57 protein-coding genes and 1 pseudogene (1 of these 58 running past the window's edge) are annotated in these 56,183 nt (G+C 62.1%); 32 read left to right on the top strand and 26 right to left on the bottom strand.

Going from position 1 to position 56,183, the window contains the following annotated elements:
- A protein-coding gene (locus tag AB8B20_RS16800) for a hypothetical protein (protein WP_210185303.1) crosses the window boundary here: on the top strand, positions 1-187 show its 3' portion. The gene continues 167 nt to the left of window position 1, outside the view; the window shows 187 of its 354 coding nt (coding positions 168-354); its start codon lies off the left edge, out of view; it ends in the stop codon at positions 185-187.
- A gap of 105 nt (positions 188-292) precedes the next feature.
- On the opposite strand, the pseudogene AB8B20_RS16795 reads toward AB8B20_RS16800, so the two are convergent.
- A pseudogene (locus tag AB8B20_RS16795) lies at positions 293-376 on the bottom strand (LysR family transcriptional regulator); the annotation flags it as partial.
- Positions 377-597: 221 nt separating this feature from the next.
- Between AB8B20_RS16795 and AB8B20_RS16790 the strand changes: the two are divergent.
- Genes AB8B20_RS16790 through cbbX form a run of 7 tightly spaced genes read left to right on the top strand, consistent with a single transcriptional unit; the run spans position 598 to position 8,551 of the window.
- A complete protein-coding gene (locus AB8B20_RS16790) occupies positions 598-1,635 on the top strand; it encodes a class 1 fructose-bisphosphatase (protein ID WP_093757258.1) in 1,038 nt (345 codons plus the stop codon).
- Positions 1,636-1,652: 17 nt separating this feature from the next.
- Positions 1,653-2,528, top strand: a complete 876-nt coding sequence (locus AB8B20_RS16785) for a phosphoribulokinase (RefSeq protein WP_093757257.1) — start codon at positions 1,653-1,655, stop codon at positions 2,526-2,528.
- A complete protein-coding gene (gene tkt / locus AB8B20_RS16780; RefSeq protein WP_439074571.1) occupies positions 2,525-4,561 on the top strand; it encodes a transketolase in 2,037 nt (678 codons plus the stop codon). Before AB8B20_RS16785 ends, tkt begins: the two co-directional genes overlap by 4 nt.
- A gap of 34 nt (positions 4,562-4,595) precedes the next feature.
- Positions 4,596-5,681 carry a class II fructose-bisphosphate aldolase gene (gene fba, locus AB8B20_RS16775; RefSeq protein ID WP_089266050.1) on the top strand — a complete coding sequence of 362 codons (1,086 nt, stop codon included), beginning with the start codon at positions 4,596-4,598 and terminating at the stop codon, positions 5,679-5,681.
- Between the two features lie 49 nt (positions 5,682-5,730).
- Positions 5,731-7,194 (top strand): form I ribulose bisphosphate carboxylase large subunit, encoded by a 1,464-nt coding sequence (locus AB8B20_RS16770; protein WP_439074572.1) that lies wholly within the window; start codon positions 5,731-5,733, stop codon positions 7,192-7,194.
- 11 nt (positions 7,195-7,205) lie between these two features.
- Positions 7,206-7,631 (top strand): ribulose bisphosphate carboxylase small subunit, encoded by a 426-nt coding sequence (locus AB8B20_RS16765; RefSeq protein ID WP_115033522.1) that lies wholly within the window; start codon positions 7,206-7,208, stop codon positions 7,629-7,631.
- Positions 7,632-7,636: 5 nt separating this feature from the next.
- Positions 7,637-8,551 (top strand): CbbX protein, encoded by a 915-nt coding sequence (cbbX, locus tag AB8B20_RS16760; protein WP_439075033.1) that lies wholly within the window; start codon positions 7,637-7,639, stop codon positions 8,549-8,551.
- 654 nt (positions 8,552-9,205) lie between these two features.
- On the opposite strand, the gene AB8B20_RS16755 is transcribed toward cbbX, so the two are convergent.
- The 15 genes from AB8B20_RS16755 to AB8B20_RS16685 form a co-directional block, all read right to left on the bottom strand.
- A complete protein-coding gene (locus AB8B20_RS16755) occupies positions 9,206-9,991 on the bottom strand; it encodes an amino acid ABC transporter ATP-binding protein (protein ID WP_439074573.1) in 786 nt (261 codons plus the stop codon).
- Positions 9,988-10,764 carry an SDR family NAD(P)-dependent oxidoreductase gene (locus AB8B20_RS16750; protein ID WP_439074574.1) on the bottom strand — a complete coding sequence of 259 codons (777 nt, stop codon included), beginning with the start codon at positions 10,762-10,764 and terminating at the stop codon, positions 9,988-9,990. The genes AB8B20_RS16755 and AB8B20_RS16750 overlap by 4 nt, the downstream gene beginning before the upstream one ends.
- On the bottom strand, positions 10,761-11,744 hold the full coding sequence (locus AB8B20_RS16745; RefSeq protein WP_439074575.1) for an NAD-dependent epimerase/dehydratase family protein: 984 nt from the start codon (positions 11,742-11,744) through the stop codon (positions 10,761-10,763). The genes AB8B20_RS16750 and AB8B20_RS16745 overlap by 4 nt, the downstream gene beginning before the upstream one ends.
- Before the next feature lies 1 nt (position 11,745).
- Positions 11,746-12,417: an amino acid ABC transporter permease gene (locus AB8B20_RS16740; protein WP_439074576.1), complete on the bottom strand. Its 672-nt coding sequence runs from the start codon at positions 12,415-12,417 to the stop codon at positions 11,746-11,748.
- Positions 12,418-12,426: 9 nt separating this feature from the next.
- On the bottom strand, positions 12,427-13,098 hold the full coding sequence (locus AB8B20_RS16735; protein WP_439074577.1) for an amino acid ABC transporter permease: 672 nt from the start codon (positions 13,096-13,098) through the stop codon (positions 12,427-12,429).
- A 75-nt stretch (positions 13,099-13,173) separates the two neighbouring features.
- On the bottom strand, positions 13,174-14,037 hold the full coding sequence (locus tag AB8B20_RS16730; RefSeq protein ID WP_439074578.1) for a substrate-binding periplasmic protein: 864 nt from the start codon (positions 14,035-14,037) through the stop codon (positions 13,174-13,176).
- A 34-nt stretch (positions 14,038-14,071) separates the two neighbouring features.
- The gene (locus tag AB8B20_RS16725) at positions 14,072-14,983 is read right to left on the bottom strand and encodes an allantoinase PuuE (RefSeq protein WP_439074579.1); all 912 of its coding nucleotides are present in this window, start codon (positions 14,981-14,983) and stop codon (positions 14,072-14,074) included.
- Positions 14,984-14,994: 11 nt separating this feature from the next.
- Complete coding sequence (locus AB8B20_RS16720; RefSeq protein ID WP_439074580.1) at positions 14,995-15,504, bottom strand: ureidoglycolate lyase; 510 nt, start codon at positions 15,502-15,504, stop codon at positions 14,995-14,997.
- Positions 15,505-15,703: 199 nt separating this feature from the next.
- The gene (locus AB8B20_RS16715; RefSeq protein ID WP_158550522.1) at positions 15,704-16,324 is read right to left on the bottom strand and encodes a GntR family transcriptional regulator; all 621 of its coding nucleotides are present in this window, start codon (positions 16,322-16,324) and stop codon (positions 15,704-15,706) included.
- Positions 16,325-16,458: 134 nt separating this feature from the next.
- The gene (locus tag AB8B20_RS16710; protein ID WP_439074581.1) at positions 16,459-16,821 is read right to left on the bottom strand and encodes a hypothetical protein; all 363 of its coding nucleotides are present in this window, start codon (positions 16,819-16,821) and stop codon (positions 16,459-16,461) included.
- An 81-nt stretch (positions 16,822-16,902) separates the two neighbouring features.
- Complete coding sequence (locus AB8B20_RS16705) at positions 16,903-18,621, bottom strand: protein kinase domain-containing protein (protein ID WP_439074582.1); 1,719 nt, start codon at positions 18,619-18,621, stop codon at positions 16,903-16,905.
- A 71-nt stretch (positions 18,622-18,692) separates the two neighbouring features.
- Complete coding sequence (locus AB8B20_RS16700) at positions 18,693-19,514, bottom strand: formate/nitrite transporter family protein (protein WP_089265759.1); 822 nt, start codon at positions 19,512-19,514, stop codon at positions 18,693-18,695.
- 47 nt (positions 19,515-19,561) lie between these two features.
- Complete coding sequence (gene nirD / locus AB8B20_RS16695; protein WP_374725601.1) at positions 19,562-19,906, bottom strand: nitrite reductase small subunit NirD; 345 nt, start codon at positions 19,904-19,906, stop codon at positions 19,562-19,564.
- A gap of 2 nt (positions 19,907-19,908) precedes the next feature.
- Complete coding sequence (gene nirB / locus AB8B20_RS16690) at positions 19,909-22,386, bottom strand: nitrite reductase large subunit NirB (protein WP_439074583.1); 2,478 nt, start codon at positions 22,384-22,386, stop codon at positions 19,909-19,911.
- 413 nt (positions 22,387-22,799) lie between these two features.
- Positions 22,800-24,350 (bottom strand): methyltransferase domain-containing protein, encoded by a 1,551-nt coding sequence (locus AB8B20_RS16685; RefSeq protein WP_439074584.1) that lies wholly within the window; start codon positions 24,348-24,350, stop codon positions 22,800-22,802.
- Between the two features lie 226 nt (positions 24,351-24,576).
- Between AB8B20_RS16685 and AB8B20_RS16680 the strand changes: the two genes are divergently transcribed.
- The 3 genes from AB8B20_RS16680 (at position 24,577) to AB8B20_RS16670 (ending at position 27,175) form a co-directional block, all read left to right on the top strand.
- On the top strand, positions 24,577-24,813 hold the full coding sequence (locus AB8B20_RS16680) for a ribbon-helix-helix domain-containing protein (RefSeq protein WP_089265762.1): 237 nt from the start codon (positions 24,577-24,579) through the stop codon (positions 24,811-24,813).
- Positions 24,814-24,907: 94 nt separating this feature from the next.
- Positions 24,908-26,164, top strand: coding sequence for an aminopeptidase (locus AB8B20_RS16675; RefSeq protein WP_439074585.1), 1,257 nt, complete (start codon positions 24,908-24,910; stop codon positions 26,162-26,164).
- A gap of 48 nt (positions 26,165-26,212) precedes the next feature.
- Entirely contained in the window at positions 26,213-27,175 is a 963-nt protein-coding gene (locus tag AB8B20_RS16670) for a GlxA family transcriptional regulator (protein ID WP_439074586.1), read from the top strand.
- A 3-nt stretch (positions 27,176-27,178) separates the two neighbouring features.
- Here AB8B20_RS16670 and AB8B20_RS16665 read toward each other — a convergent pair whose 3' ends face one another.
- Positions 27,179-27,841, bottom strand: coding sequence for a helix-turn-helix domain-containing protein (locus tag AB8B20_RS16665; protein WP_184512090.1), 663 nt, complete (start codon positions 27,839-27,841; stop codon positions 27,179-27,181).
- Positions 27,842-27,975: 134 nt separating this feature from the next.
- Between AB8B20_RS16665 and AB8B20_RS16660 the strand changes: the two genes are divergently transcribed.
- The 5 genes from AB8B20_RS16660 (at position 27,976) to AB8B20_RS16640 (ending at position 33,473) form a co-directional block, all read left to right on the top strand.
- The gene (locus tag AB8B20_RS16660; protein WP_439074587.1) at positions 27,976-28,869 is read left to right on the top strand and encodes a class II glutamine amidotransferase; all 894 of its coding nucleotides are present in this window, start codon (positions 27,976-27,978) and stop codon (positions 28,867-28,869) included.
- Positions 28,869-29,555, top strand: coding sequence for a protein glxC (locus AB8B20_RS16655; RefSeq protein ID WP_439074588.1), 687 nt, complete (start codon positions 28,869-28,871; stop codon positions 29,553-29,555). The genes AB8B20_RS16660 and AB8B20_RS16655 overlap by 1 nt, the downstream gene beginning before the upstream one ends.
- Positions 29,555-30,886 (top strand): FMN-binding glutamate synthase family protein, encoded by a 1,332-nt coding sequence (locus AB8B20_RS16650; RefSeq protein WP_439074589.1) that lies wholly within the window; start codon positions 29,555-29,557, stop codon positions 30,884-30,886. The genes AB8B20_RS16655 and AB8B20_RS16650 overlap by 1 nt, the downstream gene beginning before the upstream one ends.
- 39 nt (positions 30,887-30,925) lie before the next feature.
- Entirely contained in the window at positions 30,926-32,230 is a 1,305-nt protein-coding gene (gene glnT, locus AB8B20_RS16645; protein ID WP_439074590.1) for a type III glutamate--ammonia ligase, read from the top strand.
- A 91-nt stretch (positions 32,231-32,321) separates the two neighbouring features.
- On the top strand, positions 32,322-33,473 hold the full coding sequence (locus tag AB8B20_RS16640) for a DUF3095 domain-containing protein (RefSeq protein WP_439074591.1): 1,152 nt from the start codon (positions 32,322-32,324) through the stop codon (positions 33,471-33,473).
- Positions 33,474-33,488: 15 nt separating this feature from the next.
- Here the strand turns inward: AB8B20_RS16640 and AB8B20_RS16635 are convergent, their stop codons facing one another.
- Both AB8B20_RS16635 and AB8B20_RS16630 read right to left on the bottom strand, forming a co-directional pair.
- A complete protein-coding gene (locus tag AB8B20_RS16635) occupies positions 33,489-33,932 on the bottom strand; it encodes a DUF2147 domain-containing protein (RefSeq protein ID WP_439074592.1) in 444 nt (147 codons plus the stop codon).
- A gap of 144 nt (positions 33,933-34,076) precedes the next feature.
- Positions 34,077-34,601 (bottom strand): GNAT family N-acetyltransferase, encoded by a 525-nt coding sequence (locus tag AB8B20_RS16630; RefSeq protein ID WP_093757224.1) that lies wholly within the window; start codon positions 34,599-34,601, stop codon positions 34,077-34,079.
- Between the two features lie 116 nt (positions 34,602-34,717).
- Between AB8B20_RS16630 and AB8B20_RS16625 the strand changes: the two genes are divergently transcribed.
- The 11 genes from AB8B20_RS16625 (at position 34,718) to AB8B20_RS16575 (ending at position 43,437) form a co-directional block, all read left to right on the top strand.
- Positions 34,718-35,959 carry an MFS transporter gene (locus AB8B20_RS16625; RefSeq protein WP_120287214.1) on the top strand — a complete coding sequence of 414 codons (1,242 nt, stop codon included), beginning with the start codon at positions 34,718-34,720 and terminating at the stop codon, positions 35,957-35,959.
- Positions 35,960-36,080: 121 nt separating this feature from the next.
- The gene (locus tag AB8B20_RS16620) at positions 36,081-36,680 is read left to right on the top strand and encodes a superoxide dismutase (protein WP_093757222.1); all 600 of its coding nucleotides are present in this window, start codon (positions 36,081-36,083) and stop codon (positions 36,678-36,680) included.
- Positions 36,681-36,850: 170 nt separating this feature from the next.
- Entirely contained in the window at positions 36,851-37,225 is a 375-nt protein-coding gene (crcB, locus tag AB8B20_RS16615) for a fluoride efflux transporter CrcB (protein ID WP_089265774.1), read from the top strand.
- An 89-nt stretch (positions 37,226-37,314) separates the two neighbouring features.
- Positions 37,315-37,527 (top strand): hypothetical protein, encoded by a 213-nt coding sequence (locus tag AB8B20_RS16610; protein ID WP_093757221.1) that lies wholly within the window; start codon positions 37,315-37,317, stop codon positions 37,525-37,527.
- Positions 37,524-38,282: a metal ABC transporter ATP-binding protein gene (locus AB8B20_RS16605; protein WP_439074593.1), complete on the top strand. Its 759-nt coding sequence runs from the start codon at positions 37,524-37,526 to the stop codon at positions 38,280-38,282. The genes AB8B20_RS16610 and AB8B20_RS16605 overlap by 4 nt, the downstream gene beginning before the upstream one ends.
- 5 nt (positions 38,283-38,287) lie before the next feature.
- Positions 38,288-39,157: a metal ABC transporter permease gene (locus AB8B20_RS16600; RefSeq protein ID WP_089265777.1), complete on the top strand. Its 870-nt coding sequence runs from the start codon at positions 38,288-38,290 to the stop codon at positions 39,155-39,157.
- Positions 39,158-39,168: 11 nt separating this feature from the next.
- Complete coding sequence (locus AB8B20_RS16595) at positions 39,169-40,062, top strand: metal ABC transporter substrate-binding protein (RefSeq protein WP_439074594.1); 894 nt, start codon at positions 39,169-39,171, stop codon at positions 40,060-40,062.
- A 51-nt stretch (positions 40,063-40,113) separates the two neighbouring features.
- Positions 40,114-41,157 carry a CobW family GTP-binding protein gene (locus AB8B20_RS16590; RefSeq protein WP_068729004.1) on the top strand — a complete coding sequence of 348 codons (1,044 nt, stop codon included), beginning with the start codon at positions 40,114-40,116 and terminating at the stop codon, positions 41,155-41,157.
- The gene (locus AB8B20_RS16585; RefSeq protein ID WP_093757218.1) at positions 41,157-42,179 is read left to right on the top strand and encodes a WD40 repeat domain-containing protein; all 1,023 of its coding nucleotides are present in this window, start codon (positions 41,157-41,159) and stop codon (positions 42,177-42,179) included. The genes AB8B20_RS16590 and AB8B20_RS16585 overlap by 1 nt, the downstream gene beginning before the upstream one ends.
- Positions 42,180-42,275: 96 nt before the next feature.
- Positions 42,276-42,992 (top strand): MgtC/SapB family protein, encoded by a 717-nt coding sequence (locus tag AB8B20_RS16580; protein ID WP_439074595.1) that lies wholly within the window; start codon positions 42,276-42,278, stop codon positions 42,990-42,992.
- A 106-nt stretch (positions 42,993-43,098) separates the two neighbouring features.
- Entirely contained in the window at positions 43,099-43,437 is a 339-nt protein-coding gene (locus AB8B20_RS16575; RefSeq protein ID WP_439074596.1) for a hypothetical protein, read from the top strand.
- Between the two features lie 24 nt (positions 43,438-43,461).
- On the opposite strand, the gene AB8B20_RS16570 is transcribed toward AB8B20_RS16575, so the two are convergent.
- Positions 43,462-43,947 (bottom strand): MaoC family dehydratase, encoded by a 486-nt coding sequence (locus AB8B20_RS16570; protein ID WP_439075035.1) that lies wholly within the window; start codon positions 43,945-43,947, stop codon positions 43,462-43,464.
- 216 nt (positions 43,948-44,163) lie between these two features.
- Here AB8B20_RS16570 and AB8B20_RS16565 point away from each other — a divergent pair, with 216 nt between their 5' ends.
- Positions 44,164-44,904, top strand: a complete 741-nt coding sequence (locus tag AB8B20_RS16565) for an acetoacetate decarboxylase (RefSeq protein WP_439074597.1) — start codon at positions 44,164-44,166, stop codon at positions 44,902-44,904.
- A 214-nt stretch (positions 44,905-45,118) separates the two neighbouring features.
- Here the strand turns inward: AB8B20_RS16565 and AB8B20_RS16560 are convergent, their stop codons facing one another.
- From AB8B20_RS16560 to AB8B20_RS16535, 6 genes are all read right to left on the bottom strand, one after another.
- Complete coding sequence (locus tag AB8B20_RS16560) at positions 45,119-46,564, bottom strand: homospermidine synthase (RefSeq protein WP_175367755.1); 1,446 nt, start codon at positions 46,562-46,564, stop codon at positions 45,119-45,121.
- Between the two features lie 128 nt (positions 46,565-46,692).
- A complete protein-coding gene (gene rnk, locus AB8B20_RS16555; protein WP_116663126.1) occupies positions 46,693-47,097 on the bottom strand; it encodes a nucleoside diphosphate kinase regulator in 405 nt (134 codons plus the stop codon).
- A 271-nt stretch (positions 47,098-47,368) separates the two neighbouring features.
- Complete coding sequence (locus AB8B20_RS16550) at positions 47,369-47,755, bottom strand: RidA family protein (protein WP_089265784.1); 387 nt, start codon at positions 47,753-47,755, stop codon at positions 47,369-47,371.
- Between the two features lie 54 nt (positions 47,756-47,809).
- On the bottom strand, positions 47,810-48,406 hold the full coding sequence (locus AB8B20_RS16545) for a GNAT family N-acetyltransferase (protein ID WP_439074598.1): 597 nt from the start codon (positions 48,404-48,406) through the stop codon (positions 47,810-47,812).
- A gap of 148 nt (positions 48,407-48,554) precedes the next feature.
- Complete coding sequence (locus AB8B20_RS16540) at positions 48,555-49,697, bottom strand: type III PLP-dependent enzyme (RefSeq protein ID WP_068728986.1); 1,143 nt, start codon at positions 49,695-49,697, stop codon at positions 48,555-48,557.
- Positions 49,698-50,571: 874 nt separating this feature from the next.
- Entirely contained in the window at positions 50,572-50,823 is a 252-nt protein-coding gene (locus AB8B20_RS16535; RefSeq protein WP_068728984.1) for a hypothetical protein, read from the bottom strand.
- 130 nt (positions 50,824-50,953) lie between these two features.
- Here AB8B20_RS16535 and AB8B20_RS16530 point away from each other — a divergent pair, with 130 nt between their 5' ends.
- The 4 genes from AB8B20_RS16530 (at position 50,954) to hemH (ending at position 56,100) form a co-directional block, all read left to right on the top strand.
- On the top strand, positions 50,954-53,044 hold the full coding sequence (locus tag AB8B20_RS16530; RefSeq protein ID WP_439074599.1) for a M3 family metallopeptidase: 2,091 nt from the start codon (positions 50,954-50,956) through the stop codon (positions 53,042-53,044).
- Between the two features lie 142 nt (positions 53,045-53,186).
- Positions 53,187-53,834, top strand: a complete 648-nt coding sequence (locus tag AB8B20_RS16525) for a DUF1007 family protein (protein ID WP_439074600.1) — start codon at positions 53,187-53,189, stop codon at positions 53,832-53,834.
- Positions 53,834-54,991 (top strand): nickel/cobalt transporter, encoded by a 1,158-nt coding sequence (locus tag AB8B20_RS16520; protein WP_439075037.1) that lies wholly within the window; start codon positions 53,834-53,836, stop codon positions 54,989-54,991. Before AB8B20_RS16525 ends, AB8B20_RS16520 begins: the two co-directional genes overlap by 1 nt.
- 71 nt (positions 54,992-55,062) lie before the next feature.
- Positions 55,063-56,100 (top strand): ferrochelatase, encoded by a 1,038-nt coding sequence (hemH, locus tag AB8B20_RS16515; RefSeq protein WP_439074601.1) that lies wholly within the window; start codon positions 55,063-55,065, stop codon positions 56,098-56,100.
- Positions 56,101-56,183: the final 83 nt, after the last annotated feature.

Here is a 56,183-nt window from a genome sequence, read left to right as displayed (position 1 = left end):
GACCGCGGTCTGCGAAATCAACATTGCGGGCTTTCCCGAAGTGACGGTACCGGCTGGTTATTACGTATCCGGCGCGCCGTTCTGCCTGATCGTCGTGGGGCACCAATGGGCCGAGGTCGAATTGCTGGCTTATGCCTATGCTTATAAGCAATCCAGCCGACACCGACGCGCGCCGAAGCTCGATTGAACCACAGGTAATCCTGCAGTCTGCACACAACACGCAGGCTGGACCGAAAGCGTCCCGGGGCTGTTCGTTCGGGACGCAGGGGGCAGTCCGCTGCCTGAATCAGTGGCCCGCCAGTGTCTGCAGATTGCGAATCTGCAGCGTGACCGCGGGCTGTGTCAGATGCAGGTTTTTGGCCGCAGCCGGGACCGAGCGATCGCGGTGAACGGTGGCCAGTGGGCAACTGGCGACGGATCAATTCCCGCAGAAACCGGCTCACCAGCCTCGCAACCTCTATAAGGAAAACTTTGCTCCGGCCAAAGATAAGAATATTTTACTAATTCTGCAAACTGGGATGTTGTTGGTGCGCAGACGGCCGAACGGCACGACGCTTTGAAAATGGCCCCGCAGAGGGCAGCGATGAGGGAACGGCTATGGATGAACGCGTGACATTGCGTTCGCATCTCGATCGCGCGGGGGCGAAGACGCCGAACCGGCTTGCGATCGCCGCCGTGATCGAGGGAATCGCCGCCGCGTCCATCGACCTTGCCGACCTCATTGCCGACGGCCCGCTGGCCGGCATTACCGGTCGTCTCAGCGGCGTGAATTCCGACGGCGACGTGCAGAAGGACATCGATCTTGTTGCGGACAGGATGATGCGCCGCGCGCTGCTCGTGACCCCCGTCGCCGCCATTCTGTCGGAAGAGGCGGAATTGCCCGAAATCCTCGATGTCGGCGCGCCGCTCTGTGTCGCGATCGATCCGCTGGATGGCTCCGCCAATCTTGAGAACAACATCTCGGTCGGCACCATCTTCTCGATCCGTCCGCGCGGCAACGATGTGGTTTCCACCTTCTTCGAGCCCGGCACAGCCCAATGCGCCGCGGGCTTCGTGGTCTACGGTCCCCAGACCACGTTGGTGCTGGCGCACAACGGGCGCGTCGACATCTTCATTCTCGACCGCCGCGCGCGTGAATTCCTGCTTGTCGCACAAGGCGTCAGGATTGCGCCCAATACGCCGGAATTCGCCATCAACGCGTCGAACCGGCGGCACTGGCACGGTCCGGTGCGGACCTATATCGACGAATGCCTGGCCGGCATTGGTGGCGACGGCGGTGCCGATTTCAACATGCGCTGGATCGGCTCGCTGGTCGCCGAGTCACTTCGCATTCTCGTCCGCGGCGGCGTCTTCCTCTATCCGGCCGACGCGCGCCCCGGATACCGCGAAGGGCGCCTACGCCTTTTATACGAAGCGCACCCGATGGCGTTGGTCATGGAGTGGGCCGGAGGCTCCGCAACCACCGGCCGTCGCCGCATCCTCGAAGTTTCGGCGCGAACGCCGCACCAGCGCGTGCCGCTGATCATGGGCTCGATGCGCGGCGTTCGCGACGTTGCCGCCATTCACGAAGGAATCGAGCCGATGTTCGACAATAGCGACGCGCCGCTGTTTGCGCGGCGCGGCCTGTTTCGCTGAGCCGGGGGCAGAGCAAAATGTCGCGCAGCTATCCCATCATATCGATCACGGGTTCGTCGGGCGCCGGCACCACGTCGGTGAAAAAGACGTTCGAGAACATTTTCCGTCGCGAGAAAGTCGCCGCCGCCTATATCGAGGGCGATGCGTTTCATCGCTACAACCGCGTCGAGATGCGCACGAAGATGCTGGAGGAAGGCGAGAAGGGCAACAAGCACTTCAGCCACTTCAGCCCGGAAACCAACCTGTTCGAGGAGCTGGAGAAAGTCTTCCGCGACTACGGCGAGTCCGGCACCGGCACCGCCCGTCATTATGTGCACGACGAGGACGAAGCCAAATTATACGGGGCGGCACCGGGGACCTTTACCGAATGGGGCCCGCTGCCGGACAAGTCCGACCTGCTATTTTACGAAGGCCTGCATGGCGCTGTGGTGACCGACAAGGTCAATATCGCCCAGCATGCTGACCTCAAGGTCGGCGTCGTTCCTGTCATCAATCTGGAGTGGATCCAGAAGCTGCATCGCGACCGCAAGGATCGCGGTTACACGCAGGAAGCCGTCACCGACACCATCCTGCGACGGATGCCGGACTATGTGAACTACATCTGCCCGCAATTCGCCGAGACCGACATCAACTTCCAGCGTGTGCCGACGGTCGACACCTCGAACCCTTTCATCGCGCGGTGGATTCCGACGCCGGATGAATCGATGGTGGTGATCCGGTTGAAGAATCCGCGCGGCATCGATTTCCCCTATCTGCTGTCGATGATCCCCAACAGCTTCATGTCGCGCGCCAACTCGATCGTGATCCACGGCTCGAAGCTGGATCTGGCGATGCAGCTCATCCTCACCCCGCTGATCCTGCAACTGATGGAACGCAAAAGGCGCACGGTATGAATATTCAGAGTCCCGCTCCCCAGATGGACCAAGCAACCGTTCCGCACGCGGATATGGCGAATGCGATTCGCTTTCTCGCGATCGATGCGGTGGAAAAGGCGAAGTCGGGCCATCCCGGCATGCCGATGGGTATGGCCGATGCGGCGACGGTGCTGTTCTCGCGCTTCCTCAAATTCGATGCCGCCGATCCGTCCTGGCCAGACCGCGACCGCTTCATCTTGTCCGCCGGCCACGGCTCGATGCTGCTCTACGCGCTGCTGCATCTGACCGGATCGGCGGAGGTGACGCTCGATCAGTTGCAGTCGTTCCGGCAATGGGGCTCGAAGACACCGGGCCATCCCGAATACGGCCACACCGCGGGCGTCGAGACGACCACCGGCCCGCTCGGCCAGGGCATCGCCACGGCGGTCGGCATGGCCTTGGCCGAACGCCTGATGAATGCCCGCTTCGGCGACGGTCTCGTCGATCACTACACTTACGTGATCGCCGGCGACGGCTGCTTGATGGAGGGGCTCAGCCACGAGGCGATCTCGCTGGCGGGACATCTGCGGCTCAATCGTCTGATCGTGCTGTTCGACGATAACCAGATCTCGATCGACGGCGCGACCTCGCTGTCGTGTTCGGACGATCAGCTTGCGCGATTCATCGCATCGGGATGGTCGGCCAGCCGCGTCAACGGCCATGATCCCGAGGCCGTGGCCACGGCCATTGCACGGGCGCGCGACAACGACCGCCCGTCGCTGATCGCGTGCCGCACGGTGATCGGCTTCGGCGCGCCAAATCGGCAAGGCAGTGAGAAGGCGCATGGCGCGCCGCTGGGTGCGGACGAGATCGCGAAGACGCGCGACGCGCTGCACTGGCCACACGCACCGTTCCACGTTCCCGATGCGGTGGCGGGACAGTGGCGCGCGGTCGGCGCGCGCGGACAGACGGCGCATGCGGAATGGGTGGGGCGCGTTGCGCGTCTGGACGGCGCTGTGCGGGAATACTTCCAGGCCGCGCTGAAGGGCCAGCTTTCCGGCGGATACGACAATGCGCTGGCCAAGATTCGCGCCCACTTCTTGCAGGAGCGGCCGAAGATCGCCACCCGGCAGGCCTCGCAACTCGTCATCGATGTCATTGCCGATGTCCTGCCGAATCTGCTCGGCGGATCGGCTGACCTCACCCATTCGAACCTCACGCGCGCCAGGATGCAGGCGCCGATCCAGCACGATGCCTTCGACGGCAGCTATGTCCACTATGGCGTGCGCGAGCACGCCATGGCGGCAGCGATGAACGGCGTCGCTTTGCATGGCGGCCTCATTCCCTATGGCGGCACCTTCCTGTGCTTTGCCGATTACAGCCGCCCCGCGATCCGGCTGGCCGCGTTGATGGGCATCCGCGTCATTCACGTGATGACGCACGACTCGATCGGGCTTGGCGAGGACGGCCCGACCCATCAGCCGGTCGAACACCTGGCTTCCCTGCGCGCGATTCCAAATCTGCTGGTGTTCCGTCCTGGCGACGCCGTCGAGACCGCCGAGGCCTGGGATTGCGCGTTGCGGACGCCCCATGCACCGTCGGTGCTTTGCCTGTCGCGTCAGGCGCTGTCTGTGTTCCGCGATGGCATCGATTCCACCAACCAGGTCGCGCGCGGTGCCTATGTCGTCATCGAGCCGGAAGGTGGCCGAGACGTCACTCTGATCGCGACCGGCTCCGAAGTGTCGATTGCGATTGTTGCGGCAAAGCTGCTTGCCGATGACGGCATTTGGGCCGCGGTGGTGTCGGCGCCGTGTTTCGATCTGTTTCGGCAACAGCCCGGCGACTATCGGGCGGCAATTCTCGGCAGTGCTCCGCGCGTCGGTGTCGAGGCCGCGATCGAAGGCGACTGGGCGCGCTGGCTCGGCGATGGCGGTGAGTTCGTTGGCATGACCGGATTCGGGGCCTCGGCGCCTGCGGACGATCTGTATCGCGAATTCGGTATCACTGCCGCGGCGGTCGCAACGGCGGCGATGCGCTGCATTGCCCGCTCGCGCATCGCCGCCGCCGAATGAGTTGTTCGGGACAAGACAACGAAATGGAGGACCTATGGCACGCATTACACTGAGGCAGCTGCTCGATCACGCCGCCGAACATGGCTACGGCGTGCCGGCCTTCAACATCAACAACATGGAGCAGGGTCTGGCGATCATGGAGGCCGCCGCCGAGGTCGATGCGCCGGTCATCATCCAGGCCTCGCGCGGCGCGCGCTCCTACGCCAACGACTTCATGCTGGCGAGGATGATCGATGCGCTGGAAGAGATGCATCCGCAGATTCCGCTGTGCCTGCATCAGGACCACGGCAACGAAGAGTCCACCTGCGCCACCGCGCTACAGCACGGCTTTACCTCGGTCATGATGGACGGCTCGCTGAAGGCCGACGCCAAGACTGCTGCTGACTACGATTACAATGTCGACATCACGCGTCGCGTGGTCGATATCGCGCACTGGATCGGCGCCTCTGTCGAAGGCGAACTCGGCGTACTCGGTTCATTGGAGCATGGCGGCGGCGAGCAGGAGGACGGCCACGGTGTCGAGGGCAAGGTCAGCCACGACCAGTTGCTCACCGATCCGGATCAAGCGGTCGATTTCGTCCGTGCCACCAAGGTTGACGCGCTGGCGATCGCGATGGGGACTTCGCACGGCGCCTATAAGTTCTCGCGCAAGCCGGACGGCGATATTCTCGCCATGACGGTCGTCGAAGAAATTCACCGCCGGCTGCCGAATACGCATCTGGTGATGCACGGCTCGTCATCGGTGCCGCAGCCGCTGCAGGACATCTTCAATCAATTCGGCGGCGAGATGCCGCAGACCTGGGGCGTACCGGTCGAGGAAATCGTGCGCGGCATCAAGCACGGCGTCCGCAAGGTCAATATCGACACCGACTGCCGCCTCGCAATGACCTCCGCCTTCCGGAAGGTTGCCGCGCAAACCAGAAGCGAATTCGATCCGCGAAAATTTCTGAAACCGGCGATGGACGCGATGCGCGACCTCTGTCGCGAACGCTTCGAACAATTCGGCACCGCGGGCCACGCCGCGAAGATCAAGGTGATTCCGCTGGCCGAAATGGCGAAGCGTTATCGCAGTGGCGCGCTCGACCCGAAGATCGGCAACATCGCGCAAGCTGCCGAGTGAACAGACCTTATTCCATCCGGTGACGCCGGATCCAAACGAGGAGGCCACCATGAATGAACATGCTTCGATCACGATCCGCGGCAAGGATCGCTACAAGTCCGGCGTCATGGAATACAAGAAGATGGGCTATTGGGAGCCCGACTATGTACCCAAGGACACTGACATCATCGCATTGTTCCGGGTGACGCCGCAGGATGGCGTCGATCCGATCGAGGCTTCGGCCGCAGTTGCCGGCGAATCCTCGACTGCGACCTGGACCGTGGTGTGGACCGACCGCCTCACGGCTGCGGAAAAATACCGCGCCAAGTGTTTTCGGGTCGATCCGGTGCCGAATTCACCCGGCCAGTACTTTGCCTATATCGCCTACGATCTCGACCTGTTCGAGAACGGCTCGATCGCCAACCTATCGGCCTCGATCATTGGCAATGTGTTCGGCTTCAAGCCGCTGAAGGCTCTGCGATTGGAAGACATGCGGCTTCCAGTCGCTTATGTGAAGACGTTCCAGGGCCCGGCCACCGGCATCGTGGTTGAGCGAGAGCGTATGGACAAGTTCGGCCGCCCACTGCTTGGCGCGACTGTGAAGCCGAAGTTGGGTCTGTCCGGTCGTAACTACGGCCGCGTCGTCTATGAGGCGCTGAAGGGCGGGCTCGACTTCACCAAGGACGACGAGAACATCAACTCGCAGCCCTTCATGCATTGGCGCGAGCGTTTTCTCTATTGCATGGAGGCGGTCAACAAGGCGCAGGCGGCGTCCGGTGAGATCAAGGGCACCTATCTCAACGTCACCGCCGGCACCATGGAGGACATGTACGAACGCGCCGAATTCGCCAAGCAGCTCGGTTCCGTCATCATCATGATCGACCTCGTGATCGGCTACACTGCGATTCAGTCGATGGCGAAATGGGCGCGCAAGAACGACATGATCCTGCATCTGCACCGCGCGGGGCATTCGACCTATACGCGGCAGCGCAATCATGGCGTCTCGTTCCGCGTCATTGCCAAATGGATGCGGCTCGCCGGCGTCGATCATATCCATGCCGGGACAGTCGTCGGCAAGCTTGAAGGCGATCCGGCGACGACGCACGGCTATTACGACATCTGCCGCGAAGACTACAATCCGATGCGGCTCGAACACGGCGTGTTCTTCGAGCAGAACTGGGCCAGCCTCAACAAGATGATGCCGGTCGCATCGGGCGGCATCCATGCCGGCCAGATGCATCAGTTGCTCGATCACCTTGGCGAAGACGTCATCCTGCAGTTCGGTGGCGGCACCATCGGCCATCCGATGGGCATCCAGGCCGGCGCCACCGCCAACCGCGTCGCGTTGGAAGCGATGATCCTCGCTCGCAACGAAGGCCGCGACTACCTGCATGAAGGCGAGGAGATTCTTGCCAAGGCGGCGATGACCTGCACGCCGCTGAAGGCGGCGCTGGAGACTTGGAAGAACGTCACCTTCAACTACGAATCCACTGACATGCCTGACTACGCCCCCACCGCCAGCGTCTCGCTATAAGGAGCACGATCATGCGCATTACCCAGGGCTGCTTCTCGTTCCTGCCCGATCTCACTGATGAACAGATTTCAAAACAGGTGCAGTATTGCCTCGCCAATGGCTGGGCCGTGAACATCGAATTCACCGACGATCCGCATCCCCGCAACAATTTCTGGGAAATGTGGGGCCTGCCGATGTTCGATCTGCGCGACGCCGCTGGCGTGCTGATGGAATTGACCGAATGCCGCAAGGTGTATGGCGATCGCTACATCCGGCTGTCGGCGTTCGACTCGAGCCATGGCTGGGAATCGGTGCGGCTCTCCTTCATCGTCAACCGTCCGAAGGAAGAGCCAGGCTTCCGGCTCGAGCGGCATGAAATGGAAGGCCGCAACATCCGCTATACGACCAAATCCTATGCCGTCGATCGACCCGAAGGCCAACGCTACGGTGGGTCGTGAACACGCTGACGGTGGTTGATAGCGTCGGCGACGTGTCGCCCACGACGCAGGTCGATCTGCGCCGTGAGTTCGACGAGGTCGGCATCGGCGAGGTGCTCGATCAGCTCGATCGTGAATTGATCGGGCTGAAGCCGGTGAAAACGCGGATTCGCGAGATTGCTTCGCTGCTGCTGATCGAGCGCATCCGCAAGCGCATGGACCTAGCGTCGGGCAACCCGACGTTGCACATGTCGTTCACCGGCAATCCCGGCACCGGCAAGACGACGGTGGCGCTGCGCATCGCCAGCATCCTGCATAAACTGGGTTTCGTGCGGCGAGGGCAGGTGGTGTCGGTGACGCGCGACGAACTGGTCGGGCAATATATCGGCCATACCGCGCCGAAGACGAAGGAGATCCTGAAGAAGGCGATGGGCGGCGTGTTATTCATTGACGAGGCCTATTACCTGCATCGGCCTGATAATGAACGCGATTACGGCCAGGAGGCGATCGAGATACTGCTGCAGGTGATGGAATCGCAGCGCGAGGATCTGGTGGTGATCCTCGCCGGCTACGGCGACCGCATGGACAAGTTCTTCGGCAGCAATCCCGGCTTCCGCTCGCGCATCGCCCACCACATCGATTTCCCCGACTATGCCGACGACGAATTGCTCGCCATTTCCGAATTGATGCTCGGGGATATGAACTACAAATTCAGCGCCGATGCGCGCGCAGCGTTCGTCCGCTACATCGCGCTGCGCAAGACCCAGCCGCTGTTCTCCAACGCCCGTTCGATCCGCAACGCGCTCGATCGCATGCGGTTGCGTCAGGCCAATCGGCTTGTCGCCGATCTCGACCGCGTGCTGAGCGCCGAAGACATCATGTCACTGGAGGCTTCGGATGTGCTCGCGAGCCGGGTGTTCTCGAGCGGTCCTGGTGGGTAATGGTACCCGACCGAAGATGCTGCGAATTGGTCGAGGTCTATTTTTTGTGACCCTCGGTCTTCCTAGCAGCACGGCTCAAACGAAAACATCAACAGATTTCTGCGCCAATGTCTTCCGCGTGGCACTGATCTGTCCCTGCATAGCCAGACCAGGCTCAGCGCAATAGCATGGCAGCTCAATGAAACGCCGTGAAAGAGACATAGCTCTATCAAACCCCAGCTGAGAAGTTTGCAGAATGTGTTGCGGTGATTTTCGAGGAAGGCAGAATCGACCTTCCTAAGGGAGGGCCGGCGACGCTCTGAGCGACACGGTGGTGGCAACGAGCATCTCGTTTCGCGAGACCAGATCGGGAGGGGATTTCGCGCCCCACAATGCGCCGACACAGCAGTTGGTGATTACTCTAGAGGTATGCTCGCATTCAATACTGCGACTGGCACGATCTTCACAATGATGACGGATAACGTTGTGACCGCATCAACTATTCTTCTGGCGATGTCGGCAGGACTAATCGCACCAAAAATGCTTTTCGACAGCGCGGTTAGCATGTTGCTCAAGGAGAGAAGCGGCCGGTGATTGCTGGCGCGATATCAACTGGATACTTATGCTGGCTACAGCGCTTTAGTGACGGATTCTGGCGCAAAGCCGACGCTTCGGTCATCGATGCATAATTTGTTTGAGGAATGCACGGGTTCGATCCTGTTTCGGATCCGAAAAAAAGCCGGCCGGCGCGCCTTCTTCGATGATCCGGCCGGCGTCCATGAACACCACGCGGTCGGCGACCGTGCGCGCGAAGCCCATCTCGTGGGTGACACAGACCATGGTCATCCCTTCGCGAGCGAGGCCGACCATAACGTCGAGCACCTCCTGGATCATTTCCGGATCAAGCGCCGAGGTAGGCTCGTCGAATAGCATGATCTGCGGCTTCATGCACAGCCCACGCGCGATGGCGACGCGCTGCTGCTGGCCGCCGGAGAGCTGGCTCGGGTATTTATCAGCCTGTTCGGAGATCCGTACGCGCTCAAGAAAATAGCGCGCGATCTCGTCGGCCTCCTGCCTCGTTGCGCCGCGGATCTTGCGTGGCGCGATGGTGAGGTTCTGCAGCACGGTCAGATGCGGAAACAGGTTAAACTGCTGGAACACCATGCCGACATCGCGGCGAACCACGTCGACATTGCGCGTCGAGTGATCGAGCTCGACGCCATTCACCACGATGCGGCCGTCGCGATGTTCTTCCAGCCGGTTAATGCAACGGATCATGGTCGACTTGCCGGACCCCGAAGGCCCGCAGATCACGACGCGCTCGCCGCGCGCCACCGTGAAGTCGATGCCCTTGAGCACTTGGACGTCGCCATACCATTTGGTGACGCCGGACATTTGAATGATCGGCGCGGACGTCTCTGCAGGCGCTTGCACCATGGTGCTCTCCGAAACGTTGTTCATGACGCCATCCAGCCGCCATCGACGAGGATGTTTTCGCCCGTCATGAAAGTTGACTCGTCGGAGGCCAGAAACAGCGCTGCATTGGCGACGTCGTCGGGACGGCCCAGCCGCGGCATCGGCGTGCGGCTGGTGGAGTAGTCCATCCAGCGCGGTTCCGCGGCGCGGCCCGGTTTGCCGGTGACGATCTTGCCGGGCGCGACTGCGTTGCAGATGATGTGATCCTTCGCGTAGTCCGCCGCGATCTGCCGTGTCATGTAGACGACCCCGGATTTGGAGGTGCCATAGGCGATGTCTTCCGGGCAGGCGATCATGCCGTGTTGCGAGGAGATGTTGACGAGGCGGCCGCGGGCCTCATTGCGGATATCCTGCGTCAGCATCTGGTTGACGGCGGCGCGCGACATCAGGAATACGCCGGTGAGATTGACCGCCAGCGTCCTGTCCCATTCGGCGAGGCTGGTGTCGGTCAGACGCTTGCCGGTGCCGATGGCAGCGTCATTGACGAGCACGTCGAGGCGGCCGTAGCGCGCAACGGTCTGTTGGACGGCGCGGACGGTGTCGTCCTCCGAGGCGACGTCGATCTGGATGAAATCGACCTCATAACCGTCTGCACGCAGCAGCTCCAATGTCGGAGTGCCGCCCTCGCGCACGTCCATGGTGAGATCCGCGAGCATGAGCTTCGCGCCCTCGGTAGCAAACCGGCAGGCGATGGCGCGGCCGATGCCCGAGGAGGCGCCGGTGATTAGAACCGACTTTCCAGCCAGACGTTTGCTCATGCGGGTTCTCCTGCCTGCGGCAACCAGCCGAGATAGTCGCGCGCCGCATCTTCCAGACGAAATTGAGGCGTGAAGCCGGCATCCGCGGCCAGTCGCGCAATGTTCAGCGGCGCACGGTCCTTCGGCAGGCCATAGATCACGTTGCCCTCCGCCTCGATCTCCGCCATCCGCCAGCGGAAGCTGGGCATGTGCGTCGCGATGATCTCGCACCATCGTGGCAGATCGGACAACACACCGCCGCTGACGTGATAGGTGCGGTGCTTCAGCGCGTCGGAGGCGCTCACCCTCGCGACGCCGAGGGCAGCGTCACGGGAATAGATCCAGTCGCCGGCCATGCTGCGCGGGAGAATCGCTTCACGGCCGTCGAAGGCCATACGGAGCACCTGATAATGCGGGCTCAGCGCATCGCGGACACCGGTCTGCAATTCCCATGGGCCAAAGACCGGCCCGAGCCGAATCACGCGCACATCGAGCTTGTGGAGGTCGGCGATCCGCAGCGCCGCCTGTTCCGATGCAAGCTTTGTGATGCCGTAGAGCGCGGCTGGCGCCGGCGGCGACAAATCCTCCTCGAACAGGCCCGACGCGGCCGGTTGCGAGAAGCCGTACACTGCGACCGAACTGAGCACGGTGACGCGCTTGATGGCGGCCCGCAATGTTACGCGTTCGAGCAGATTGACGGTGCCGCCGATATTGACGTCGACGATCTGGCGCGCGGCGTCATGCTCGCGCTGGGCATTCGGCGTCATCGCGGCGGTGTGGATCACGCGGTCGATGCCGGCCGTGTTCAACGCGCGGTCGACGTCGTCGGCGCTTGTGACATCGCCGGTGACCAGCGTAGCGCCGGCAAGCTCGGTGCGCATCAGTATGTTGTGGCCGGGGGCTGAGAGGTCGAACAAGATAACGGTCTCGCCGTCGGCGATCAGGCGTTCGGCGAGCGCGAGCCCGATGAAACCGCTGCCGCCGGTGATCAGTGTGGCCATGTCAGCGGGCTTTCAGTGCTTGCCGTTCCAGCCGCGCCACCCAGCGTGCGAACGGATACAGGATGACGAAGAAGATCACGGCGGTGGCCATCAACGGCGTCGGGTTGTAGGTTTGCTCCTGGGCGACGCGGGCTGAGCGCAGCAGTTCAGGCAGCGCGACCAAGGCGGCAATTGGTGTCGCCTTGACGAGTTCCAGCGAATTGCTGGCGAGCGGTGCCAGCACGTTGCGGATCGCCTGCGGCAGCACGATGGAGAACACCACATGCAGCGGCTTGAAACCGAGCGCCCGGGCAGCCTCGGTCTGGCCGTGGGGTACGGACAGGATGCCGGCGCGAAAAATCTCGCCGAAGTAGCCGGAATTGTTGAGCGCGATGGCCAGCACGGCCGCCGTGAAGCCGCCGAGCGTCAGGCCCAGAAACGGCATGCCGTAGAAGATCAGGATCAGCAGCACCACCACGGGAAACGACCTGAACAGGTCGATATAGATCAGTAGCGCGATATTTACCCAGCGGTTCTTGAAGCTGTACAGCACGGCGATGGCGAGGCCGGCGAGAATGCCGAGCGGCAGCGCCACCGCCGCCAGCGAGACAGTATAGATCAGCCCCTGCAGCAGCAGCGGATAGACCCGCAACAGCGACTCCCAGTTGGCGAAATTGTCCAGGAAATCCTGCATGCGATCCGCTCAACGCCCCGTGCTGTAGCGATATTCTATCCACCGGCTGGCGATCACCAGCGGCAGGAAGAAGGTGAGGTAGAACGCCGCGGCCAGCGTCAGCGGCGAGGGATTGGCGACCAGCGCCATCACGCTCTGCGCCTGTCCGAGCGTTTCCGGGAGCGACACGGCGGTGCCGAGCGCCGTGCCCTTGCTGATGGAGATGGCGCGGTTGGTCAGAAGCGGGATCGCGAGGCGAATGGCCTGCGGCAGGATGATGGTGACCAGTGTCCGCAGCCGGCTGAAACCGAGTGCGCTGGCGGCGTCCCATTGTCCGCTCGGCAGCGCCATGATTGCCGACCAGAAGATCTCGGTGGAAAAGGCCGACAGCACCATGCCGAGCGCCAGCACAGTGGTTGCGAAGGGGGACAGCGTCGGGCCCAGATAAGGCAGGCCAAAATAGATGAAGACGATCACGACGAGCTGCGGCAGCGTGCGCAGCACGTCGACATAAGCAGTGATGATGAAATTGACGGGGCGCAGGTTGGCGCAGCGCAGCAGTGCCAGCGACAGGCCGAACAGCGTGCCGCAGACAATAATCAAAAGCGATACGATGACCGTCGTGCGAAAGCCCGCGAGCACCTGCGGGAAGGCAGTCGCGATGACCTGGGCGTTGAAGTAATATTCGACGATCCGATCCATCGGGTCTCCGCTCCAAGAACTGGATCAGAGCGGTGCCGATCCAGTTCTGGCAGCTATCTTGTCAGAGCAAGTGCCTTACTTGCACTTCGGAACGTGCGAGGTCGGCTCGAAACCCTTGAAGCCGGGAGGGCCGTAGCCGAAATACACTGTGTCGATGGCTGAGCCGGCATCGGGCGCCGCGCCATACCATTTCTCGTGCAGCTTGCGCAGGCGGCCGTCCAACTTCATGCATTCGATGACCGCCTCGACCTTGTTGCGATACTCGGTGTCTTCCAGGCGAAACGCATAAGCGAAGTTGCGGCCGTTGAAGTCCTTGAAACCGACCTTGATCGCCTTGTTCTGGCTGGCGGCATAGACGGTGGTCGGGATCTCATTTAGCGCTGTGAAGGCGCGGCGCGTCAGCACGGCCTGTACCGTGTCGGGGAATACATCGTAGCGCTGCACTTCGAAGCCGTATTTCTCGGCATTGGCGGTGGCCCAGGTATCCGAGATGGTGCCGCGGTTGACGGCGACGGCCTTGCCCTTGAGATCCTCGAAGCCCTTCATCTCGTCGGCGGCGCGGACGATGAAGCCGTTGCCGGTGGAGAACAGCGGCTCGGTATAGAGCATGCGCTCGGAGCGTTCGGCAGTGAGGTTGAGCGGGTTGACGAGGAATTCGGCGCGCTTGGCGAACAGCGCCGCGAACAGGCCGGAGAAATTGATGTCGACGATCTCGACCTTCGGGCGGCCGAGATCTTTGCCGATCTCGTTGATCAGATCCGCACCGAAACCCTCGGGGCCGTTGGGGCCGCGCACCATCCACGGCGCGACGCCGAAGTCAGACGCGACCACCATCGGCTTGTCGGAGGGATGATCGGCTTCCTGCGCGCTGGCGCCGCCGGCGAATGCCGCAGTCGACAGCATCAGCGCGAACAGCCAATCCGTGGGTTTCAGTCTCATGGGGACGTCCTTTCGGGTGCGGATGTGGTGGAGATCAGGGCGTGGGGGGATGGGTGGCCTGCCAGTGACGGGCGATGTCGCCGCGCCGGCAGATCCAGGTGTTGTCGTGTCTGGCGACGTGATCGAGGAAGCGCTGCAGGCCGGCGGCGCGGCCGGGATGGCCGATCAGGCGGGTGTGCAGTCCGACCGACATCATCTTCGGCGCGGTGGCGCCTTCCGCGTAGAGCATGTCGAAGGCGTCGCGCAGATAAACGAAGAAATCATCCGCCGTTGCCATCGCGCCGCGGCTGAACTTTGCGTCGTTGTTGGCAAGGCCGTAAGGCACCACGAGATGCGGCTTGCCGAGCACACGTGTCCAATACGGCAATTCGTCGTTATAGGCGTCGGAGTCGTAGAGGAAACCGCCTTCCTCGACCACGAGGCGCCGCGTGTTCACGCTCGGCCCATAGCGGCAATACCAGCCGAGCGGACGCTCGCCGGTGGTGCGCTTAAGGCTCTCGACGGTCTTGCGAATGCGCTCGCGTTCGTCGGCCTCAGACAGCAACGGATGTCGCTCCCAGCGCCAGCCATGGGCGCAGACGTCGTAGCCATATTCCTGAATGGCGGCACAGGCCTCGTTGTTGCGTTCCAACGCCAGCGCGCAGCCCATGACGGTGGCGATCATGCCGCGCTCGGACAGAAGGCGCAGCACGCGCCAGAAGCCTATGCGGCTGCCATATTCGAACATCGACTCGGCGGCGAGGTCGCGGCCCTCGAAGCCGCCACCGCCACCTTCGGTCAGGGCTGCTTCGGTGACGCCGTCGCCATCGGCGTACGACGGCTCGGAGCCTTCTTCGTAGTTGATGCAGAAGTTGAGTGCGATTCTCGCTGCGCCCGGCCATTGCGGATGCGGCGGGGTGCGGCCGTAGCCGACGAAGTCGCGGGTGAGGTGATCATCATGCGGCATCGTTGCGATCCCTATGCGCTCTGCGGCATCACGGCGCGAACGTCGCCTGCGATATCGACGAACACGTCGTCGTCCTGCCGGCCGGTCATGCCCATGGCGACGGCAAATTCCATGGCCGCGCCGAGAACGGTCATGGGATGATGCCAGACATTGCGGGCGAAGGTGATGCTTTGATGTGCTCCGGCGATGAAGCACCGCAGGGTGGCCACATCAGGCAGGCCATCCGGGTCGGCATGGCACACGATCGCCAGGTATTGGCTGCTGCCGAGCGGTACGAAGGTCTGGGCGGAGAACGGATGACGCTCCAGCGTCGTGATTGGCAGGGGCAGACTACCAAGCCTGGCGGCGCTGCTGATCCAGAAGGAAAAGATGCCGGCGTCCTCGGCGCGACCGTCCGATGTCGGAAGATAGCGCCGGCGCGCGTCGATCGGTCGCTCGGCTACATCGCCGAAGGCGGCAAAGGCGGCCGGGGACAGCGATTCGGCCGCGACGGTATGGGAAGCAGTGTGGTTCGGCGTCATTCAGGCGGGACATCTGGTTAGTCGGCCTGCTGCGAAGCGGCTCGATATTCCAATGGTATACCAGTGAACCGCCCATGCTGATTTCAGTCAAGCTGCGAAGTTCGGGAAGCTGCGTTAAATTTGGACGGAGTCCGACAAAATTGCGGGCAGCTGCAGAATTTTCGGACATGCAACCCGCAGGGATTTGCCTAATCGTGGCCTAGCCGTGAGGCTCGGGCAGGAAGATCCCGAACCGTTCGAGCAATCCTTGCCGCACATTAGTGAGATGCAGGATCATCGCCTGACGGGCTGCGGCGGCATCACGATCGATGATGGCATCGATAATCGCAAGATGCTCGCGGGTGGCGGGCAGCAGCCGGCCAGGGTGGCGCTCCACATTGCACATCCGGATCTTCTGCCGGATTTCTCCAATCAGTTTCTCAAGCGAGCGATTGCCGCAATGCCGCGCGATCTGATCATGAATTTCATCGTCGAGAGTCCAGTGAGCTGTCCCGGACACTGTCGACGCAGCAATGATCTTCTCTAGCGAGGCCCTGATCGGTGCAAGGATATCCAGTGCGATGCGGGTCGCCGCAATGAACGTCGCTTCGCTCTCCAGTACCATGCGAAGATGGACCAATTCGAGCAATTCCGCCATCTCGATTGTGCGGACCACCACGGTGCCGTTGGACAATTGCTCGAGCCGGCCTTCGCCCAGCAACCGGCTGATGCCTGCCCGCAGCGGTGTCCGCGAGACTTTCAGCCGCAGTGCAAGCCGGCGCTCTTCGATCACCTCGCCGGGCTGCAGCTGTCGCGACTCGATCAGGTTATGCAGCTTCAAATAGGTTGCGTCTGTTATGCTGCCATTGGTCCGTGCCGGCCGTTTGCTGGTTGATTTCTTTGCTTTGCTGACAGAAGGCACGGACGTTGCTTTCGACGATTGGATGGAAATGCCGCCATATCGGTAGACGTACGCTACGTTCTCGCCGCTGGCCAAGCCGAAACTCTGGATGAGCCATCCATTCTCAATCGGTGTCGCCTTTTATGCAAGACTTCGCGAAATCCAGACGAAGTGCTCGTCATGAGCCAGTCCTCATGGAGCTCGACGATCAGGTCGCGCATGCGAGGCGACTGCGCACTGATGCGATCGTTGGCGCCGTAGGGCGCATTGTAGGATATCTGCTCCCGGATCGCGGCCATCACGGCGTCGATGGGGCGCTGGCTGGTCTCGATCGCTGCGCGCAGGCGAGTTGCATTCTCGTCCATCGCGACGCTGAGATGTTCGAGCCGGGTGAGTACCCGCCCCTGCAACTGGCGATCGGAAGTGCCGAGCAGCATGCACTTGCGACCGACGGTGTTCCAGATGTTTTGCGGGGAAAGAATGTGAGTCTGACAGGTGCTGGCCCAACGGCGATGCCTTTAGCGCCTCGCCAGCAATACCACGACAGCTATGGCGAGCAGCAACGACAGGCCCTTCCAGATCATGTTCGGATTTCGCTCCAGGAGCGGCACGGTCGACGGATTGAGAAACTCCGCCTTCGGATTACGCAGGTCGTAAACATACTCGGAGAGTTCGTCGTAGCGCTTCGCCGGGTCGGGGTGCACGGCCTTGCGCAACACGCCGTCGATCCATTCCGGAATATCGCCGGCATTGTTGAGCAGCGATCGATAGCGCAACTTGCGGTGCTGCGCGGCATTCGTCGCCTTCGCGACCTCCGCTCCGTAAGGCAGCGCCCCGGACAGCATCTGATAGGTGAGGGTCCCAAGCGCATAGAGGTCGGATTGCGATGTGGCGCGCTTGCCGAAAAACAACTCGGGTGCGGTGTATTGCGGCGTGCCGAGAATGTCGCTGTGCTTGCCGGGTGAATCAGCTTCGACAACGCCGTTGACACGGGTGGAGCCGAAATCGATGATCTTCACCGTGCCCGTCTTGTCGATCATGATATTGTCTGGCCGAATGTCCTGATGGATCATCTCCATCCGATGGAACGCCTGCAAGCCGCGTGCTATCTGCTCGATGATGCCGCGCACGGTTTCCAAATCCGGCTTCGGATTGTCGAGCATCCACTGCTTCAGCGTCTGGCCTTCGATGAATTCGGCGACGATGTAGAGGTAGTTGCGCTTGCGCGACTGTCGGCACGGCTTCAGCACATGCGCGCTGTCGATCCGCCGCGCCACCCATTCCTCGATCATGAACCGCTTGAGATAGACCGGGTCGTCGCGCAGATCGATCGACGGAATCTTGATGACAACCTGTTCGCCGCTCTCCAGATCGATCGCGAGATAGATGTGGCTACGGCTGCTGCCATGCAGTTCGCGTATGATCCTGTAGCCGTCGAACACCGCGCGAGCTTCGAGCAGTGGTGGCAGCGGCAATTGCGGCATCAGAATGTCGCTGGCCTCGCCGTCCGGCACCGCATCTATCCGCACGATCTGTACGGTGAGGTTGTCCGGGCTGTTCTGTGCATAGGCCTCGTCGACGATCAGCCTCGCGGCAGCGTCGAGATCGTCGGCGTGATCGGCGATCGCCGAAGTGATGAAGCGCGCGCTGACGAAATCATAGACGCCGTCGGTGGCGAGGATGAAGACATCGCCGTCGTCGATCTGCAGCACCTGATAGTCGATCTCGATTTGCGGGTTCACGCCAAGCGCGCGGGCGAGGTAGCTCTGCTCGGATGAGATTACGACGCGATGGTCGGTGGTAAGTTGCTCGAGTGCGCGGTCCGATACGCGATAAATGCGGGAATCGCCGACATGAAAGAGGTGCGCTGCGCGTGCGCGTATCACCATTGCACTCAGGGTGCAGACATAGCCGCGATCCTTGTCGTAATGGTAGCGGCCGCGCTGGGTCTGGGATTGCAGCCACGAATTGGTCGCAGCGATGACGCGTTGCGCCGATGTCTTCACCGACCAGGATTCGGATGTGCAGTAATAGTCGGTGAGAAACGATTTGACCGCAGATTCGCTGGCTTCGCCGCTGACCGCGCTGCTGCTGATGCCGTCGGCGATGACGACGGCAATGCCTTTGAGGCTCAACAGCGGCTCGGTCGGAATCAGGGCGCCGTGGAAATCCTGATTGGTGTCTTTGCGGCCCCTGTCCGAATGCTGGCCGATCGAAATCGTCAATTCACGCGGCATGAGTCACACTAATAAAATGACGCCCCAGCTGGAGAAGCCGGGGCGTCGTGTTGCGAGGATTGCGGGGCGGCCTAGCGGGCGAGACTAGCAACGCGCTTCGGAGCTGTCTTGATGTGCGTTGCATACAGCGTCAGGCCGGTAAAGGTAAGGCCGCCGATGAGGTTGCCGAGCACGGTCGGAATCTCGTTCCAGATGATGTAATCCATGATCGTGAACTTGCCGCCGAGCATCAGGCCGGCGGGGAACAGGAACATGTTGACGATCGAATGCTCGAACGTCATCGCGAAGAAGACCATGACCGGCATCCACATCGCGATGACTTTGCCGCTGACGGTCGTTGAGATCATCGCGCCAACCACGCCGGTTGAGACCATCCAGTTGCAGAGCATGCCGCGGATGAACAGCGTCAGCATGCCGGCTGCGCCATACTGCGCATAGCCAAGCGTGCGGCCTTCGCCGATATGGCCGATCACCTGCCCCACCTTGTCCGGCGGCGTCGAGAAGCCGAAGGTAAATACGATTGACATCATGATGGCGACGATGATCGCGCCCATGAAATTGCCGACGAAGACGAGCCCCCAATTGCGCAGCACGCCGCCGACGGTGACGCCGGGGCGCTTGTCAAGCAACGCCAGGGGCGTCAGCACGAAGACGCCAGTGAGCAGGTCGAAGCCGAGCAGATAGAGCATGCAGAAGCCGACTGGGAAGAGGATCGCGCCGATAATCGGATAACCTGTTTGCACCGTGACGGTAACGGCGAACACCGCGGCGAGTGCCAGGATAGCGCCGGCCATGAAGGCGCGGATGATGGTGTCGCGCGTGGACATGAAAATCTTGGATTCGCCGGCATCCACCATCTTAGTCACGAATTCTGAAGGGACGAGATAGGCCATTACTTGAAAACTTTCTTTGGAGCGGGGTCGGTTGATGTGGCGTGCACCTATGGGGCGGCGGCGACGCTCATGTTGAGATAGATGCGGCCGTTCTCGAGCTTGACCGGGAAGCTGCGCGCGCAGCCTTTGTCAGCGCCCGAGGCTTCGCCGTCATCGAGGTTGATGATCCAGTTGTGCAGTGGGCAGGCGACCTTGCGACCGTGCACGATGCCTTCACTAAGCGGACCGCCCTTGTGCGGGCAGCGATTTTCCAGCGCAAACACCTCGTCGCTGGCGGTGCGGAATACCGCGATCTCGCGCCGCGGAGTCTTCACCGTGCGCGCGCCGCGTTGCGGGATCGCGCGCAGTGGGCCGACGTCGAACCAGAAGTCGTTGGATGGGACCATTGTCATGTTCATTCTGCCGGGACGGCTATAATCGAGTTGAGTGTTGCAAGCGGCGTAAATTCATGCTGTTCGCGGCCGGCGGCGCGTTCGGCCCAGGGATCCTTGCGGACCGCGCGCTGTGATTTCTCGAAGCGCGCCAGCAGCGCGCGACGGTTGTCGGCATCATCCATGATCGCCGCACGTACCTTGTCGAGGCCGGCGTTTTCGACCCACTTCCAGACGCGTTCGAGATAGCCCGCTTCCTCGCGGTACATCTGCATGAAGGCAGCGATGTATTCGATCGCCTCGTCCTCCGTATCGACATGGCCAAGCAGATCGGTCTGGCGGACATGTAGCCCCGCCGCACCGGCGATGTGGATGTCGTAGCCGGATTCGACGCAGATCACGCCGATGTCCTTCACCGTGGATTCCGCGCAGTTCCGCGGGCAGCCGGAGACGCCGAGCTTTACCTTCGCAGGCGCCCATGAGCCGCACATGAAGCGCTCGAGTTTGACGCCGAGACCGGTCGAGTCCTGTGTGCCGAAGCGACACCATTCGGAGCCGACGCAGGTCTTCACCGTACGTAGGCCCTTGGCATAGGCTGCGCCGGAGACGAGGCCCGCACTGTTGAGCTGCGCCCACACGGCGGGCAGGTCTTCCTTGCGTACGCCCAGCAGATCGATGCGCTGGCCGCCGGTGACTTTCACCGTCGGAATCTTGAAGCGGTCGGCGACGTCGGCGATGGCGCGCAATTCGTCAGGGGTGGTCAGGCCGCCCCACATGCGCGGCACAACGGAGAAGGTGCCGTCCTTCTGGATGTTGGCGTGGACGCGCTCGTTGATGTAGCGCGACTGCGCATCGTCGGCATACTCGCCCGGCCACGCGCAGAGCAGGTAATAATTCAGCGCGGGGCGGCAGGACGGACAGCCGCAAGAGGTTTTCCACGCCAGTTCCTGCATCACGGCGGGAACGGACTTCAACTCCTTCGAGAGAATGAAGCCACGGACTTCGCTATGGGTGAGGTCGGTGCATTTGCACATCGGCTTGCGGCCGGCGGCGGAGTAATTGTCGCCGAGCGTGGCCGCGAGCAGCGATTCCACCTTCGCCGTGCATTGGCCGCAGGAAGCCGATGCCTTGGTGCGGGCGCGCACGTCGTCGAGGGTGGTGAGGCCGTGGGCGGTGATCGCCTGGGTGATCGCGCCCTTGCAGACGCCGTTGCAGCCGCAGATTTCGGCATCGTCGGACAGCGCTGCGACAGCAGCGACCGGATCGAGTGCAACGCCGCCCTGATAGGCCTGGCCGAGGATCAGCGCGTTGCGCATGGCGCCGATATCGACGTTCTTTTTGAGCAGGTCGAAATACCACGAGCCGTCGGCCGTATCGCCATAGAGCACCGCGCCGATGATGCGGTCGTCGCGCAAGACGACACGCTTGTAGATGCCGCGGGCAGGATCGCGTAGCACGATCTCATCCTTGACGTCGCCTTCGGCGAAATCGCCGGCCGAGAACAGATCTACGCCGGTGACTTTCAGCTTGCTCGAGGTGGTCGAGCCGATATAGCCGTCCACGGTTTCGCCGGCGAGGGTCGCCGCGAGGGTCTTCGCCATGTCATACAGGGGCGCGACAAGGCCGTAGCACTGGCCGCGATGCTCGACGCATTCGCCGACCGCATAGATGTTGTCGTCGCTGGTCCGCAGATGATCGTCCACGACGATGCCGCGCTTGACGTTGAGGTCGGCTAGCTTGGCGAGTGCGGTGTTCGGGCGGATGCCGACCGCCATCACGACGAGATCGGCCGGTAGGGTCCGACCATCGTCGAGCCGGACTGACTCGACACATGTGTCACCGAGGATGGCTGCTGTGTTGGCTCCGGTCAGCACCTCGATGCCGCGCGCCTCGATCGCCTTTTGCAACAGATAGGCGGCGTTGGGATCGAGTTGGCGCTCCATCAGTGTTGGCATTAGATGGACAACGGTTGTTGTCATGCCGCGCATGGCCAGGCCGGCTGCGGCCTCGAGGCCGAGCAAGCCGCCGCCGATGACGACAGCGTGGCCGCCCTTGCCGGCTGCATCGAGCATCAAGTTGACGTCGTCGAGATCGCGATAGGTGACGACGCCGGGCAGCTCTGCGCCGGGTACTGGAATGAGAATCGGCTTCGAGCCGGTTGCGATAATCAGCCTGTCATAAGCTTCGACCGCGCCGGACTGTGTGGTGACGGTTTTCGCAACGCGATCGATCGCGACGACGAGTTCGCCGCGCCTGAGATCAACCTTGTTGGTCGCATACCACTCATCGGTGTGAATCAGAATGTCGTCATATGCCTTCTCGCCAGAGAGCACCGGCGACAGCATGATGCGGTCATAATTAACACGCGGCTCCGCGCCGAACACCACAACGTCGTAGCGGTCTGGTGCGCGTGCGAACAGCTCGTCCATGACGCGGCCGGCGGCCATGCCGTTGCCGAGGATGACGAGCTTCTGCTTCTTTGCGTTCGGTTGATCGAGCATGTGCAAACCTGTTTGGACCGCTGCCGATCGGAAACAGGAACTCGCTCACCAAGCCCGGTAGGGATGGAGTCACGATGACCGCTTCGCACCTGACAATCAGGAAGCGAGCTGTGTCCCTGCGCTTGAAACCAGCAGCGGTTTCAGCATCCGGCGGACGGCGGTCATCATTGACGTAGATATTATAAGCAAATGGCGTGCCAACGTACCTGTCGTCTAACATTCTGATTTTTCGACTATTTCTAAATGAGCTCGGCTGTCGCCGATCAGTCGTGCCATTAAAACGAGCGGCATTACTGATTTCCTAGGCAGGTGATTAAATCTTGTGCGGTGCGCTTCAGGTGCGATAATGGCTCCCGATCTGTGCAGACAGCGGGTTCGACGGCCGACGCGCGCTTGGCGAAGATCTCGTCAATTTATCGGTGGTTTGTTGCGGTGGTGAGCTGGCCGTTCTCTGTGCTCGGCCGGGCACGGCGGCGCAGTACGTAAAGCGTGCCGAGGGCAGGGCGCCCTGCTTCGAGGCGCAGCTCGGAATTCTCCTTGCATGCGATTTCGAAGTCCTTCGCGGCGCAGGTTTCGAAATATGTCTCGCTATGGGCGAACCTGCCTGACGAGAGCAACGTGAAGTCGCCGTGACCCGCGCCCTCGATGCTTGCTGCGAAGAGGCCGCCCGCAGGGAGCACGCGCGCAATCAGGCCGATGAGTTCTTCCAGCCGGCCGAGATAGATCAGAAGATCGGCAGCGAAGACGAGATCGAAGCTGCGCGGACCGTCCGCGAGATAGCTCACGACATCGGCTTTGATAAGGTCGCGATAGGCGTTCCGCCGTGTTGCGATGGCGAGCATCTTCTCCGACAGGTCGATGCCGGTCAGCCGCGCGCCGAACCGCCCGAGTGGCTCTGCAGCCAACCCCGTTCCGCAGCCGAGATCCAGAATGGTCGCGAGTGTCGGTCGGCAGGACGCAACCATATCGGCGAGTTGCTGCGGCACCTTGTAGCCAAGAATGTCCACAAGCTTGCTGTCGAAGCCCTCGGCGAATTCGTCGAAATGCGATTCGACGTAGGCCGCTGGTGCGCGATCATGTGTCTGTCCACCGACGGCATCCAGCAAGTAGCGCTGCACGGGATCGTCCGGCCGGCCTTCCAGTCGCAGATGTCCGACCGTGGCAGCGGCTTCATGCATGCCATAGGCGCTGAATAACGCGAATGCGGTGCGCAAGACCTCATCCAATGGCTCGGTCTCCTGTGCCGCAAGTGTCGGGTAGCGGTCGATGGCGCCCTGAATGTCGCCGTCCAGCATCGAAGCAAAGGTACGCGCGCGGGCGTAGAGACGCAGTGTCACGCCTTCCAGCGGCACAAAGCCGTTTGCGGTTGCCAAGGCATCGGCGCTCTCGCCAAACCGGCCGGCCATGTAGAAGGCTTGTCCGAGGCAAAGATGCGTGACCGCGTCGATGCCGCCCCAGGATAGTGCGTATTGCAGATGCATGATCGCCTGCTCGGGACGGCGGGAGCCGAGATACAGCACGCCCAGGCCGAGATGAGCGTCGCCAAGCGAGGCATCGCCCGACAGAGCGCGCAGATAGGCCGCTTCAGCATCATCGATACGCTGCAGCCGGTAGGCGAGGCTCGCATATTGCAGCCATGTCGTCGCGTGGTCCGGATCGATGGCGAGCGCGCGCAACGCACTTGCTTCCGCCAGTTCGTCGCGACCGCTCAATTGATAGTCCGTCGCGAGCTCACGCCAGGCGGTGACGTCCGTCGGCATCAGTGCAAGTGCAGCAAGAAGCGCGTCGATAGCGACGTTATGCTGGCCATGGTTGCGGTTGATCGTTGCAAACTGCCGCAGCGCAGAACATGCATTGTCGGAATGCTCCATCAGCAGCGCGAAGACGGCGTGCTCCTTCATCCAGCGATCGATCTGATCAGCGGCGTGCTGGGCATCGGGGAGTTCAGGCGTGGCGGAATTCATCGAGACGATCGGGAAGTTTGATCCAGAGGCGTGCGCTATGCTGCTTCTGCCCAATGCGCGCCACGAAGGCAACGTATCGATAGTTCCGTAGAGGTTGTGTCGTGATCGAGAGGTTGTGTGTGAATACTCGTCTAAGGTTGGATGATCTGATCTGTTGCCGCAGGTTTCAATCCGTATAAGCTGGCTGAAAAGAAACCGATCACTGGGTGGAAATGGAGAAGGCGCGGTGAAATCACCCGTCGTAAAGCGATCGATCGTCGTCGCCGGACACAAGACAAGCGTCAGCCTCGAAGAGGCGTTCTGGACGGCGCTGAAGGAGATCGCCGGCATGCGCCGGATCACGATGTCGCAGCTCGTCGGCGAGATCGACAAGAACCGACAGCAGAACAACCTGTCCTCGGCGATCAGGCTTTACGCGCTGGCCCATTACCAGGCCCTCGTCCCGCAGTCCGGGCTGTCGTAGGCGTCCGGTAAGCCCTGCGGCGGACCGGCTGGCGGCAAGGCGCATCTGCGCCTACATTCGGTCCAGCCATTTCCACATCAGTCAGGGCCTCTGCATGACCGTTCACCAGCGCAATTTGTCCACCCCCATCGATCCCGTGAAGCTCGACCGTCTGGCCGAAGTCGCCGTGAAAGTTGGGCTGCAACTTGCGCCGGGGCAGGATCTGCTGCTGACCGGCCCCGCCGCGGCGCTGCCGCTGGTGCGCAAGATCGCTGAACATGCCTACAAAGCCGGCGCAGGCCTGGTAACTCCGTTCTTCTCCGATGAAGAGATGACGCTGGCGCGCTATCGCTACGGCCAGGATGTGTCGTTCGATCGCGCCGCCGGCTGGCTCTATGAAGGCATGGCCAAGGCGCTCGGCAACAACACCGCGCGCCTTGCCATCGTCGGCGACAATCCGATGCTGCTGTCTAACGAAGATCCCGCCAAGGTGTCGCGCGCCAGCAAGGCGAATTCCATCGCCTATCAGCCGGCGCTGCAGAAGATCGCTGGCTTCGACATCAACTGGAATATCATCGCCTATCCGACGCTCTCATGGGCCAAGCAGGTGTTTCCCGGCGACGAAGACGACGTTGCCGTGCAAAAGCTTGCGGATGCGATCTTCGCGGCGTCGCGCGTCGACAATGCCGATCCCATCGCCGCCTGGGCGAAGCACAATGCTGCGTTGCGTAGCCGCACCGAATGGCTGAACGGCCAGCGCTTCCATGCGCTGCATTTCACCGGGCCGGGCACCGATCTCGTGGTGGGTCTTGCCGACGGCCATGAATGGGAAGGCGGCGCGTCGACCGCCAAGAACGGCATCGTCTGCAACGCCAATATCCCAACCGAGGAAGTCTTCACGACGCCGCATGCCGCGCGTGTCAACGGTCATGTCCGATCAACCAAGCCGTTATCTTACCAAGGTACGCTGATCGACGACATCGCGGTGCGCTTCGAGGACGGCAAGATCGTCGAGGCAAAGGCCTCGCGCGGCGAGGAAGTGCTCAACAAGGTGCTCGACACCGACGAAGGCTCGCGTCGGCTCGGTGAAGTGGCGCTGGTGCCGCATTCGTCGCCGATCTCGGCGAGTGGCCTCTTGTTCTACAACACGCTGTTCGACGAGAATGCCGCATGCCATATCGCGCTCGGCCAGTGCTATTCGAAGTGCTTCGTCAATGGCGGCGATCTCACGCCCGAGCAGATCGCGGCGCAGGGCGGCAACAAGAGCTTTATCCATATCGACTGGATGATCGGCTCCGGTGAGATCGATATCGACGGTGTTCACAGCGATGGCCGCCGCGTGCCGGTGTTCCGCAAGGGCGAGTGGGCGTAACGCTGCAGCTATGATCTGAACGGGCGCGGAAACTGAGTCTTCAAATCTATGGCCCAGCCCCACCGCGTCGGCTTTCTCCTGATCGACGGCTTCGCGCTGATGTCCTTCGCCTCGGCGATCGAACCGCTGCGCGCCGGCAATGTGCTGGCCGGCAAGAAACTGTATCAGTGGCTGCAGATCTCGACCGGCGCCGACGCGATTCTGGCGTCGAACGGATTGTCGGTGGCGTCCGATCACACCATTGCCGACAGCGTGCGTTACGACACGGTGCTGGTTTGTGCCGGCGGCAATCCCGCTGGTTTCGATGATGCCAAGACGCTGGCGTGGCTACGTCGCCTCGCGCGCTCGGGCTGCGCCATCGGCGGCGTCTCCGGTGGGCCGTTCATTCTGGCCAAGGCCGGCATACTCGATGGCGTTCGCTGCACGATCCATTGGGAGCATCTCGATGCGTTCATCGAGGCCTTTCCCGAGATCGAGCCGACGCGTACGCTGTTCGAGATCGATGGCAACCGGCTCACCTGCGCCGGTGGTGTCGCCGCGCTCGACATGATGCATGCCATCATCCGCCGCGATCACGGCCAGGCACTGGCAGCGAAAGTCAGTGACTGGTTTCTGCAAACCGCCGTGCGTCTCGGCGACGACAGCCAGCGCATTTCATTGCGCGAGCGCCTCGGCACCAGCAATCGCGCCGTGCTCTCGGCGATCACCGTGATGGAACGGCGTCTGGCCAGCCCTGCGCCGCGCGACGAGCTGGCAAAAACGGCCGGCGTATCCGTGCGCCAGCTCGAGCGGCTGTTCACCGCGCATCTCGGCGTAACCATCGAGCAGCATTACCTGACGCTGCGTCTCGCCAAGGCGCGCGCGCTGCTGCAGCAGACCAGTATGCCGGTGGTCGAGGTCTCGGCCGAATGCGGCTTCGCCAGCGCCAGCCATTTCGCACGGATGTATCGGCGTGCCTTCGATGTGCCACCGTCGCAGGACCGGATGTCGGGGAAGAGCAAGGCGAAGTGAGGCCTAGCTCCGCCGCGGATAAATAATCACAGACAGATACGTCATCGGTGCCTTCACCAGTTCTTCCGGGCCGTGCCGCGCGGCTGCGTCGAAGAACAGCGTGTCGCCGGGCTCCATCAGATAGGTCTGATCGGCGTGGCGATAACGCACCTTGCCGGTCAGCATGTAGATCATCTCGACGCCGGCGTGACGAAAGTTACTATAGGCCTCGGCGTCCTCGTTCAGCGTGATCAGATAGGGCTCGACGCCGAGCTCGCCGTGGATCGACTGGCCGAGCAGTTGATAGTGATGGCCGGACTTGGTGCCGCGTCGCTCGATCTTGACACCCGTACCGGCTTTCACGAAAGAGCAATCGCGCTCTTCCTCGGTCTCGCGAAAGAATCTGGAGATCGGCACGTTGAGCGCTTTCGATAGTGCATTCAACGTCCCCAGCGATGCGGAGATGCTGCCGGTCTCGATCTTCGACAACATGCCGGTCGAGATGCCCGCCGATGTGCTGAGCTCGGCCACCGTCAGCTCCAGCTCCTTGCGGAGCTGCCGCACTTCATTGCCGATCTTGGATTCCAGCGAGCCACCGACTTCCAGCGGCGCGTTCGAACCGGTGCGCAGCTCCTCCAGCTTTGAGCGCGCGGGCGATGATTTCGTTTTCTTCGGTTTCGCTTTCACGATGGCGTTTCCTGCAGCGTTGATTTCCCGACAATAGCAATATTTCTTGTCAGGAAAACTATTTTCTCTGTGGTTGACATGGCGGTTTTGTTTCGGGCAAGGTCCACGCGCATTCAACGAGCGAGACGCGAGCCATGTGCGGCATTGCCGGTCTGTTTCTGAAAGATCAAAGCCTCGCGCCTGAGCTTGGCGGGCTGTTGTCCGGAATGCTCGAAGCGCTCAGCGATCGCGGTCCGGACTCGGCAGGCTTTGCAGTCTATGGCGACGGCGATGCCGGTCAGATCAAGCTGACCCTGCGTGCCGCGCAATCGTTTGATTTCGCTGAATTGATGGCGTCGCTCGGCAAGGTTGCCGGCGCGCCGATTGCGTATCAGGTGCACGACACGCATGCGGTCATCAGTTTGCCGGTTGATCGCGAGGCCACCATCGCGGCGGCGCTCGTCGGCAACAAGGACGTCGACATGGTCGCACGCGGCAAGCGCATGGCGGTGTTCAAGGAGGTCGGTCTGCCTGCCGATGTGGCAAAGCGCTTCGGCCTGAACACGATGAGCGGCACACATGCCGTGGGCCATACCCGCATGGCAACTGAGTCCGCCGTGACAACCAATGGCGCGCATCCCTTCACCACAGGCACCGACCAGTGCCTGGTGCATAATGGCTCGCTGTCGAACCACAACGATGTCCGCCGCGAGCTGATCCGCCTGGGCATGACGTTCCGCACCGAAAACGATTCCGAAGTGGCCGCCGGCTATATCAGCTCGCAGATGGCGGCAGGCGCATCGCTGCAGGATGCAATGACCTCGTCACTCTCCGCGCTGGATGGCTTCTATACATTCGTTATCGGCACGGAGACCGGCTTCGGCGTGCTGCGCGATCCCATCGCCTGCAAGCCAGCCGTGATGGCCGAGACCGATCGCTGGGTTGCTTTCGGCACTGAATATCGTGCGTTGGTCGATCTGCCCGGCATCGATACGGCAAAGGTCTGGGAGCCCGAACCCGCCAAAGTCTATTTGTGGGAGCGGCACTGATGCCCACGGTCGATCTCGCTTCGTCGCCGCTGCGCGAACTTAACGGCGCTCTGCACAGGCTGACACCCAGCACCAACGCGACGCACTGGACCGTCACCAATCCGCGCGGTCAGCACAATATCGCGGTCGGTCTCGATTTTCCGGTCGAGATCGAGATCGACGGACACGTCGGCTATTACTGCGCCGGTATGAACAAGCAGGCGCGCGTCACCGTGCGCGGCAATGCCGGGCAGGGTGTCGCCGAAAACATGATGTCAGGCCGTGTGCATGTCACCGGCGACGCGTCGCAGGCGGCGGGCGCCAGCGGCAATGGCGGCCTGCTGGTGATCGACGGCAATGCCTCGGCGCGTTGCGGCATTTCCATGAAGGGCATCGATATCGTTGTGAAGGGTTCGGTCGGCCATCTCTCGGCCTTCATGGCGCAGGCCGGCAAGCTCGTTGTGCTCGGCGATGCCGGCGAGGCGCTCGGCGACTCCATCTATGAGGCGCAGCTCTATGTGCGAGGTTCGGTGGCGAGTCTCGGTGCCGATTGCATCGAGAAGCCCCTCAAGGACGAACACAAGGCCGAGCTGAAGAAGCTGCTCGATGAAGCAGGCGTCGAAGGCGTCAGCCCCGACGAGTTCAGGCGCTATGGCTCGGCGCGAAAGCTCTATCACTTCCACATCGACAACGTCGGATCGTACTGATGAGCGCGCAAGACCGCTGGATCCACACGCCGCCGCGCAAGTCGGCGACCTTCGACGATGCTGCGATCGCGGAAATCCGTCGTGCGGCCGCGACCGGCATCTATGACATCCGCGGCGCCGGCGCCAAGCGCAAGCTGCCGCATTTCGACGATCTGCTGTTTCTCGGCGCCTCGATCAGCCGTTATCCGCTGGAAGGCTACCGCGAGAAATGCGCCACCGATGTCGTGATCGGCGCGCGCTTCGCCAAGAAGCCGATCCATCTGAAGATTCCCATCACCATCGCCGGCATGAGCTTCGGTGCGCTGTCCGGCCCCGCCAAGGAAGCGCTCGGTCGCGGCGCATCGGCCGTCGGCACGTCGACCACCACGGGCGACGGCGGCATGACGCCGGAAGAGCGTGGTCATTCCGATCTGCTGGTCTATCAGGTACTGCCGTCGCGTTACGGCATGAACCCGGATGATCTGCGCAAGGCGGATGCGATCGAGGTTGTGGTCGGGCAAGGTGCCAAGCCCGGCGGCGGCGGCATGCTGCTCGGCCAGAAGATTACAGAGCGCGTTGCCGGCATGCGCCGTTTGCCGGTGGGAATCGATCAGCGCTCGGCGTGCCGGCATCCGGACTGGACCGGGCCCGACGATCTGGAGATCAAGATCCAGGAGCTGCGTGAGATCACCGACTGGCAGATCCCGATCTATGTGAAGGTTGGTGCCTCACGCCCGTATTACGACATCGCGCTCGCGGTGAAGTCCGGCGCCGATGCCATCGTGCTCGACGGCATGCAGGGCGGGACGGCTGCGACGCAAGACGTCTTCATCGAGAATGTCGGCCTGCCGACCATGTGTGCGATTCCGCCGGCGGTGAAGGCGCTGCAGGACTTGGGCATGCATCGCAAGGTGCAGCTCATCGTGTCCGGCGGCATCCGCAATGGCGCTGACGTGGCGAAGTGTCTCGCGCTCGGCGCGGACGCGGTGGCGATCGGGACCGCCGCACTGATCGCGCTCGGCGATAACGATCCGGCATTGGAAGCCGAATACCAGAAGCTCGGTACCACCGCCGGCGCTTATGATGACTGGCATGAAGGCCGCGATCCCGCTGGCATCACCACGCAGGATCCTTTGCTGGCCGCGCGGCTCGATCCCGTGATCGCCGGCCGCAAGCTCGCAAACTATCTCTCTGTGATGACGCTGGAAGCGCAGACCATCGCACGCGCCTGCGGCAAGAGCCACGTCCACAATCTCGAACCGGAAGATATGGTGGCACTGACAATGGAGTCGGCAGCCATGGCGAGGGTCCCTCTCGCTGGAACGAACTGGATTCCCGGCAGCAATATCTAACGAGCCGTTATGGCTGGATGATCTTCGGAGCGCGTGTCAATGACGACCTGGACCGAACTAGCCAAGCAACACGATCTCAAATATTTCCTCATTGCCTTTGTCGATCTGTTCGGCGGCATGCGCGCCAAGCTGGTGCCGGCGACTGCGATGGACAGCGTCGCCAAATCCGGCGCGGGATTCGCGGGATTTGCTGCCTGGTTCGATATGACGCCGGCCGATCCCGACGTGCTCGTGATGCCGGATATGGATACGCTGACGCTGCTGCCATGGAAGCCCGGCGTCGCCTGGGTTACGGGGGATCTCTATATGGGCGGCAAGCCCGTGGCGCAGAATCCACGTCAGGTGCTGAAAGGTCTCATTGCGAGGGCGGCGGAGCAGGGTGTCGAACTCAAGACCGGCGTCGAATGCGAGTACTTCCTGATCTCGCCAGACGGTACCGCGATCTCCGATCCCGCCGATCAGCAGGCCAAACCGTGCTACGACCAGCAGGCACTGATGCGGCGCTACGAGATCGTCGCTGAAATCTGCGACGCGATGATCTCGCTCGGCTGGAAGCCCTATCAAAACGACCATGAAGACGCCAACGGCCAGTTCGAGATGAACTGGGAGTTCGATACCGCGCTGAAGACCGCCGATCGCCATGCCTTCTTCAAGTTCATGGTCAAGTCGATCGCCGAGAAACACGGCTACAAGGCGACCTTCATGCCGAAGCCGTTTGCCAATCTCACTGGCAACGGCTGCCACGTCCATGCGTCACTATGGTCGACCAAGGACGGCTCGAACGTGTTCGAGGACGAGAGCGGCGAGTTGGGTCTCTCGAAGACGGCCTATCACTTCATCGGCGGCCTCGTTCATTCGGCCGAAGCGGTTTGCGCTATCACCAATCCTACGGTGAATTCCTACAAGCGCATCAATGCGCCGCGCACGCTCTCCGGCGCGACATGGTCGCCGAACACGGTGACCTACGGCGGCAACAATCGCACGCATATGATCCGCATTCCCGATGCGGGCCGGTTCGAATTCCGTTTGCCCGATGGTGCGGTGAATCCCTATCTGCTGCCGGCGACCTTGCTCGCCGCTGGTCTCGACGGCATGGCCAACAGCCGCGATCCCGGCCCGCGCCTCGACATCAATATGTATACGGAAGGCGCGAAGGTACCGAAGGCAAAGCAGCTCCCGTTGAACCTGCTCGATGCATTGCGCGCGCTCGAAGCATCCGCCGTGTTGAAGGATCAACTCGGCGAGGCCGTGGTCGGGTCGTACCTCAAGCTCAAACACAGCGATTGGAATGAGCACTGCCGTCAGCTCACCGAATGGGAGCGGCAGATGACTTTGGATTGCTGATACCGCACGTCCGTCGAAATTGCGTGCTATGACTCCTGCCTCAGGAGCGTCATTGCGTTGGCGCAACGTTGCCGCAGGATCATTTCGTATCATGACGACCGGCGTCAGCGCTTTTTACGACGGCATTTCAATATTTTACGGCTTCGACCGGGTGATGGACCCGGCGTTGTACAAGCCGCTGCCGGATGACTGGATCATCGGCGTCGCCGATATCGTGGAATCCACCAAGGCCATCGCCGAACAGCGCTACAAGGCCGTCAACATGGCCGGCGCTGCCGTCATCGCGGCCGTGACCAATGCGCTGGACGGCCGCGAATTCCCGTTCGTGTTCGGCGGCGATGGCGCGAGCTTCGCAGTCTCACCGGACGATCTCGATCGCGCCCGCGGGGCTTTGGCGGCGACGGCCACCTGGGTGAAGCACGATCTCGATCTCGTCATGCGCGTGGCCCTGGTGCCGATCAAAGACATCCGCGCGCAGGGGCTGGATGTGCGCGTGGCGCGCTTCGGTCCATCGAACAACGTGTCCTATGCGATGTTCTCCGGTGGCGGTTTGGGCTGGGCGGAAGCCGCGATGAAGCGCGGTGAATTCGCGGTGACGCCGGCACCGGTCGGGACCTATCCCGATCTCTCCGGGCTCTCATGTCGTTTCGAGGAAATTCCATCGGCGCACGGTTTGATCCTGTCGGTGCTGGTGACGGCCGCAGCGGGCGCCGAGCCATCCGCATTTCGCCGCGTCATCGAAGACATTATCGCGCTGGTCGAACGCAGTCCAAATGCGGGCCGTCCCGTACCCGCAGGCGGTCCCGCGATGACGTGGCCGCCCGCGGGTCTCGGCTACGAAATCCGAGCTGGCCGCGGCGCGAAATCGCTTTCGCGCTTTCGTATCTGGGTGACGACGCGAACGCTGTTCGTTTTTGTGTTGATGCGTTTTGGCATTAGCGTCGGCGGCTTCGTGCCGAAGACCTATGTGCAGCAGTTGGTCGAGAACTCGGATTTCCGCAAATACGACGATAGCCTGCGCATGATCCTGGATTGCACACCCGATCTCGAACGTGCGCTCGAGCAGCATCTTGTCACGGCAGCCGCGGAAGGAACGGTGCGCTATGGCCTGCATCGGCAGGATGCGGCGATGATGACGTGTTTCACGCCGTCAGCCATCCGCAGCGATCACGTTCATTTCATCGACGGCGCGCGCGGCGGTTATGCCTCGGCGGCCACCGCGTTGAAGGCCATGTCAGTCTGAGAGAAGCGAATTGAGTTACCGGCCGACGCGGGTCCAGTTCTCGCCACCGCAGAATGCGCCGACACAGCCTTCGACCTTCAGCGTGTTAGGGCCGACCAGCGCCACGTTGCTGGTATAGATCTTCCCGTCATCGGCATTATAGATCCGGCCCGACCACGTGTTCACTCCGGTAGGGCGCATATCGTAGAACAGGTGAACACCGATCATCGAACGTTTAGCCAGCGCGGGATCGGGATTCTTGTCGTCGATCGGCGGCTTGCCGGTCTGCGGATCGATCTTGTCGCGCAGCGAGACGACGGTGCCGCACAGGATGGTGCCGCATTTGCTGACCCGCACCTGTGCATCGCCGGCCTGGGTCTGCCAGACACCCGTTGCTTCGCCGCCCGATTGGGCTTGCGCCGCGGGGCCTGCGAACACTGCACCCAGCAATGCGATCATAACAGTGAATCTGGCGGCCATGCGTGTCTCCTCGGATCAGGCGGTCTGCATAACAAGAAATGGGATTTGTGCAATGCCGCGGCGCTGCGTTTGAGACTACTCAGCGTCTCAAATGATCATGATCGATTCATTTTGACGCAGCTTACTCAGGTCAACCGGTGGCGGTCACCACGGCAGCCCGCAAAGGTCCATCTCGCCTTCATGCGGCGCGCGCTTCAGGTAGGACACCAGCGGGGTCATGACATCGAAGCGAACGCGTTCGCCGTGCTGTTCGGCATAGACCTCGCCGATGAACGGCTTCCAGTTGCGGCGCGTGTAGAAATCCAGATTGTGCGGTTCACAGAACAGCAGCGCAAAATCGGTGGCGCGTTCGTCTTTCAGCGTATGGAGTGCGGCGGTGAGCGCCAGACTGGCCAGACCGCGACGACGATAGTCGGGATGCGTCACAACGCCGCCGATGCCGCCAATCCGCGTCTTGCGATCCTTCCATATGCCTTCGCGCCGATACAGGCCGACATGGCAGACCGGCTGTCCGTCGTCCTCCACGATGACCCGCAATTCGGGATAGGCGAAGACCACGTGTCCCCAGGGCAGTTTCTCGACCGCCTCGCGCGGCCAAACCAGGTCGAACAGCGGTTTGACGCTCGGCCATGAGGCATCGCCGGTCACAATCTCGATTTCGATGCTCATTTCGGTCGCCACCTCTGCGCTTTGTGCAGCCCTTATAGGTCGGTCCGAGGGTAGTAAACCTGTCGAATCCAGTGCTTATCTGAGAATAATATTCTAGGGATCAAGGAAACGTTGGAATGACTGAGGCGGAGCTCTCCAAATACCAGCGCTGGGCGATTTTGGCCGGCGCGGCGACGCTGCTCAGCCTGGCCATGGGCATGCGCCAGAGCTTCGGCCTGTTTCAACCCTCGATTCTGCGCGACACCGCCATCACCACGGCTGATTTCTCTCTGGCCACCGCTTTGCAGAACGTGATCTGGGGCATCTCGCAGCCCTTCATCGGTGCTATCGCCGATCGTTTCGGCACCCGTCACGTGATGATCATCGGCGTTTTGATCTATGCGGCCGGCCTCGTCTTCATGATGGTCGCGACCACGCCGCTGGTTTTCACCCTGGGCGCCGGCCTTTGCGTCGGCCTCGCACTGTCCTGCACGGCGTCGAGCATGACCATGACGGTAGCTTCGCGCAGCGTCTCCGCCGCCAAGCGCAGCGTCACCATGGGTGCTGTGTCGGCCGCCGGTTCGCTCGGTCTCGTCATCGCGTCGCCGCTGGCGCAGACGCTGATCTCGACGGCGGGCTGGCAAGTGGCGCTGATCGGCTTTCTCGGCCTCGCTGCGGTGATGCTCCCCGCTGCGCTGTTTGCTGGCCAGTCTGACAAGATCGAACGCGCACCGGCGGATGAGCTGCAGCAATCTTTGGGAGAAGTGGTGCAGTCCGCACTCGGTCATTCCGGTTATATCGTGCTGGCGTTGTCGTTCTTTGTCTGCGGCCTGCAGCTCGTATTCATCACCACGCATCTGCCGAATTATCTGGCGATCTGCGGCCTCGACGCGTCGCTTGGCGCCACCGCGCTGGCAATAGTCGGCCTGTTCAATGTGTTTGGCTCCTATGCCTTTGGCTGGCTTGGCGGCCGTTATCCGAAGCAGATTTTGCTCGGCGGAATTTACATCGTTCGCTCGTTGGCGCTCGCCACTTATTTCTATTTTCCAGCGACGCCGACCACGACCATGGTCTTCGCAGCCGTGTTGGGGTCGCTGTGGCTCGGCGTGGTCCCGCTGGTGAACGGCCTCGTCGCGCAGCTGTTCGGGTTGCGCTTCATGGCGACACTCACCGGCATCGCCTTCCTCAGCCATCAGGCAGGATCTTTCCTCGGCGCCTGGGGCGGCGGCATGATCTTCTCGCATCTCGGCAATTATGATCGCGCCTGGCAATTCGCCGTCGTGATCGGGATGATAGCCGGATGCTTCCAGATGCTGATGAATGTGAAGCCGCCAGTGCGGCGCGATGCCGTCTCCGCCGCAATGCCAAGCGCGGCCTGATCGCGAAGCGATCGGGCTCGCAGCCGATCGAGATCGCGAAGATGGGAGTGTCGGAGCCGGACGGAACCTTCTATAAGGGTTCCCGTTAAGCCAACTCTCCCATTATTGCGGATCTTGACCCATGACCTTCACGCTTCCCAATCTGCCTTACGCCTATGACGCGCTCGCGCCACATATGTCGAAGGAAACGCTGGAATTCCATCACGATAAGCACCATCAGGCTTACGTGACCAACGGCAATAACCTGCTGAAGGGCACCGAATTCGAAGGCAAATCGCTTGAAGAAATCGTGAAGGGCTCGTTCGGCAAGAATGCCGCGCTCTTCAACAATGCCGGCCAGCACTACAACCATCTCCACTTCTGGAACTGGATGAAGCCGAACGGCGGTGGCGACAAGCTGCCCGGCCGTCTGGAGAAGAAGATCACCGAGGATCTCGGCGGTCTCGAGAAGTTCAAGACCGACTTCGCCGCTGCAGGCGTTGGCCAGTTCGGCTCCGGCTGGGCCTGGCTCTCGGTCAAGAACGGCAAGCTGGAAATCTCCAAGACCGCGAACGGCGAAAGCCCGCTGGTCCATGGCGCGACCCCGATCCTCGGCGTCGACGTCTGGGAGCACTCCTACTACATCGACTATCGCAATCGTCGTCCGGACTATCTCAAGGCGTTCGTCGATCACCTTGTGAACTGGGAATATGTCGACGAGCAGTTCGGCAAGGCGGTCTGATCGCTTTCGATTTGCGTTTAATGACGCGCGGGAAGGGTGGTGGCGCAAGCTGCCGCCTTTTTTCGTTGTCGTGACGTTTTCGTGTCTTGGTCGGCCTGCTGCGACTTGCCGCCGCAGACACGCTGCGGCAGAACGGAATGACGTGAGCCACCAAGCGCAGCAGGTGTTCGATGAATTATGTTTTGGTTTTTGTTGGCGGCGGGCTTGGCGCCACCTTGCGCCATGTCATCAACATGACCTGCGCCCGCTGCATGGGAGCGGCGTTCCCGTGGGGCACCTTCATCATCAACATTACTGGCTCCACGGTGATGGGCCTGATCGCCGGCTATCTCGCTTACAAGGGTGAGGCCTCGCAGCCCTGGCGGTTGTTCCTGATGACCGGCATTCTCGGCGGCTACACGACGTTTTCGGCCTTTTCACTGGATACGGCAGTGCTCTATGAGCGCGGCGAATTGGGCCTCGCCCTGGCCTATGTGCTGGGGTCGGTGGTGCTGTCGATTGCCGGGCTTTTTGCCGGCCTGGCGCTGGTCCGCCACTTCGCCTGAACCGTCCTGGGCTTGCGGTATGTTATAATATAACATAAATGACAGTCAGGCGCCTTGGCGCCGGATATTCATTGGCCAGGCCCGATTTCATGGCGCATTCACATTCTCACGGTGATGACCACTCCGATGGTCACGCGCACGGCCACGGTCATACCCACAGCCATGGCCCGGCAAGCCCGCATCCGGCCCAGCCCGCGCCCTGGTCGATCTTGCGCATGACGTTGCCCGCACGGCTGGGGGCTGCGCTGGCGGTCTCCGCAGCGCTCTGGGCGGTGGTTCTGCTGGCGATGAGGCCATCATGACGGCACAGCTCGCTTTCCAGAACGTCACGCTGGGCTATGACCGGCATCCCGCGGTGCATCACCTCAATGGCGAGATCGTCGCTGGCAGTTTGCTTGCGGTGGTTGGGCCGAACGGCGCCGGCAAATCCACGCTGTTTCGCGGCATCGTCGGCATCCTGAAGCCGCTGACGGGCGCGATCACACTTGGCGGCCTGAAGGCGCGCGACATCGCCTATCTGCCGCAGAGCGTCGACATCGACCGCACATTCCCTATCTCGGTGTTCGACTTCGTCGGCACAGGGCTTTGGCGCACGACCGGGATATTCGGCGGCCTTGGCAAGACCGCACGCGAGCAAATTGGACGGGCCCTCACCGCTGTTGGCCTCAACGGATTCGAGAACCGCAATATCGGCACGCTGTCCGGCGGCCAGATGCAGCGCATGCTGTTCGCGCGAGTGTTGTTGCAGGACGCACGCGTCATCGTGCTCGACGAGCCGTTCAATGCGATCGACGCCAAGACATCGGCGGACCTGATTGCGCTGGTGCGCCACTGGCATGCCGAGAAGCGCACGGTACTGGCGGCGCTGCACGATATGGAGATGGTGCGCGCGCATTTCCCGGAGACGCTGCTGCTAGCGCGCGGCTCCGTGGCCTGGGGACCGACCCAGCAGGTGCTGACGGCGGATAACCTGCTGGAGGCGCGGCGCATGTGCGAAGCCTTCGACGATGGCGCCGGCACCTGTGTTGTCGATGCCGCACACTCGCGGGCGGCCTGATCGACATGCTCTACGATGCGCTGATCGCGCCTTTCCTCGAATTTGAATTTATGCGCCGCGCATTGGCCGGCGTGGTTGCGCTCGCGCTTGGTGGTGCGCCGATCGGCGTCTTCCTGATGCTGCGGCGGATGAGCCTTGTGGGCGATGCCATGGCACATGCCATCCTGCCAGGGGCGGCGATCGGCTTCCTGTTCTCCGGGCTCAATCTGTTCGCGATGACGTTCGGCGGGCTAATTGCAGGTTTTTCTGTTGCGCTGCTGGCAGGTTTGGTGTCGCGCGTCACCGTCATCAAGGAAGATGCGTCACTGGCCGCGTTCTATCTCGTCTCGCTCGCGGTCGGCGTCACCATCGTCTCGATGCGCGGCACCAATATCGATCTGCTGCATGTGCTGTTTGGCAATATTCTCGCGCTCGACGATCAGACGCTGCTGGTGATCGCCTTTAACGCGACGATCACGCTGGTGGTGATGGCGGTGATCTATCGCCCGCTGGTGATCGAATGCGTCGATCCGGTGTTTCTGCGCACAGTCTCGCGCGCCGGTGCACCCGCGCATCTGGCGTTTCTCGCGCTGGTCGTCGTCAATCTCGTCAACGGCTTTCACGCGCTTGGTACGCTGCTCGCGGTGGGGCTGATGATCCTGCCGGCGGGCATCGCGCGGTTCTGGTCGCGCGATATCACGGGGATGATGATGATCTCCGTCGCGAGTGCGATGGTCTCCGGTTACTTCGGTCTGGTGCTGTCGTTCCAGACCAAGGTGCCGTCCGGTCCCGCGATCATTCTGGTCGCCGCGGTACTCTACGTATTTTCGGTTTTGTTCGGCAATGTCAGTGGCTTGGTGAGGCAGTTGTTCCCCGGCCGGCATCTTGAGGCGTAGGTGTGTCAGTCATGCGGAAATCCAGCATATTCGTCATTTGTGCCGTCCTGTCGCTCGTCACGGCGATCGTCCCGGCGCGCGCGCAAGAAAAGACTCAGGACAGGATCGATGTCGTCGCCAGCTTCTCCATCCTGGGTGACTTCGTGCGCAATGTCGGTGGCGAGCGAGTCGCTGTCACGACCCTGGTCGGCCCGAATGGCGATGCGCATGTCTACACACCGACGCCGCGTGACGCGAAAAAGATCGTCGACGCGAAGCTCGTTGTCGTCAACGGCCTCGGCTTCGAAGGCTGGTTGCCGCGGCTGGTCAAATCATCCGGCGGCAAGGCTGTCATCGTCACCGCGACACAGGGCATCGCACCGCGCAAGCTCGACTCGCACGAGGATCCGCACGCCTGGCAATCGGTGGCCAATGCCAGGATCTACGTCGCAAACATTCGCGATGCGCTGGCCAAGGCCGATCCTGCCGGTGCCGACATCTACAAGGCGAACGCCGAGGCCTATCTCGCGAAGCTGACTGCCCTCGACAGTGACGTGAAGGCGGCTGTGGCTTCCATCCCCTCGGTGCACCGCAAGGTGATCTCGACTCACGATGCCTTCGGCTATTTCGCGGCGGCCTATGGCATCGAATTTATCGCGCCGCAGGGCGTTTCGACAGATTCCGAGCCCAGCGCCAAGGATATCGCGGTCATCATCACTCAGCTCAAGATCTCGAAAATTCCGGCGGTTTTTCTGGAAAACATCGCCGATCCCCGGCTGATGCGCCGGATTGCCGCCGAGACCGGGGCAAAAATCGGCGGAACGCTGTATTCCGACAGCCTGACGCCCGAAAACGGCGATGCACCCACTTACATTGATATGGTCAGGCACAATATAAAGGCGCTGACGAGCGCGCTGACCAGTTAGCGCAGGGGCACCCCTGCTGCCGGCGCTGCACAAGACCCCGCCGGAGAAATCATGTCTGAAGCGACTGCCAACAAAATTCCCGTGACCGTGCTGACCGGCTATCTCGGCGCCGGCAAGACCACGCTGCTGAACCGCATCCTGTCGGAAAATCACGGCAAGAAATACGCTGTGATCGTCAACGAATTCGGCGAGATCGGCATCGACAACGATCTCATCATCGGCGCCGATGAAGAAGTGTTCGAGATGAACAACGGCTGCGTCTGCTGCACTGTCCGCGGCGACCTCGTGCGCATTCTCGACGGTCTCATGAAGCGCAAAGGCAAGTTCGACGCCATCATCGTGGAGACCACGGGTCTCGCCGATCCCGCGCCGGTGGCGCAGACCTTCTTCGTCGACGAGGACGTGCAGGCCCATGCGCGGCTCGACGCGGTGGTGACCGTGGCCGATGCCAAATGGCTGAGCGACCGCCTTAAGGATGCGCCGGAAGCCAAGAACCAGATCGCCTTCGCCGACGTCATCGTGCTGAACAAGATCGATCTCGTGTCGAAGGCTGAGCTCGCCGAAGTCGAGGCGCGCATTCGCGCCATCAACCCCTATGCGAAGCTGCACAAGACCGAACGCGCGCAGGTGAAGCTGTCCGATGTGCTGGAGCGTGGCGCCTTCGATCTCGATCGCATTCTGGAGATCGAACCGGAATTCCTCAATGCGGACGACGGTCACGATCATCATGACCACGATCACGGCCATCATCACCATCATGATCATGGCCACGGTGGTTTGAAGCACTATCACGACGAGGACATGCACTCGATGTCGCTGCGCACCGACAAGGCGCTCGATGCGTCGACCTTCATGCCCTGGCTGCAGGACCTGATGGCCAAGGAGGGCGGCAAGATTTTGCGCTCCAAGGGTATCCTGTCGTTCTCCGGCGACGACGACCGCTACGTGTTTCAGGGCGTGCACATGATGCTCGAAGGCGATCATCAGCGGCCGTGGAAGGACGGCGAGAAGCGCGAAAGCCGTCTTGTCTTTATCGGTCGCGATCTGCCCGAGCAGCTGATCCGCGACGGCTTCGAACGCTGCATCCCCGCCTGATGATGTCCGATTTCAATCCGCTGCAGGAGCAGGAATCCATCGTTTCGGTCACCGACCGTGTGTTGCCGGTGGCCATCGGTGCGTCGGTCACATCAGTGCATTTTCTCGGCGACAAGGCAGCCTTTGTCGGCGCCGAAGAGAAAGTCATGCTGGTTGATCCGGCAGGCGCGATGTCGCCGGTCGAGGTCGCGTTCGGTGGCATCCTGTGCTCGACCTCCGACGGCAAGCGCATCGTGATGGGCTGCGACGACGGCAAGGTCGTCGTGCTCGACCGCGACGGCACAGTCTCGACCTTTGCGACCGATACCAAGCGGCGCTGGATCGACAGCGTCGCGCTGCATCCCGACGGCGCTGTGGCGTGGTCGGCGGGCAAGACGGCCTTCGTGCAGGCGCCGAAGGGCGAAGTGAAATTCTTCGAGGTGCCATCGACCGTTGGCGGCCTTGCATTCGCGCCCAAAGGGCTGCGGCTCGCGATAGCCCACTACAACGGCGTGACGCTGTGGTTTCCCAACATGGCCGGCAATGCCGAAGTGCTGGAATGGGCCGGTTCGCATCTCGGCGTGACCTTCAGCCCGGACAACAAGTTTCTGGTCACCGCGATGCATGAGCCGGCGCTGCATGGCTGGCGTCTCGTGGACGGCAAGCACATGCGCATGACCGGCTATCCCGCACGCGTGCGCTCGATTTCCTGGAGCGCCGGCGGCAAGGGTCTCGCGACCTCGGGCGCCGATACGGTCATCATCTGGCCGTTTGCCAGCAAGGACGGCCCGATGGGCAAGGAGCCGGCGATGCTGGCGCCGCTCAAGGCCAAGGTCACCATGGTGGCCTGTCATCCCAAGCAGGACATCCTGGCCGCCGGTTACAGTGACGGCACTATCCTGATGGTCCGCATGACCGACGGCGCGGAAATTCTGGTGCGGGCCAACAAAGGGCAGCCCGTCAGCGCGCTGGCCTGGAATGCCAAGGGTACGCTGCTGGCTTTTGCCGATCAGGACGGCGACGCCGGGCTGCTGGAGCTGTAGTTCTTTCACCTCCCCTGTGGGGAGAGGGAGTTCACGACGGTCGGTGCGAGGCGGCATTGTCATCCGCCCGTCACTTCCTGTACGCATGCAGACATCATGCGATTTTTGGCAACATTCCAGACCTACGACTTCCTCGACACGCTGCTCAGCCTGGCCACGGCCTTTGTGCTGGGCACGCTGATCGGTGCTGAGCGACAATATCGCCAGCGCACCGCGGGCCTGCGCACCAATGTGCTGGTGGCGCTCGGGGCGGCCGCTTTCGTCGATCTGGCAATGCAGCTGCACGGTGCCGATGGCGCGGTGCGCGTGATCGCCTATGTCGTCTCCGGCATCGGCTTTCTCGGCGCGGGCGTCATCATGAAGGAAGGCACCGATGTGCGCGGCCTCAATACGGCGGCGACGCTATGGAGTTCGGCCGCGGTGGGCTCCTGCGCCGGCGCGGACATGATCGCACAGGCTATCGCGCTTACGTTTTTCGTGCTGGCCGGCAATACGCTGCTGCGGCCGCTGGTCAATGCGATCAACCGGGCGCCGCTGGACGCGAAGTCGTCGGAAGTGACCTATTACGTGCGGCTCACGGTCTCGCCCGAGGTGGTACCCGAGATGCGCGAGCGCCTGCAGGAGGCGCTGGAAGCCGCAAAATATCCGGTCGGCGATGTCGATGTGATTGAGCAGAGCGACACCCAGCAGGAGATCGTCGCCACGCTGGTCTCGACGGCCGTCGATCCCAAGGAGCTGGATGCCGTGGCCGCCCGGCTCGAGGCGTATGCCGGCGTGCGCAACGCCACATGGGACGTCAGCACCAAGGACTAGTCGTCCAGAAGAAGTCCAGGGCGCCATCGGCGATCTGCGACTTTCCGGCTCGGGAACTTTGGCGGGCGGCTCCCGTTGTCACCGCACATTAACTGCGGTGGATGCCATGATCCCGACGACCCAGACGCGCGTGTTCCGGACCTATTTCACGATCGCGATCTTGGCGACCGCAGCAGGATTGGGCGCATCGACGTCGGCAATGGCGCGGCTCACGCTAACGCCGCCATCCGCTCGATTTGCCCAGGCGACGCCGCCGCTGCAGTCGACGCCGGGTGCCGAAAACAAGCCGTCGGCCCCCGCAGAACCCGCGACCACTGGCCAGCGCCCGCAGGAAACGCCGCCGCAGCCGGCGCGTCCGGATGCAGAAGCACGCGATGCCGGCGCCAAGCCGGCACTGCCGCCGGCGCCGGCGGAGAAAACGGCGCCGCCGATTACGGCGAAGTAGTCATACGCTGAGCGAGCGATGCGTTCAGACGGTGTTGGGATCCAGCAGCGCCAGCGTGATCCAGTGCGCTTCTAAAGCCGGTTTGGTCACGCCTTCCACTTCGATAACCGCATCCCAGGCCGATTGCAGCGAAACCACGCGTTCGGTCAGCTTGACCAGGCGAAACTTGCCGCGCACCCGCGTGCCGGATTTGACCGGACTGTTGAACCGCACGCGCTCGAAGCCATGGTTGACGCCCATCCGCGTTCGCTCGACGCCCGGCATCGCATCGACAGCCAGCGTCGACAGCAATGACAGCGTTAGAAATCCATGGGCGATCGTACCGCCAAACGGCGTCTCAGCCTTGGCGCGCTCGGGATCGGTGTGGATGAATTGATGATCGCGGGTGGCGTCTGCAAACGTATCGATCATCGTCTGATCGACCATCAGCCATTCCGACACGAGTTCGGGTCCGTTGAGCAGCTTGCGATATTGTTCCAGCGGAATCAGCTTGGCGCGGATCGCTTCCATTTCGGCTGCACGTCTCTCGTCTGACACTCCGGCTTCCCAATATTTGCGCCCGTCATGGACGGCGTTTCAAACGGCCCTTTTTAAGCTCATATGTCATCGTGGTCTCGTGTTTTCACGTGTCCACGGCGGCTGGCTGGGCAGGTGCCTGCAATCTTGTCTCGCCAGCTTCACCAGTCGCCTCCATACTCCCTGCGCACGAGATCACAGGGGTGCTTCATGAAAATCGACGACGTTCGCAACAACGCCTATTCGATGCCGCTGACCAATCCGTCATTCCCGCGCGGGCCCTACAAATTCTACGACCGCGAATATTTCATCATCAGCTATCGCACCGACATGGACGCGCTGCAGGCCGTGGTGCCGGAGCCGCTGGAGATCGTCGATAACATCGTCAAATACGAATTCATCCGCATGCCGGACTCCACGGGCTTCGGCGACTACACCGAAACCGGGCAGGCGATTCCGGTCCGCCTCAACGGTGTCGAGGGCGTCTATATCCACTCGATGTATCTCGACGACGATGCGCCGATAGCCGGTGGCCGCGAGCTGTGGGGCTTCCCGAAGAAGCGCGCGACGCCGAAGATCGTGGTCGAAAGCGACGTGCTGGTCGGCACGCTGCATTACGGCTCGGTGCTCTGTGCGTCCGGCACCATGGGCTACAAGCACCGGCCGGTGGATCATGACACGGTGATGCACGCGCTGCAGGTGCCGAACTTTATTCTGAAGATCATCCCGCATGTCGACGGCACGCCGCGCATCTGCGAGCTGGTGCGCTATCACCTGGAAGAGATCAATCTGAAGGAAGCCTGGACCGGACCTGCGGCACTCGGGCTGTTCCCGCATGCGCTCGCGGATGTGGCGCGGTTGCCGGTGAAGGAAGTCGTGTCGGCGCTGCACTTCAAGTGCGACCTGACGCTGGGATTGGGCGAAGTGGCGTTTGATTATCTGGCGAAGTGAGCTGTCCAGGGCCTCCTCACACGCCGACGTCATACGCGGGCTTGACCCACGTATCCACCTTTCTGCACCGTCCAACGAAGATGGATGGCCGGGTCAGGCCCGGCCATGACGTGGAAGAAGGCAGAGCCTCCCCATAAAATGCGAAGGTACAAAAAAGGCGGCAGTGTCTGACACTGCCGCCTTCGTCGTTACTCATTCAGGCTGAGCACTCAGCTCAGCGCACCAGCACGTTCTTGAACTGCCACGGGTCGCTCGTGTCGATATCTTCCGGGAATAGGCCCGGGCGACCTTCGAGCGGCGTCCAGTCGGTGTAGTAGCCCTTCACCGGGCCGAGATAGGGTGTCTGGATCTCCAGCAGACGCTCGAAGTCGATCTCGTCGGCCTCGACGATGCCTTCGGTCGGGTGCTCCAGCGCCCAGACCATGCCGCCGAGCACGGCCGAGGTCACCTGCAGGCCGGTGGCGTTCTGATAGGGCGCGAGTTCACGCGTCTCCTCGATGGAGAGCTGTGAGCCGAACCAGTAGGCATTGTTGTCGTGGCCGTAGAGCAGCACACCGAGTTCGTCGATACCGTCGACGATTTCGTTTTCGTCGAGGATGTGGTGCTTCGTCTGCATCTTGCCGGAGCCGAACATCTCGTGCAGCGACAGCACCGCATCGTCCGCCGGGTGATAGGCATAGTGGCAGGTCGGCCGGAACACCGCGGTGCCCGACGCGTCACGCACCGTGAAATAATCGGAGATCGAGATCGACTCGTTGTGGGTGACGAGGAAGCCGTATTGCGCGCCGCGCGTCGGGCACCAGGTGCGCACGCGCGTATTGGCGCCGGGCTGCATCAGGTAGATCGCAGCGCCGCAGCCGGCCTCATGGGTGTGTGCATTCTCCGGCATCCACTTTTCATGGGTGCCCCAGCCGAGTTCGGACGGCTGCACGCCTTCCGAGAGGAAGCCTTCGACCGACCAGGTGTTGACGAAGACCTCCGGCGGCTTCGGCGACTTGGAGCGTTGCGTGTCGCGCTCAGCGATGTGGACGCCCTTGATGCCGGCCTGCCGCATCAGGTCCGCCCATTCGGCCTTGGTCTTCGGCTGCGGGGCATTGAGCTTCAGGTCGGAGGCGACATTCAGCAGCGCCTGCTTGACGAAGAAGGAGACCATGCCGGGATTGGCGCCGCAGCAGGAGACCGCCGTGGTCGAGCCGGGCTTGCGGGCCTTCTTGGCGGCCAGCGTCGTTTCGCGCAAGGCGTAGTTGGAGCGCGCTTCGGCGCCCTTCGATGCGTCGAAATAGAAGCCGAGCCAGGGCTCGTTGACCGTGTCGATGTAGAGCGCGCCAAGTTCGTTGCAGAGCTCCATGATATCGACCGAGCCGGTATCGACCGACAGGTTGACGCAAAAACCCTGGCCGCCGCCCTCAGTGAGGAGCGGCGTCAGCAGTTCGCGATAATTCTCCCTGGTCAGCCCCTGCTGGATGAAGCGCAGACCATGCTTGTCGCACAGCGCCTTGCGGCCTTCATCCTTGGGGTCGAGCACGGTGATGCGCGACTTGTCGTAGTCGAGATGCCGCTCAATCATCGGCACCATGCCTTTGCCGATCGAGCCGAAGCCGACGATCACGATGGGGCCAGTGATCTTCGCGTAGATCGGCGAGGCGGGGGATGAGGACATCAGCTTCTAACTCCAGACAGGATCAAGATGAACGCGCTGCGTCGTGCGCGGTTGGGAAAGGACAGTGACGATGTGACATCAGAATGAAATTTCGGGAATGAAATCTCGATGCCGGTATTAAATGCAGCTCAGCGCCGTATGCCGACTGAGAGAACGGTCAGCGAACGTGGTTCCCCCGAGGGCGTCTCGAATGTAATGGACTGCCCCGCAGAAAGGCCGATAAGCGCGGCTCCGATCGGGGTCAATACCGAAATTCGCCCGGCGTCCACGTCGGCAGAGGTCGGATAGACCAGTGTGACGTGCTTTTCCTGCCCGCTGATATCGTCGCGGAACGTCACATCGGACTCCATGCCGACGATTCCGGGCAATGGATGAGTGTCGGGCACGATCGTCGCGCGCTCAACTTCGCCGGCCAGAAAGTCGGCGGTCACGGGGGACTTCTCTGCAGCGGCCTCGGCCAGTACGCCGAGACGCTCACGGTCGCTGCGGCGGAGTGTGATGGGCGGCAGCTCAGTGCGAAGGGAATGGATCATGGGTTTCACAGCCAAATGACGCCCGGCGCGCAAAGCGCCCGAGCATGCCAAGAATGATGAGGATGCTGAAATCGAACAAGCCCGGACGGCACGCGCGCGTGCGCCCGGGTCACATTCCTGCTTGAAGGTGACCGGCGCGGAGCAGTAAGCGGTTGCGGGGCAGGTTCGTCATGATGGCCGAAACCTATGTATCCTGCAGTGAAAGTCAACCGGCGATGGCGCCGTTGCTAGCAGCGACGTCCAACGGGTGTGTCTGACGCGCGGTTGACGATCAGCTGCGCCGCTTGGCGGTGACTTCGATTTCGACTTTCATCTCGGGCTTGTAGAGCCCGGAGACCACGAGGAGCGTGGCAGCGGGCCTGATCTCGCCGAGATGCGCGCCGGTCACCGCGAACACCTTGTCGGCGTCGCTGGCGTCGGTGATGTAGTAGATCGCACGCACGATATCGGCCATGGCAAAGCCGGCCTCTTTCAGCGCGGCTTCAATGGTCTTGAAGCAGTTCTGTGTCTGTGCCGTGACGTCGGCTGGCAAGATCATGGTGGTGTAATCGTAGCCGGTGGTTCCGGACACGAAGCAGAAATCGCCGTCGACCACCGCACGGCTGTAGCCAGCGGTCTTTTCGAATGGCGATCCGGTGGAAATCAGTTTGCGCGTCATTACCGGGCTCTCCTGCAGAGGTGAGCTCCGCAATGCCGTGCCTTGGTGGTCAAATCAAGCTGCGTGGGCCAGATCGGCAGGCTCAGCAGCCTTGCGGACCCATTTACCGCTTCCGAAGATGATGCCGCGGGCGCCATCCAGCGCTCTGGGCTTCAGCTCGAGGCCGAGCAGGCGATCGCGCTCGAACGGCCCCGGCAGCGCCAGATCGGTCATTTTCCGGGGCATGAAGCCGAAGCGGGCGTAATAGGGCGCATCGCCGAGCAGTACGATGGCGCCATGGCCGCGCGCCGAGGCCTCGGCGATCGCGTGATTCATCAACGCGGCGCCAAGGCCAAGGTCGCGGGCACCCGGATCGACCGCCAGGGGGCCGAGCATCAGTGCAGCTCGGCCCCCGGCGTCGACATGCCAAAGCCTGATCGTGCCGACCAGCCTGCCTTGCACCACCGCCGAGAAGGCCAGGCCTTCGGCGGGCAGTCGTCCGTCACGCAGTCGCTGGCAGGTGCGGGCATGGCGCGAAGCGCCGAAGCACACATCCAGCAGAGATTCACGGGCGGCGACGTCGGAGCCACGTTCCGCACGGATCTCGTACGAAGGGGCTGCGATGGGCAAAGCAACAGTGTTGTTAGTGGCGGTCTCGTGCAGATCGGTCATGGCATGTCGGTCCCCACTCCGTTTTTCACACGGAGTGTTGTCATCCAGAATTGGAAGGTGACGGGATGAGAGCCGGTGGGCCGGCTCTCCGATTAGTCATATCCGGGGTGGATGCCGGATATAGTGAGCGACGTCAGATTTGCAACGCTCAGATATGGAAGGTGCGCAGCGGCGGGAAGCCGTTGAACGCCACTGCCGAATAGGTCGACGTATAGGCGCCGGTGCCTTCGATCAGCAGCTTGTCGCCGATCTCGAGAGTCACGGGCAGCGGATACGGCAGCTTCTCATACATCACGTCGGCCGAATCGCAGGTCGGGCCGGCGAGCACGCAGGGCGTCATCTCGGCGCCGTCATGCGGCGTCTTGATGGCGTAGCGGATCGACTCGTCCATGGTCTCGGCGAGACCGCCGAACTTGCCAATGTCCAGGTAAACCCAGCGCACGTCGTCCTCGTCGCTCTTCTTCGAGATCAGAACGACTTCGGCTTCGATGATGCCGGCATTGCCGACCATGCCGCGACCCGGCTCGATGATGGTCTCCGGAATCGCGTTGCCGAAGTGCTTGCGCAGCGCACGGAAGATCGAACGGCCGTACTGCACGACCGCCGGGACTTCCTTGAGGTACTTGGTCGGGAAGCCGCCGCCCATATTGACCATGGAGAGATTGATCCCGCGCTCGGCGCAGTCACGGAACACCGACGAGGCCATCGCCAGCGCACGGTCCCATGCCTTCACCTTGCGCTGCTGCGAGCCGACATGGAATGAAATGCCATAGGGCTCCAGGCCAAGACGCTTGGCGAGGTCCAGCACGTCGACAGCCATTTCCGGATCGCAGCCGAACTTGCGCGACAGCGGCCACTCGGCGCCGGCGCAATCGTAGAGAATGCGGCAGAACACGCGGGCGCCAGGAGCGGCGCGCGCGATCTTCTCGACCTCGGCGGCGCAATCGACCGAGAACAGGCCGATGCCGAGCGCGTGGGCGCGCGCGATATCGCGTTCCTTCTTGATGGTGTTGCCGAAGGAGATGCGGTCCGGCGTGGCGCCAGCGTCGAGCGCCATCTGGATTTCCTGCACCGACGCACAGTCGAAGCACGAGCCCATCGAGGCCAGCAGCGACAGCACTTCCGGCGCCGGGTTTGCTTTCACCGCGTAAAACACGCGGCTATCAGGCAAAGCCTTCGCAAAGCTCTGGAAGTTGTCGCGCACGACTTCGAGGTCGACGACGAGGCACGGCTCGACATCGGTGCCCTCGTTGCGGCGGGCGCGGAGGAATTCCTGAATACGTTCGGTCATAGCACTCTCCCAAACGGCCCCGCGAAAGGGTCACGTTCAAAAAATGATGACGGTTCAGCGCTTTCGGACCCAGGCACGCGATGGAGGCGTGACAAAGCCAAAAGTACAGACCGTAAGTGCTGCCGTGGATTGGTTGGGGGTGACCCTACCGCACACCTGGCAATGAAGGACAAGCCTCTTCGGTATTCGCGCTGGCTGTTGGAAAGCCAGCAGAGACCAAAAAAGCCCGCTCCGTCGTTGCTTTAAGTCGCGTCCCCCGTTGAGAACGAGGTGCGCCGGTTCGCCTCCGGCTGCCAGTCACGGTTGCAAAGAACAAAGTCACCTTCAACGGCATCTCTGGAGAGAGATGCTGGCCTTTCGCAAAACTCCGCGAAAGACCCTCGGCTTCTTCGTCCCTTGGCGGCTGTCCGGCCTCTTGTCCGGATACCTACCGACTGACACACGACCACAGGCACGTGCGAAATTGGGCAAGACCGGAAATAGGTTCTTTGACCCTGACACGCAACAATTTTTTTGGGCTGTGGAGCATTTTATTCAACGCCATCGCGCAGCGTTGCAAACGAGACGCACTCAGCGCGCTCAACATGAACGGATGTTAAGTTCGGTTAAGGAATTGGCGTAGTCTGGGGCTGGCGTGGAGTGCTGAACTACACCAGCGTCATGGTCCTGTAGTCGTCCTCTCGTGCGGCTGTCATCTCGCTCTCGGTGTCTTCTTCCGCGAGAGGAAGGATCCCGTAAACGCTACAGCTAGCGACGAATCACGAGCAGCCCGGGTGACTGGCGCTCGACTCAAGCACGCAATTGCGCGCCTGGCTGGGCGATGACAGTCGAATGTGAGGAAGCCTGAGAGTGGAGCTGCGCGAGGACGCAGCGATCAGCCGCGGCGGGTGAACGGCTCGATCCGTGCGGCGGTGCGCAGGAAGGCGACCATGATGGCGACGCCGCACAGGAACAGGCAGACCTGCAGGATGTGCTCGCCGGTGGTGGAGAGGCCGAACAGGATCGACAGTGCCCAGCCGCCCGCGAAGGCGGCGCCGAACACTTCCGCGCCGATCAGGATCGCCGCCGAGATGACGGTGATGACGCTGGGCCAGTAGATGCGGCGAGGGGCGGTGGAGGTGGTCATATTCTCAAGGTCCTGTTTCGGGCCGCAATCTAACGAAAAAGCCTGCTGCGGCAAGCACTAAAGGGCCCAAAAAAGCCCCATCGCGTGGTATAGATCGACGCATTCTCTGGGCTTCAAAGCAGGATTTCTTATGTCAGAAACGTCGGTCTCGCCGGTTGCGTCGAAAGGTCTCGAAAATCCGCTTCTGAAAGCCTGGCAGACCCCGTTCGAGACCCCGCCGTTCGACGAGATCAAGCCCGAGCACTTCATGCCGGCCTTCGAACAGGCGTTTTTCGACCATTCAGCCGAGATTGCCGCGATCGTGAACGATCCGGCCGTGCCAGACTTTGCCAATACGATCACGGCGCTGGAGCGATCCGGCAAGTTGCTCTCGCGGGTCGCCTCGGTGTTCTACGATCTGGTGTCGGCGCATTCCAATCCGGCGATCCTGGAGATCGACAAGGACGTGTCGTCGCGGATGGCGCGGCACTGGAATCCGATCATGATGAATGCCGTGCTGTTCGGCCGCATCGTGGCGCTGCACGACAAGCGCGCCGAGCTCGGCCTTACCACCGAGCAGATGCGTCTCCTGGAGCGGACCTATACCCGCTTCCACCGCTCCGGCGCCGGCCTCGACGAGACCGCCAAGGCGCGGATGGCCGAGATCAACGAGCGTCTCGCGCATCTCGGCACCAGTTTCAGCCATCATCTGCTCGGCGACGAGCAGGAGTGGTTCATGGAACTGGGCGAAGGCGATCTCGATGGGCTCGCCGAGAGCTTCGTCGCCTCGGCCAGGGCCTCGGCTGACGAGCGCGGCATGACTGGCAAGGCGATCATTACCACGTCGCGGTCCTCGATGGAGCCGTTCCTGAAAAGCGCGGCGCGGCGCGACCTGCGCGAGAGGGCCTACAAGGCCTTCATCCAGCGCGGCAACAATGGCAACGCCAACGACAACAACGAGACGATCGTCGAAATCCTGAAGCTGCGCGAGGAGACCGCGAAGATCCTGGGCTTCCCGACCTTCGCGGCCTATCGCCTGGAAGACTCCATGGCGAAGACGCCGGAGGCGGTGCGCGGTCTGCTGGAGCGGGTCTGGAAGCCGGCGCGTGCCCGCGCGCTGGCCGATCGCGATGCGCTGCAGGAGCTGATCGCGGAGGAGGGCGGCAACTTCAAGCTCGCCGCCTGGGACTGGCGCTATTACGCCGAAAAGCTGCGTCAGCGCCGCGCCAATTTCGATGATGCGGCGATCAAGCCGTATCTGACGCTCGACAACATGATCGCGGCGCAATTCGACACTGCGACACGTCTGTTCGGCATCACCTTCGCCGAGCGCAAGGACGTGCCGGTATGGCATCCGGATGTCCGCGTCTGGGAGGTCAGGGATGCCTCCGGCGCGCTCAAGGCCATCTTCTATGGCGACTACTTTGCCCGACCGTCGAAGCGTTCCGGCGCCTGGATGACCTCGCTGCGCGGCCAGCAGAAACTGGACGGCGACGTGGCGCCGCTGGTGCTGAATATCTGCAATTTCGCCAAGGGCACCGACGGCCAGCCATCGCTGCTGTCGCCGGACGACGCGCGCACGCTGTTTCATGAGTTCGGCCACGGCCTCCACGGCATGCTGTCCAACGTCACCTATCCCTCGCTGTCGGGGACGTCGGTTTTCACCGACTTCGTCGAACTGCCGTCGCAGCTCTATGAACACTGGCAGGAACAGCCGCAGGTGCTGCAGACCTTCGCCAAGCACTACCAGACCGATGAGCCGCTGCCCGACGATCTGCTGAAACGGTTCACCGCTGCCCGCAAGTTCAACCAGGGCTTTGCCACGGTGGAGTTTGTGTCGTCGGCGCTGATCGATCTTGAATTCCATACCCAGCCGGCCTCGGCCTCCGCCGATGTCGCGGCCTTCGAGAAGAAGGAGCTGGAGAAGATCGGCATGCCCGAGGAAATCGCGCTGCGACACCGGCCGACGCAATTCGGGCACATCTTCTCGGGGGATCATTATGCGTCGGGCTATTACAGCTACATGTGGTCCGAAGTGATGGATGCGGACGCCTTCGGCGCCTTCGAGGAAGCCGGCAACATCTTCGATCCCGCGGTGGCCAAGCGGCTGCATGACGACATCTATTCGTCGGGCGGTTCGGTCGATCCGGAAGCCGCTTACATCGCGTTCCGTGGTCGTGCGCCGGCGCCAGATGCGCTGCTGCGGCGGCGCGGGTTGCTGGAAGAGCCTGAGGCGGCGTGAGGCAGGTGTCGTGACCTCTCAATTTGTCATCCCCGCGAAGGCGGGGATCCATAACCTCCGAGCATGTGATGAAGCGATGCGGTTAGCCCCACGGATCAACAGTAAGACGGCGTGTATGGATCCCCGCCTTCGCGGGGATGACATGCGGAGGTTGTTGAGGTCGCTAGCGGGAATCTTCGCCCTGCTGTTCGCCTTCACAGCCGGCATCACCGTTGCCTCCGCCCACCCGCATGTCTTCGTCACCGCATCCAGCGAACTGATCTACGCGCCGGATGGCACCATCACCGGGGTGCGCCATGCCTGGGTGTTCGACGACATGTTCTCGACCTATGCGCTGCAGGGCATCGAGAGCAAGACCAAGGGCGTCTATACCCGCGAGGAACTGGCGCCGCTGGCACAGACCAATGTGGAGTCGCTGAAGGAATTCGCCTTCTTCACCTTCGCCAAGGTGGAGGGCAAGAAGCAGCGCTTCAACGATCCCGTCGACTATTATCTGGAGAAGCGTGACGCCGCGCTGGTGCTGCACTTCACGCTGCCGTTCAAGACACCGTTCAAGGCCAAGAAGATGGAGCTGGAAATCTTCGATCCGAGCTTCTTCGTCGATTTCGGTCTGGAGAAGAAAGATCCCATCAAGCTGGCGGGCGCGCCGGCCACCTGCACGATGGCGATCCAGCGCCCGTCGGACGGCGCCGCCAAGGCGCAGACCATGAATGAAGACACTTTCATGAATGGCGAGAACAGCAATTACGGCGCCATGTTCGCTAACAAGATCACGGTCGATTGCCCATGATGCTCCAGAAAATGACGATGCGCCGCGTGCTGTTGGCTTGCGCTGTGCTGGCCGCAGCGTCAGTGATTGCCGATGGAGCGCTGCATGATGTGTTGGCGCAGAATCCGTTCGGCGCGCCGAAGGGCGTGCCGGATTCGCAGGTCGGTGGCATCATCGGCTGGCTGCTCACCAAGCAGTCCGAATTCTACCGGGCGATGTCGGCGACCATCCGTGCCGCGAAGTCCGACGGCAGCGCGGTGTGGACGCTGCTGGCGATCTCCTTTGCCTACGGTATCTTCCACGCCGCCGGCCCCGGCCATGGCAAGGCGGTGATCTCGTCCTATCTGGTCGCCAATGAAGAGACCGCCAAGCGCGGTATCATATTGTCCTTCGTCTCGGCGCTGATGCAGGCGCTGGTGGCGGTGTTGATCGTGGGCATTGGCGCCTGGCTGCTGAATGTCACGGCGAAGACCATGTGCAGCACCGAGCGCTGGGTGGAAATTGCGAGCTACGGGCTGATCGCGGCGTTCGGCGCGCGGCTGGTCTGGAGCAAGGGGCGCGGGTTCTTCCGCGCCTTGCGGCCGTCGCTGCCGGCTGCGGGGGCGCAGCTCGCGATGGCGCATGCTAGTGCGTCCGCGCATTCCCACGATCATGGCCATGACCACCATCACCACGAGCATCATCATGGCCACGCGCATGCTCATGCGCACGCCCATACGGCGCATGCCGAGGCGACGGCTTCAGCACATGCGCACCATGAGCACAGTCATCACGATCACGTTCATGACGAGCATTGCGGCCATTCCCATGGCCCGACGCCGGATCAGCTCGCTGGCCCCGGTGGCTGGGCGCGTGGATTATCGGCCGTGTTCACGGTGGGCATCCGGCCGTGTTCCGGCGCGATCCTCGTGCTGGTCTTTGCGCTGGCGCAGGGCATGTTCTGGGCCGGCATCGCGGCCACCTTCGTGATGGGCCTGGGAACCGCGATTACCGTGGCAACCATTGCCGTCATCGCCGTCTCCGCCAAGGGTCTCGCCGGCCGTCTGGCTGGTGGGCGCGACGGCAGTGGCGCGCTGGTGATGCGGGGGATCGAGTTCGGCGCGGCGGCGCTGGTGATGCTGTTCGGCGTTGGCCTGCTGCTGGGTTATGTCGCGGCCGAACGCGTCACCTGTTTCTGATCGCTGTCCTGCCCTGATGGACAGTCCGTCGTCTTGACAAGGTCCAGCCAAAGCGCGAAGCCACCGGCATCATGACAAATGTCGTTTCTCTCGAGCTGCCACCGGCCTCCACCCTGGAGATACCGGAACGCGTCGGCGTCTTGCTGGTCAATCTCGGAACTCCCGACACCGCCGATACCCGCGGCGTACGCGTTTATCTCAGAGAGTTCCTGTCCGATCCGCGCGTGATCGAGAACCAGGGCCTGCTGTGGAAGCTGATCCTCAACGGCATCATCCTGACCACGCGCCCGAGCCGCAAGGCCAAGGACTATCTCAAGATCTGGAACACGGAGAAGAACGAGTCTCCGCTGAAGACCATCACCCGCGCGCAGTCGGACAAGCTGGCTGCGTCGCTCGATAGCCATACCCATCTCGTGGTGGACTGGGCGATGCGCTACGGCAATCCGTCGATCCGTTCCCGCATCGCTGAACTCACCGCAAAAGGCTGCGACCGCATTCTGGTGGTGCCGCTCTATCCGCAATATTCGGCGGCGACCTCTGCGACGGTCTGCGACGAAGTGTTCCGCGTACTCGGCACCATGCGGGCGCAGCCGACGCTGCGGGTCACCCCGCCTTATTATGATGAGCCGGATTATATCGGCGCGCTGGCGATCTCGATCGAGAAGCATCTGGCGACGCTGTCATTCGTGCCGGAAATGATCGTGGCGTCGTTCCACGGCATGCCGCAGAAATATATCGACAAGGGCGACCCCTATCAGGCGCAATGCGTGGCCACGACCGAAGCGCTGCGCAAGCGGCTCGGGCCGGATGCGCCGAAGCTGTTGCTGACCTTCCAGTCCCGTTTCGGCTTCGACGCCTGGCTGCAACCCTATACGGACAAGACCATCGAGCAACTGGCCAAGGACGGCGTGCGACGCATTGCCGTGGTGATGCCGGGCTTCTCGGCGGACTGTCTGGAGACGCTGGAAGAAATCGCGCAGGAGAATTGCGAGATATTCCTGCACAACGGCGGCGAGCAGTTCTCTGCGATCCCCTGTCTCAACGATAGCGACGAGGGCATGGACACGATCCGCCAGCTGGTGCTGCGCGAGCTGCAGGGCTGGATTTAACGGCGCTCCAACCCATCCACGTCATTGCGAGCGCAGCGAAGCAATCCAGAAGCCGCAAGCGAAGACTGGATTGCTTCGTCGCA

Source organism: Tardiphaga sp. 866_E4_N1_4 (assembly GCF_052076075.1).
Taxonomy (GTDB): Bacteria; Pseudomonadota; Alphaproteobacteria; order Rhizobiales; family Xanthobacteraceae; genus Tardiphaga; species Tardiphaga robiniae.
Note: the sequence above shows the minus strand (reverse complement) of the source record. Positions and strands in the feature narration are given on the sequence as shown.

Bases quoted from the DNA above. Each gene is read 5' to 3' on its own strand.
- AB8B20_RS16790 (WP_093757258.1), top strand. From the start codon at position 598: ATGGATGAACGCGTGACATTGCGTTCGCATCTCGATCGCGCGGGGGCG.
- AB8B20_RS16785 (WP_093757257.1), top strand. From the start codon at position 1,653: ATGTCGCGCAGCTATCCCATCATATCGATCACGGGTTCGTCGGGCGCC.
- tkt (WP_439074571.1), top strand. From the start codon at position 2,525: ATGAATATTCAGAGTCCCGCTCCCCAGATGGACCAAGCAACCGTTCCG.
- fba (WP_089266050.1), top strand. From the start codon at position 4,596: ATGGCACGCATTACACTGAGGCAGCTGCTCGATCACGCCGCCGAACAT.
- AB8B20_RS16770 (WP_439074572.1), top strand. From the start codon at position 5,731: ATGAATGAACATGCTTCGATCACGATCCGCGGCAAGGATCGCTACAAG.
- AB8B20_RS16765 (WP_115033522.1), top strand. From the start codon at position 7,206: ATGCGCATTACCCAGGGCTGCTTCTCGTTCCTGCCCGATCTCACTGAT.
- AB8B20_RS16755 (WP_439074573.1), bottom strand. From the start codon at position 9,991: ATGAACAACGTTTCGGAGAGCACCATGGTGCAAGCGCCTGCAGAGACG.
- AB8B20_RS16750 (WP_439074574.1), bottom strand. From the start codon at position 10,764: ATGAGCAAACGTCTGGCTGGAAAGTCGGTTCTAATCACCGGCGCCTCC.
- AB8B20_RS16745 (WP_439074575.1), bottom strand. From the start codon at position 11,744: ATGGCCACACTGATCACCGGCGGCAGCGGTTTCATCGGGCTCGCGCTC.
- AB8B20_RS16740 (WP_439074576.1), bottom strand. From the start codon at position 12,417: ATGCAGGATTTCCTGGACAATTTCGCCAACTGGGAGTCGCTGTTGCGG.
- AB8B20_RS16735 (WP_439074577.1), bottom strand. From the start codon at position 13,098: ATGGATCGGATCGTCGAATATTACTTCAACGCCCAGGTCATCGCGACT.
- AB8B20_RS16730 (WP_439074578.1), bottom strand. From the start codon at position 14,037: ATGAGACTGAAACCCACGGATTGGCTGTTCGCGCTGATGCTGTCGACT.
- AB8B20_RS16725 (WP_439074579.1), bottom strand. From the start codon at position 14,983: ATGCCGCATGATGATCACCTCACCCGCGACTTCGTCGGCTACGGCCGC.
- AB8B20_RS16720 (WP_439074580.1), bottom strand. From the start codon at position 15,504: ATGACGCCGAACCACACTGCTTCCCATACCGTCGCGGCCGAATCGCTG.
- AB8B20_RS16710 (WP_439074581.1), bottom strand. From the start codon at position 16,821: ATGCTGCTCGGCACTTCCGATCGCCAGTTGCAGGGGCGGGTACTCACC.
- AB8B20_RS16705 (WP_439074582.1), bottom strand. From the start codon at position 18,621: ATGCCGCGTGAATTGACGATTTCGATCGGCCAGCATTCGGACAGGGGC.
- AB8B20_RS16700 (WP_089265759.1), bottom strand. From the start codon at position 19,514: ATGGCCTATCTCGTCCCTTCAGAATTCGTGACTAAGATGGTGGATGCC.
- nirD (WP_374725601.1), bottom strand. From the start codon at position 19,906: ATGACAATGGTCCCATCCAACGACTTCTGGTTCGACGTCGGCCCACTG.
- nirB (WP_439074583.1), bottom strand. From the start codon at position 22,386: ATGCTCGATCAACCGAACGCAAAGAAGCAGAAGCTCGTCATCCTCGGC.
- AB8B20_RS16685 (WP_439074584.1), bottom strand. From the start codon at position 24,350: ATGAATTCCGCCACGCCTGAACTCCCCGATGCCCAGCACGCCGCTGAT.
- AB8B20_RS16675 (WP_439074585.1), top strand. From the start codon at position 24,908: ATGACCGTTCACCAGCGCAATTTGTCCACCCCCATCGATCCCGTGAAG.
- AB8B20_RS16670 (WP_439074586.1), top strand. From the start codon at position 26,213: ATGGCCCAGCCCCACCGCGTCGGCTTTCTCCTGATCGACGGCTTCGCG.
- AB8B20_RS16660 (WP_439074587.1), top strand. From the start codon at position 27,976: ATGTGCGGCATTGCCGGTCTGTTTCTGAAAGATCAAAGCCTCGCGCCT.
- AB8B20_RS16655 (WP_439074588.1), top strand. From the start codon at position 28,869: ATGCCCACGGTCGATCTCGCTTCGTCGCCGCTGCGCGAACTTAACGGC.
- AB8B20_RS16650 (WP_439074589.1), top strand. From the start codon at position 29,555: ATGAGCGCGCAAGACCGCTGGATCCACACGCCGCCGCGCAAGTCGGCG.
- glnT (WP_439074590.1), top strand. From the start codon at position 30,926: ATGACGACCTGGACCGAACTAGCCAAGCAACACGATCTCAAATATTTC.
- AB8B20_RS16640 (WP_439074591.1), top strand. From the start codon at position 32,322: ATGACGACCGGCGTCAGCGCTTTTTACGACGGCATTTCAATATTTTAC.
- AB8B20_RS16635 (WP_439074592.1), bottom strand. From the start codon at position 33,932: ATGGCCGCCAGATTCACTGTTATGATCGCATTGCTGGGTGCAGTGTTC.
- AB8B20_RS16630 (WP_093757224.1), bottom strand. From the start codon at position 34,601: ATGAGCATCGAAATCGAGATTGTGACCGGCGATGCCTCATGGCCGAGC.
- AB8B20_RS16625 (WP_120287214.1), top strand. From the start codon at position 34,718: ATGACTGAGGCGGAGCTCTCCAAATACCAGCGCTGGGCGATTTTGGCC.
- AB8B20_RS16620 (WP_093757222.1), top strand. From the start codon at position 36,081: ATGACCTTCACGCTTCCCAATCTGCCTTACGCCTATGACGCGCTCGCG.
- crcB (WP_089265774.1), top strand. From the start codon at position 36,851: ATGAATTATGTTTTGGTTTTTGTTGGCGGCGGGCTTGGCGCCACCTTG.
- AB8B20_RS16610 (WP_093757221.1), top strand. From the start codon at position 37,315: ATGGCGCATTCACATTCTCACGGTGATGACCACTCCGATGGTCACGCG.
- AB8B20_RS16605 (WP_439074593.1), top strand. From the start codon at position 37,524: ATGACGGCACAGCTCGCTTTCCAGAACGTCACGCTGGGCTATGACCGG.
- AB8B20_RS16600 (WP_089265777.1), top strand. From the start codon at position 38,288: ATGCTCTACGATGCGCTGATCGCGCCTTTCCTCGAATTTGAATTTATG.
- AB8B20_RS16595 (WP_439074594.1), top strand. From the start codon at position 39,169: ATGCGGAAATCCAGCATATTCGTCATTTGTGCCGTCCTGTCGCTCGTC.
- AB8B20_RS16590 (WP_068729004.1), top strand. From the start codon at position 40,114: ATGTCTGAAGCGACTGCCAACAAAATTCCCGTGACCGTGCTGACCGGC.
- AB8B20_RS16585 (WP_093757218.1), top strand. From the start codon at position 41,157: ATGATGTCCGATTTCAATCCGCTGCAGGAGCAGGAATCCATCGTTTCG.
- AB8B20_RS16580 (WP_439074595.1), top strand. From the start codon at position 42,276: ATGCGATTTTTGGCAACATTCCAGACCTACGACTTCCTCGACACGCTG.
- AB8B20_RS16575 (WP_439074596.1), top strand. From the start codon at position 43,099: ATGATCCCGACGACCCAGACGCGCGTGTTCCGGACCTATTTCACGATC.
- AB8B20_RS16570 (WP_439075035.1), bottom strand. From the start codon at position 43,947: ATGGAAGCGATCCGCGCCAAGCTGATTCCGCTGGAACAATATCGCAAG.
- AB8B20_RS16565 (WP_439074597.1), top strand. From the start codon at position 44,164: ATGAAAATCGACGACGTTCGCAACAACGCCTATTCGATGCCGCTGACC.
- AB8B20_RS16560 (WP_175367755.1), bottom strand. From the start codon at position 46,564: ATGTCCTCATCCCCCGCCTCGCCGATCTACGCGAAGATCACTGGCCCC.
- rnk (WP_116663126.1), bottom strand. From the start codon at position 47,097: ATGATCCATTCCCTTCGCACTGAGCTGCCGCCCATCACACTCCGCCGC.
- AB8B20_RS16550 (WP_089265784.1), bottom strand. From the start codon at position 47,755: ATGACGCGCAAACTGATTTCCACCGGATCGCCATTCGAAAAGACCGCT.
- AB8B20_RS16545 (WP_439074598.1), bottom strand. From the start codon at position 48,406: ATGACCGATCTGCACGAGACCGCCACTAACAACACTGTTGCTTTGCCC.
- AB8B20_RS16540 (WP_068728986.1), bottom strand. From the start codon at position 49,697: ATGACCGAACGTATTCAGGAATTCCTCCGCGCCCGCCGCAACGAGGGC.
- AB8B20_RS16535 (WP_068728984.1), bottom strand. From the start codon at position 50,823: ATGACCACCTCCACCGCCCCTCGCCGCATCTACTGGCCCAGCGTCATC.
- AB8B20_RS16530 (WP_439074599.1), top strand. From the start codon at position 50,954: ATGTCAGAAACGTCGGTCTCGCCGGTTGCGTCGAAAGGTCTCGAAAAT.
- AB8B20_RS16525 (WP_439074600.1), top strand. From the start codon at position 53,187: ATGCGGAGGTTGTTGAGGTCGCTAGCGGGAATCTTCGCCCTGCTGTTC.
- AB8B20_RS16520 (WP_439075037.1), top strand. From the start codon at position 53,834: ATGCTCCAGAAAATGACGATGCGCCGCGTGCTGTTGGCTTGCGCTGTG.
- hemH (WP_439074601.1), top strand. From the start codon at position 55,063: ATGACAAATGTCGTTTCTCTCGAGCTGCCACCGGCCTCCACCCTGGAG.